43 protein-coding genes and 1 tRNA gene (1 of these 44 cut by a window edge) are annotated in these 46456 nt (G+C 59.6%); 29 read left to right on the top strand and 15 right to left on the bottom strand.

Annotation, left to right across the window (positions count from 1 at the left end):
* Positions 1–77 (top strand) — tRNA-Asp (locus Q3Y64_RS12085).
* Between the two features lie 143 nt (positions 78–220).
* Here the strand turns inward: Q3Y64_RS12085 and Q3Y64_RS12080 are convergent.
* Both Q3Y64_RS12080 and Q3Y64_RS12075 read right to left on the bottom strand, forming a co-directional pair.
* Entirely contained in the window at positions 221–796 is a 576-nt protein-coding gene (locus tag Q3Y64_RS12080) for a DUF3568 family protein (RefSeq protein ID WP_101941208.1), read from the bottom strand.
* A complete protein-coding gene (locus Q3Y64_RS12075; RefSeq protein ID WP_143707352.1) occupies positions 793–1140 on the bottom strand; it encodes a hypothetical protein in 348 nt (115 codons plus the stop codon). The genes Q3Y64_RS12080 and Q3Y64_RS12075 overlap by 4 nt, the downstream gene beginning before the upstream one ends.
* Between Q3Y64_RS12075 and Q3Y64_RS12070 the strand changes: the two genes are divergently transcribed.
* From Q3Y64_RS12070 to Q3Y64_RS12060, 3 genes are all read left to right on the top strand, one after another.
* A complete protein-coding gene (locus Q3Y64_RS12070; RefSeq protein ID WP_158239145.1) occupies positions 1139–1309 on the top strand; it encodes a hypothetical protein in 171 nt (56 codons plus the stop codon). The genes Q3Y64_RS12075 and Q3Y64_RS12070 overlap by 2 nt on opposite strands.
* Before the next feature lie 119 nt (positions 1310–1428).
* Complete coding sequence (hflX, locus tag Q3Y64_RS12065) at positions 1429–2772, top strand: GTPase HflX (RefSeq protein ID WP_303562163.1); 1344 nt, start codon at positions 1429–1431, stop codon at positions 2770–2772.
* 202 nt (positions 2773–2974) lie between these two features.
* Positions 2975–4627 (top strand): cellulase family glycosylhydrolase, encoded by a 1653-nt coding sequence (locus tag Q3Y64_RS12060; RefSeq protein WP_303562161.1) that lies wholly within the window; start codon positions 2975–2977, stop codon positions 4625–4627.
* Positions 4628–4699: 72 nt separating this feature from the next.
* On the opposite strand, the gene Q3Y64_RS12055 is transcribed toward Q3Y64_RS12060, so the two are convergent.
* Together Q3Y64_RS12055 and Q3Y64_RS12050 are read right to left on the bottom strand one after the other, a co-directional pair.
* Entirely contained in the window at positions 4700–5839 is a 1140-nt protein-coding gene (locus tag Q3Y64_RS12055) for a glycerophosphodiester phosphodiesterase (protein ID WP_303562160.1), read from the bottom strand.
* Positions 5840–5909: 70 nt separating this feature from the next.
* Positions 5910–7289, bottom strand: a complete 1380-nt coding sequence (locus Q3Y64_RS12050; protein ID WP_303562157.1) for an esterase-like activity of phytase family protein — start codon at positions 7287–7289, stop codon at positions 5910–5912.
* Positions 7290–7625: 336 nt separating this feature from the next.
* Here Q3Y64_RS12050 and Q3Y64_RS12045 point away from each other — a divergent pair, with 336 nt between their 5' ends.
* On the top strand, positions 7626–7781 hold the full coding sequence (locus tag Q3Y64_RS12045) for a hypothetical protein (protein ID WP_158239144.1): 156 nt from the start codon (positions 7626–7628) through the stop codon (positions 7779–7781).
* Positions 7782–7835: 54 nt separating this feature from the next.
* Here the strand turns inward: Q3Y64_RS12045 and Q3Y64_RS12040 are convergent, their stop codons facing one another.
* From Q3Y64_RS12040 to Q3Y64_RS12020, 5 genes are all read right to left on the bottom strand, one after another.
* The gene (locus Q3Y64_RS12040) at positions 7836–8153 is read right to left on the bottom strand and encodes a 4a-hydroxytetrahydrobiopterin dehydratase (protein WP_101941202.1); all 318 of its coding nucleotides are present in this window, start codon (positions 8151–8153) and stop codon (positions 7836–7838) included.
* A 131-nt stretch (positions 8154–8284) separates the two neighbouring features.
* Entirely contained in the window at positions 8285–10930 is a 2646-nt protein-coding gene (locus Q3Y64_RS12035; RefSeq protein ID WP_303562154.1) for a pectinesterase family protein, read from the bottom strand.
* 646 nt (positions 10931–11576) lie between these two features.
* Positions 11577–13226, bottom strand: a complete 1650-nt coding sequence (locus tag Q3Y64_RS12030; protein WP_303562152.1) for a fatty acid--CoA ligase — start codon at positions 13224–13226, stop codon at positions 11577–11579.
* Positions 13227–13327: 101 nt separating this feature from the next.
* On the bottom strand, positions 13328–14221 hold the full coding sequence (locus Q3Y64_RS12025) for an intradiol ring-cleavage dioxygenase (RefSeq protein ID WP_303562151.1): 894 nt from the start codon (positions 14219–14221) through the stop codon (positions 13328–13330).
* 129 nt (positions 14222–14350) lie between these two features.
* On the bottom strand, positions 14351–15142 hold the full coding sequence (locus Q3Y64_RS12020) for a ferritin-like domain-containing protein (protein WP_303562149.1): 792 nt from the start codon (positions 15140–15142) through the stop codon (positions 14351–14353).
* A 79-nt stretch (positions 15143–15221) separates the two neighbouring features.
* Here Q3Y64_RS12020 and Q3Y64_RS12015 point away from each other — a divergent pair, with 79 nt between their 5' ends.
* Complete coding sequence (locus Q3Y64_RS12015) at positions 15222–15461, top strand: DUF2789 domain-containing protein (RefSeq protein WP_101941662.1); 240 nt, start codon at positions 15222–15224, stop codon at positions 15459–15461.
* Between the two features lie 65 nt (positions 15462–15526).
* Here the strand turns inward: Q3Y64_RS12015 and Q3Y64_RS12010 are convergent, their stop codons facing one another.
* A complete protein-coding gene (locus Q3Y64_RS12010) occupies positions 15527–16855 on the bottom strand; it encodes a polysaccharide lyase family 1 protein (RefSeq protein ID WP_303562146.1) in 1329 nt (442 codons plus the stop codon).
* Between the two features lie 460 nt (positions 16856–17315).
* Between Q3Y64_RS12010 and Q3Y64_RS12005 the strand changes: the two genes are divergently transcribed.
* The 4 genes from Q3Y64_RS12005 to argG all read left to right on the top strand — a co-directional run bounded on the left by Q3Y64_RS12005 (position 17316) and on the right by argG (position 21183).
* On the top strand, positions 17316–18587 hold the full coding sequence (locus Q3Y64_RS12005) for a right-handed parallel beta-helix repeat-containing protein (RefSeq protein ID WP_101941196.1): 1272 nt from the start codon (positions 17316–17318) through the stop codon (positions 18585–18587).
* Positions 18588–18785: 198 nt separating this feature from the next.
* Positions 18786–19343 carry a PadR family transcriptional regulator gene (locus tag Q3Y64_RS12000; protein ID WP_101941195.1) on the top strand — a complete coding sequence of 186 codons (558 nt, stop codon included), beginning with the start codon at positions 18786–18788 and terminating at the stop codon, positions 19341–19343.
* 26 nt (positions 19344–19369) lie between these two features.
* Complete coding sequence (locus Q3Y64_RS11995) at positions 19370–19657, top strand: DUF3861 domain-containing protein (RefSeq protein WP_101941194.1); 288 nt, start codon at positions 19370–19372, stop codon at positions 19655–19657.
* A 140-nt stretch (positions 19658–19797) separates the two neighbouring features.
* The gene (gene argG / locus Q3Y64_RS11990) at positions 19798–21183 is read left to right on the top strand and encodes an argininosuccinate synthase (protein ID WP_303562143.1); all 1386 of its coding nucleotides are present in this window, start codon (positions 19798–19800) and stop codon (positions 21181–21183) included.
* 68 nt (positions 21184–21251) lie between these two features.
* On the opposite strand, the gene Q3Y64_RS11985 is transcribed toward argG, so the two are convergent.
* Together Q3Y64_RS11985 and Q3Y64_RS11980 are read right to left on the bottom strand one after the other, a co-directional pair.
* Positions 21252–21653: an ACT domain-containing protein gene (locus tag Q3Y64_RS11985; protein ID WP_303562140.1), complete on the bottom strand. Its 402-nt coding sequence runs from the start codon at positions 21651–21653 to the stop codon at positions 21252–21254.
* 69 nt (positions 21654–21722) lie between these two features.
* Positions 21723–22361, bottom strand: a complete 639-nt coding sequence (locus Q3Y64_RS11980) for an RpiB/LacA/LacB family sugar-phosphate isomerase (protein ID WP_101941192.1) — start codon at positions 22359–22361, stop codon at positions 21723–21725.
* Between the two features lie 334 nt (positions 22362–22695).
* Here Q3Y64_RS11980 and Q3Y64_RS11975 point away from each other — a divergent pair, with 334 nt between their 5' ends.
* The 13 genes from Q3Y64_RS11975 to Q3Y64_RS11915 all read left to right on the top strand — a co-directional run bounded on the left by Q3Y64_RS11975 (position 22696) and on the right by Q3Y64_RS11915 (position 36752).
* Positions 22696–23034, top strand: coding sequence for a helix-turn-helix transcriptional regulator (locus Q3Y64_RS11975; RefSeq protein ID WP_101941191.1), 339 nt, complete (start codon positions 22696–22698; stop codon positions 23032–23034).
* Between the two features lie 77 nt (positions 23035–23111).
* Positions 23112–23558, top strand: coding sequence for an SRPBCC family protein (locus Q3Y64_RS11970; protein WP_101941190.1), 447 nt, complete (start codon positions 23112–23114; stop codon positions 23556–23558).
* A 48-nt stretch (positions 23559–23606) separates the two neighbouring features.
* Positions 23607–23954: a GFA family protein gene (locus tag Q3Y64_RS11965; RefSeq protein ID WP_101941189.1), complete on the top strand. Its 348-nt coding sequence runs from the start codon at positions 23607–23609 to the stop codon at positions 23952–23954.
* 177 nt (positions 23955–24131) lie between these two features.
* On the top strand, positions 24132–24566 hold the full coding sequence (locus Q3Y64_RS11960) for a VOC family protein (RefSeq protein WP_303562135.1): 435 nt from the start codon (positions 24132–24134) through the stop codon (positions 24564–24566).
* 3 nt (positions 24567–24569) lie between these two features.
* Positions 24570–25070: an SRPBCC domain-containing protein gene (locus tag Q3Y64_RS11955; RefSeq protein ID WP_303562133.1), complete on the top strand. Its 501-nt coding sequence runs from the start codon at positions 24570–24572 to the stop codon at positions 25068–25070.
* Positions 25071–25411: 341 nt separating this feature from the next.
* Entirely contained in the window at positions 25412–26512 is a 1101-nt protein-coding gene (locus Q3Y64_RS11950) for a hypothetical protein (protein ID WP_101941186.1), read from the top strand.
* A 283-nt stretch (positions 26513–26795) separates the two neighbouring features.
* Positions 26796–28826, top strand: coding sequence for a methyl-accepting chemotaxis protein (locus tag Q3Y64_RS11945; RefSeq protein WP_303562130.1), 2031 nt, complete (start codon positions 26796–26798; stop codon positions 28824–28826).
* 900 nt (positions 28827–29726) lie between these two features.
* Entirely contained in the window at positions 29727–30587 is an 861-nt protein-coding gene (locus Q3Y64_RS11940; protein WP_303562129.1) for a restriction endonuclease, read from the top strand.
* 127 nt (positions 30588–30714) lie between these two features.
* Positions 30715–31092 (top strand): PH domain-containing protein, encoded by a 378-nt coding sequence (locus Q3Y64_RS11935; protein ID WP_101941183.1) that lies wholly within the window; start codon positions 30715–30717, stop codon positions 31090–31092.
* Positions 31093–31199: 107 nt separating this feature from the next.
* A complete protein-coding gene (locus Q3Y64_RS11930) occupies positions 31200–34667 on the top strand; it encodes a hypothetical protein (protein WP_303562125.1) in 3468 nt (1155 codons plus the stop codon).
* Entirely contained in the window at positions 34664–35110 is a 447-nt protein-coding gene (locus Q3Y64_RS11925; RefSeq protein WP_303562124.1) for a hypothetical protein, read from the top strand. The genes Q3Y64_RS11930 and Q3Y64_RS11925 overlap by 4 nt, the downstream gene beginning before the upstream one ends.
* 2 nt (positions 35111–35112) lie before the next feature.
* A complete protein-coding gene (locus tag Q3Y64_RS11920; protein WP_303562122.1) occupies positions 35113–36321 on the top strand; it encodes a hypothetical protein in 1209 nt (402 codons plus the stop codon).
* Between the two features lie 134 nt (positions 36322–36455).
* Positions 36456–36752: a putative quinol monooxygenase gene (locus Q3Y64_RS11915; protein WP_303562120.1), complete on the top strand. Its 297-nt coding sequence runs from the start codon at positions 36456–36458 to the stop codon at positions 36750–36752.
* Positions 36753–36896: 144 nt separating this feature from the next.
* Here the strand turns inward: Q3Y64_RS11915 and Q3Y64_RS11910 are convergent, their stop codons facing one another.
* Complete coding sequence (locus tag Q3Y64_RS11910; RefSeq protein ID WP_303562118.1) at positions 36897–37313, bottom strand: hypothetical protein; 417 nt, start codon at positions 37311–37313, stop codon at positions 36897–36899.
* 124 nt (positions 37314–37437) lie between these two features.
* Here Q3Y64_RS11910 and Q3Y64_RS11905 point away from each other — a divergent pair, with 124 nt between their 5' ends.
* From Q3Y64_RS11905 to Q3Y64_RS11895, 3 genes are all read left to right on the top strand, one after another.
* Positions 37438–38277, top strand: coding sequence for a transposase (locus Q3Y64_RS11905; RefSeq protein ID WP_303562116.1), 840 nt, complete (start codon positions 37438–37440; stop codon positions 38275–38277).
* Positions 38278–38412: 135 nt separating this feature from the next.
* Positions 38413–38883 carry a hypothetical protein gene (locus tag Q3Y64_RS11900; protein ID WP_303562114.1) on the top strand — a complete coding sequence of 157 codons (471 nt, stop codon included), beginning with the start codon at positions 38413–38415 and terminating at the stop codon, positions 38881–38883.
* Positions 38884–38957: 74 nt separating this feature from the next.
* Positions 38958–39254, top strand: coding sequence for a putative quinol monooxygenase (locus Q3Y64_RS11895; protein WP_303562112.1), 297 nt, complete (start codon positions 38958–38960; stop codon positions 39252–39254).
* Positions 39255–39399: 145 nt separating this feature from the next.
* Here Q3Y64_RS11895 and Q3Y64_RS11890 read toward each other — a convergent pair whose 3' ends face one another.
* Positions 39400–40314: a hypothetical protein gene (locus Q3Y64_RS11890; RefSeq protein WP_303562110.1), complete on the bottom strand. Its 915-nt coding sequence runs from the start codon at positions 40312–40314 to the stop codon at positions 39400–39402.
* A gap of 393 nt (positions 40315–40707) precedes the next feature.
* Here Q3Y64_RS11890 and Q3Y64_RS11885 point away from each other — a divergent pair, with 393 nt between their 5' ends.
* On the top strand, positions 40708–41934 hold the full coding sequence (locus Q3Y64_RS11885; RefSeq protein ID WP_303562108.1) for a serine hydrolase: 1227 nt from the start codon (positions 40708–40710) through the stop codon (positions 41932–41934).
* A gap of 337 nt (positions 41935–42271) precedes the next feature.
* Here the strand turns inward: Q3Y64_RS11885 and dctP are convergent, their stop codons facing one another.
* Positions 42272–43258, bottom strand: coding sequence for a TRAP transporter substrate-binding protein DctP (dctP, locus tag Q3Y64_RS11880; RefSeq protein WP_303562107.1), 987 nt, complete (start codon positions 43256–43258; stop codon positions 42272–42274).
* Positions 43259–43564: 306 nt separating this feature from the next.
* On the opposite strand from dctP, the gene Q3Y64_RS11875 reads away from it, so the two are divergent.
* Positions 43565–44653, top strand: a complete 1089-nt coding sequence (locus Q3Y64_RS11875) for a DUF4034 domain-containing protein (protein ID WP_303562106.1) — start codon at positions 43565–43567, stop codon at positions 44651–44653.
* Positions 44654–45121: 468 nt separating this feature from the next.
* Positions 45122–46456 carry the 5' portion of a DUF4832 domain-containing protein gene (locus Q3Y64_RS11870; RefSeq protein ID WP_303562105.1) on the top strand. 291 nt of this gene lie beyond the right edge of the window, so only the first 1335 of its 1626 coding nucleotides appear in the window; its start codon is at positions 45122–45124; its stop codon lies off the right edge, out of view.

Below are 46456 nucleotides of genomic sequence, written 5' to 3'. Positions count from 1 at the left end.
GGAGTGGTAGTTCAGTTGGTTAGAATACCGGCCTGTCACGCCGGGGGTCGCGGGTTCGAGTCCCGTCCACTCCGCCAAGAAAGCAACGCCCTGCAAAACCATGAAACCGGTTTTGCAGGGCGTTTTGCTTTGCTGAGCCGGAACTACGCTTCCTGTCTGGTGAAGTAGCGGATGAGCCTGCTTTACCTGCCATCCACTTCGGGCATGGAGAGAAAAGAGCTCAGATGGAGTCGCGGCGCTTTGCTGTGCTGCTGGTCTTGCGGCCCGGGGTGTTTGTCTGGGGCGCCGGGGCTTTGTACTTGGCCTCGTTGAGAGCGCCGCGTCGGCTGGCTTCGGCCTCTGCTTCAGCCGCTGCGATGTTCATGTTCTCCAAGATGCGCTCGACCTGAACCACGATTTCCTGAGCAGTGGCGTAATCGAGGCGGAAGAAATCCTTGCGCGCTTCTACGTCCACCCGGGTCAAATTGCCGGAGAGTGTCTCCAGGCCGATCGTGATCTTCAGTTCTCCGACCCGGGCACGGGTCTGTTGGCCGTTCAGGGTGCTGTTGACCTCATCTACCTCCAGCATCATCTTGCGCGTGGCCAGTTGCATGGCGTTATCGACCTTGCTGAGCGGCTCGCTGAAGGTGCGCGTGGCGGTGCCGGTCATCTGGTGCGACAGGCCAGCGCCTGCTCCAGCCCCAGCCAGGCTGACTGCTAATGCCGCACAACCATTCAGGCACAGCAGGGTCAGCAGGCAGACCGGCATCTTCAGACTGGAGATGAGCGTTCGGAGGGCGGTCGGGGTGTTTTTCATGATCTGGAGGGCAGGGCGTTTCGATGAGGTGCCCGGATCACTGAGCAGCCCACATGCCAGTGAAAGGGTCTTTCGCGCTCGCCTGACGAAAGCGCATTAAACGTCACTGAGCGGTTGTTTTTCCCGGTGGAGTGGCGACTTGGGGATGCTCGGCAAGCGCCGGCAGCGGACACGCTGCTGCCGATCTGCGTCACTCCTGGGCGGAGTACGCCAGTCTTCGGGACGGCGCAGGCGCCTATCAGCAAAACAGAAGTGTCGATCAGAAAATTCTGTGGAACATTCGCTTGCGTACGTTCTCTATCCATTAACTGCAATTGATGCAGCTTGTTGAGGATGGAAAACATGAATATTCGTCAGGAACTGGGCCTGCTGGCCGAATTGTATGACTCGCCGCTGCTCTCTGAGGTGAGCAAGCAGCGCGTGCGCCGCGCGCTGAATGAAGCGCAGACGGTGGCCGAACGTAATCGGGTGATGGCGGAAGTGCGGGTTAGCCTGCGCTGCCTGCTGGCTTGAGCCCGCGTGGCACAGCCTCTGCGCGTGAGTATTTCTCATTGAATGCTTGTGGGCTCGGGTTTCGGGTGCAGAGCCATGTACCATCCGGCTTCATTTGTTAGAAGAGAAGCCCCTCCCGCATGAAACAGGAAGACCAAGCCCGCCGCGCGATCATGGCTGCGGTGCAACTGCCGCAGGTTAGTGATGTCGAGTTCGAAGCTTCGCTCATGGAGCTGCGCGAACTGGCAAAAACGCTGGGCTTTACGGTGGTGAAGTGCTTTGTGCAGAAGCGCGCTGGTTTTGACCAGACTGGCTACCTCGGGGTGGGCAAGCGCCAGGAAATCGCCGAGTACGTGAATGGTGTGGCCGCTTTTGATGAACTCGATGGCACACCGCTGCTGAGCGAGCCGGAGGGCGGCGAGATCGAGGCGCTTCTGGTGGATCACGAAATTTCGCCTTCGCAGGCCCGTAACCTGGAATTGGCCGTGGGCTGCGAGGTGATGGACCGCACCATGGTCATCCTCGAGATCTTCCACCGCAATGCACGCTCGCGGGCAGCCAAGGCACAGGTCGAGATCGCGCGGCTCGGTTACATGGCGCCGCGCCTGCGTGAAGCGGCCAAGCTGGCCGGGCCACAGGGCCGCCAGCGTAGCGGCATGGGGGGCCGGGGGGCCGGTGAATCGCATACTGAACTGGACCGTCGCAAGATCCGCGACCGGATCGCCGAGCTGCAGCTCGAGATCGTTGCCATGGAGGCCGAGCGCAAGACTCAGCGTGCGCGCCGTCAGGAGCGGAAAGGCCTCGCCGGTGTCGCTCTGGTGGGTTACACGAATGCCGGCAAGTCCACCCTGATGCGGGCACTGACCGGCAGTGAGGTGCTGGTGGCCAACAAGTTGTTTGCGACGCTCGATACCACCGTGCGCGCCCTCTACCCGGAGAGCGTACCGCGGGTATTGGTGAGCGATACGGTGGGCTTCATCAAGAATCTGCCGCATGGCCTCGTGGCCTCGTTCAAATCCACGCTGGACGAGGCGTTGGATGCGGAGTTGCTGCTGCATGTGATTGACGCGAGCGACCCCGGGTTCGAGCGCCAGCTCGAAGTGACCGACCATGTGCTGGCCGAGATCGGTGCGGACGAGTTGCCGCGCATCCGGGTCTTCAACAAGATCGATTTCGTGGGCGACGAAGCCGCTCAGGCCGCCTGCACAGCCGCTCTGCGCGAAAAGTATCCGGACTGCGTGTTGATGAGTGCGCGTAATCCGGCTGACGTGGCGCGCATGCACGCTCGCATCGTGGCTTTCTTCCAGCAGGATTTGGTTGAGGGCGAGCTGCTCCTGCCCTGGTCTGCGCAACAGTTGCGCAAGGACATTTATGCCAGCTGCGCAGTGCTGGAAGAGAGCGCCAGCGAAGAGGGAGCGATTTTCCGGGTGCGCAGCGAAGCGGAAAACCTCGAGCAATTGAGAACCCTGATCGCGCAGGCCTGATCTGCCGGCCCGGTCGGTTTTATCCGGCCGGCATGAGTCCAGGTGGATTCCGGACAAACTCCGCTGGTGCGGCGTATCGCACTCGCCTGTCGGCCCACCCGCATTTCTCCAGCGTAGCCCGCATAAGCTGCGAGCGCCATTCAATCCGGGTGGCTGGCGTAGCTATTGCGCCAGGCCGCACGAATATCCGGGGAGTCCACCAATGCAAGTCCGACGCATCCTTTCTGCCCTGCTGTGTACGACCGCACTGACCTTGAGTGCGGCTGCACAGGCCTATTCGGTCAATGACAGCGGCCGTCTGCTAAATGCCCAGGGCCAGGAAATCCGCCTCAACGGCGTGAACTGGTTCGGTTTCGAAACCACCAACTACACCCTGCACGGGCTGTGGACTATCAACTGGAAAGACTCGATCGCCCAGATCAAGGCCAGTGGTTTCAACGCTGTGCGCCTGCCGTTCTGCCCTAATACCCTGCGTGGCGTGGCCCCCAACAGCATCAATTATTCGGCCAACCCGGATCTTTCCGGACTGAACTCGCTGCAATTGCTCGACAAGGTGGTGAAGCAGCTCTCAGCGGAAGGCATGTATGTGCTGCTGGATCATCACCGCCCGGACTGCAACGCGATTTCCGAGCTGTGGTACACCGACAGCTACACCGAAGCACAGTGGATTGCCGATCTCAAGTTCGTGGCGGATCGCTACAAGAGCGTCGCCGGCGTGATTGGCCTAGATCTGAAGAACGAGCCGCATGGGGCGGCAAGCTGGGGCAACAGCAAGGCCACCACGGACTGGAACAAGGCCGCCGAGCGTGCAGCCAAGGCCGTGCTGGCAGTGGCGCCGGACTGGCTGATGTTCGTTGAAGGCATCAGCGCCAATGATGGCTGCTCGGATTACCGTGCTTACTGGTGGGGCGGCAACATCACCCCGCTGAAGTGCTATCCGCTGGACATCCCGCGTAACCGCCTGGTGCTCTCGCCGCACGTGTATGGCCCGGACGTTTACATGCAGCCGTATTTCAGCGACAGCGCCTTCCCGAACAACATGCCGGCGATCTGGGATGCCCAGTTCGGTTTTGCGGCCAGCCTCAACTATGCCGTGGTGCCGGGTGAGTTCGGCGGCAAGTATGGTCAGGGTCAGGCCAAGGACAAGATCTGGCAGGACAAGCTGGTCGATTACCTGATCGAGCGCCGCATCACCAACTTCTTCTACTGGTCGTGGAACCCGAATAGCGGTGACACCGGCGGCATCCTGCAGGATGACTGGAAGACCGTGCGCAGCGACAAGCTGGCCCTGCTCAAGCGCCTGATGGTGGTGAATGCCTCGACCAGCAGCGCTTCGTCCAGCGTGGCTTCCAGCTCAGCCGCCTCCAGTAGCGCCGCTTCCAGTGCTGCGGCGTCTTCGCGTGCGGCCTCCAGCAGCAGCGTCAGCAGTGCGGCCAGCTCCTCCCGCGCCGCGTCCTCTGCGGCTGCGTCGAGCGCAATGGCAGCCAGTTCTTCGCGTGCTTCGTCCAGCGCCACTTCATCCGCCGCCAGCTCGGCCGCCCGCAGCTCGGCGGCGAGTTCTGCAGCGAGTTCGGCGAGCAGCTCCAGCGCCGCGGGGGCCGGCTCGGTCAGCGCCAGCTACACCGTGAACAATGATTGGGGGTCGGGCTACTGCGCTACCGTGCGTCTCACCAATACCGGCAGCAGCAGCGTGACCTGGAGCGCCGCGATGAACGTGGAAGGAAAGCTCAGCCAGATGTGGAATGCCACCTGGAGCCAGAGCGGCAGCACGGTGAGCTTCAAGGGCATGGCCTGGAACGGCAGCCTAGCTGCGGGGGCGGTGAATACTTCGATCGGCTTCTGCGCCAATCGCTGAGAACGACGCCAACCCAGGAAAAACGGCCCTTTACGGGCCGTTTTTCATTGTGGCGACACCGGGCGGGCGGTTTCAGCGAGTGGTGCTGAATTGCTTTACAGCGGCGCGGGCGGCTAGCGGATCGTCGCTGAAGAAGCCATCCACGCCGGCCTTCAGGTAGGCAGCGATTTCGCTGGCCATGTCGCCGCGCGCACTGGCTGAGCTGCGATCGCCCTGGCGTAACTCGGCGGGCAGGAAGGGGTTTTCCGGACGCAGGGTCCAGATGTGGATTGCCAGCCCCGCAGCGTGGGCGTCGGCCACGAAGCGGCCGGGCTGCCCGAGGTGGTTGTCGGCGGTTCGTGGGATCACGATTTCCTTGTATGGGCCTACTGCGTCGGCATAACTGGCGATCTCGCGCAGGCCGGCTGCAGTGGTCAGGTCGGCATAGCTGCGTGGGTCCTGGCCGGCGATGAAGTCCCACGGCTTGTTGCGCGGCGTGCCATTGGCGGCCGGCGCGTTAGCCGGGTTGTCGAGCAGTTGCACCAGGGGCAGATCGGTCATGCCGCGCAGGCGCTTGAGGTTGCCCACTTCGAAGCTCTGGATGAAGACCGGTGCCTGTTTGCCGCGCCAGCCGGCCGCATGCAGGGTGGCCACCATTGGCTCTTCGAGCGGCAGGCCGAGCTGGCGGAAGTAACTCGGGTGCTTGGTTTCAGGGTAGATCGCAATGCGCTGGCCGGTCTTCTGTTCATGGGTCTTGACCAGGGCAATCACTTCGTTGAGGGTCGGGATCTCGAACTGGCCGTCGAAGGCGGTATTGGCCGGGCGATTGGCCGGGATGCGTTCGCGGGCACGCAGGGTCTTGAGTTCGGTGAGCGTGAAGTCTTCGGTGAACCAGCCTTCCACCGGGATGCCATCGATTTCCTTGCGCGTTTTGCGGCGGGCGAATTCCGGATGGCGGGCGACATCGGTGGTGCCACCGATCTCGTTCTCGTGGCGGGCGACCAGCACGCCGTCACGGGTGATCACGAGATCCGGCTCGATCACGTCGGCACCTTGTTCGATGGCCAGCTGATAGGCGGCGAGGGTGTGTTCGGGGCGATGGGCGCTGGCGCCGCGGTGGGCAATCACCAGTGGCTGCGCGTCAGGCGCGCGGCCAAGGCGGAGGCTGTCGGTGGCGCAGGCAGCGAGGCTCAGGCTCATGGCGATCAGGGGTAGGAGGAAGGATGGCTGCATGGTAATCCTCGTGAATTCGGATGGGGAGGCGGCCGACCCTGCCACCGGAGAGGCAGGGCCGGGCAGGCGCTCAGCGGGCGTCGACCAGCGCACGGATATCGAGCAGGGTCAGCTCGTTGTCATCCGGCTTGCCGATCTGGCGGCCTGAGGAGTAGGGGAAGTTGTTGTCGTTCACGACCACGATGTGATGGCGGTCGACGATCGTGAGCCCCTCCGGCCCGAGGTGCGGCAGCACGAAATTGTCTTCGTTGGGCCCCAGTTTTGCCCGGTGCTGCGGGTTGGCGATGCGGGTCAGATCGATATAGGCGATCTTGCGCACGAAGCCATCAGCGTCCAGGTTGGCCAGATCGATCTTGTAGATGCGCTTGAAGCGGGCCGGGCGGGTGAAGCAGTCGGTGCGCAGTGGCTCGGCCGGGCAGCCGGGGCCGGCGCCTTCGCTGGCGTCATCGTGTTCGATTACGAGGCCGCTGCCGGCGTCCAGCAACTGGAAGTCTGCCGCCACATTGCCGGCTTCTTCGAAGCGGTACTTCCATTCGCGGCCGGTGTAGCGTTGGCTGGCCACATCAAGTTCGAGGATATGGGTATAGGGTTTGCCGTCCGCCTGCTCGAAGGCCTTGGTGGTGGCGTCGTAGAGCGGCCACTCGAACATCGGGTAGAGCGTTTTGCCGTCGGGCGACTGGGCCATCGGCTCGAAGCCGCCCGAGCGGCGTACCTGCCAGGCAGGCACGCCATCGGAGGGCAGGTTGCCGACGCGGCCATTCAGATAATGGTCCGGCGAGCGGTAGGCCTTGCCATTGACGACGGTTTCGATCACGCCCAGCACGCGGCCTTCCGGCGTGACGCGCAGCACGTAAGGCCCGAATTCGTCGCCGATCCACCATTCCTTGCCGACGACCTGGATCGACTCCACATCCACATCGGCGCCGGTCAGGTAACGCTCCTTGCTGTTCTCGTTGAGGATGAAGAAGGGCAGCTTGCGATCCGGGTCGTGCAGGAAGATGGTCTTCTCGATCCGGGTCTTGCCACTGGCCCAGTCCACCTTGAGGCGATGCACCATCAGCAGGGCATCCTGTGAATTGATCTTGTTGCCGAAGCCGTTGTCGGTGAGGGCCAGGAAATGCTCACGGTCCAGTGCCACGATGCCGGAGAACCCCTGTACGGCCTGACCCTTGATCGGCAGGGCTCCGCCCGAGGCGCGCGGCGCCTTCGGGTCGCCTACGGAAGTATTGGTCCGCTCCGTGCCGAGTTGATCCTTGCGGGTGCGCTCGTTATTGGCGAACTTGCCGGCCGTGGCGAACAGCGGGCCGGCGGCTTTCGGCGCCTGGGTCGCGGTGTTGAAGGGCAGGCTGGCATGACCGGCGAGCTCTGCTGTGACGGCTTGTTGCGCGGCGGCCAGACTGCTCCAGGCGGCGAGCAGTGCGGCGATCAGTTGTTTATGGGCGTGATGCATCGATGATCCTCTGGGCTTGCGGATGGAAAACCCGGCACTCTGGCGGAGGGCGATGACAGGGGCGCTACGGGAGGATTGCGGGGTGGTGAATCCTGCGCACTGATCAAGCACTACGACCGAATTTCATGCACCTTGCCGGCGCCTGAAGGAAGATGATTCCCTTGCTTGCCGAGTGCTGAAACCGCATAAGAAGATTTTCTGCTCCTTGCTAGAGGCGGTTTTCCGACAGGTTGGATATTGCGCCGCAAAAAAACGGGAACGTCTTTTGCTGGGCTTCAGGTGGAAGCTGGCTGGCTTCCGGGTGATGGCACAACGTTTTCAGGCAGGGAGATGATCATGAGCACTGAAGAAAACCATGGCTATGTGGATGCTGCTGATTTCATGGCGGATGTTGAAATCGAGCGCCAGGAGTATCTGGACGAGACCCATCTGGAGAGCACCCAGTTCGGCGCCGGGCGCTGGGCTGACGAGTTCCGCAGCGTGCTCTGGTAAAGCAGACCGGAGTCGCGTTCGAGGATTGGCTGGCAGAGGCACTCTGCCAGTTTTTTATTCTGGCGTGCCCTGCGCCAGCGCGGTTTCCATGGCTTGCGCCAGACGGAAGTCCAGCTCCGTGATGCCGCCCGCATCGTGGGTGGTGAGCGCGACCTGGACGCGGTTGTACACGTTGCGCCATTCCGGGTGGTGATCCAGCGTATTGGCTGCGTCGGCCACGCGGGTCATGAAGCCAAAGGCCGCGCGAAAATCATCGAAGCGGAAGGTCTTCACGAGTTTGCCTTCCTGCACTTGCCAGGGGTGTTCGTTGTGGGTGTTCAGCGTAATCAGTGCGGCCTGGATCGCGTCATCCTCAAGCAGGGGCGGGCGCATGGCTTTCTCCTCGGTGCGGGGCAGCTTCCAGCCTAGCCGACGCCGGCGCGCAAATCAGTCGCCGTGGGGTGAGCAAACGTAAAAAAAGGATGGCCGCAGCCATCCTTTTTTCATTGCCGGGGCGCGACGCCTTACGGAGTCGGCGTCCAGCCAATGGCGCTGAACACTGCGTTGCGATCGCCGAGGCCGGCGGTGCCGAGATCCGTGGCGGTGAGTTGCAGGCTGTTGCTCGAGCGGCCCGAGACCGTGAGCGGATTGCCGCTCATGTCCATGCTGCCGTACTCGCGCCAGCCGGTGCTGGCGGTGGCCGTCGCCGGGTTCGGTGCCGGATTGCCGGAAACATTGGCAGCCCAGCCCAGCGGGATGATGTGGGTATCCATCTTGCAGCTCACGAAGGCGATGTTGTCCACCCAGGTGCCTGCTGCAGCGCGGGCCAGGTAGCTGGAGGCATTGCTGCCGGTAGCTACCTTCACGCCGGCGGGGCCGTCAGCGTAGGTCAGCGAGCTGTTCAGGAATACGAAGCCCTTGCCGCCGGAGTAGGTGCGGGCCTGCAGGATGTAGCCCCCCGTGCCGTTGGCATAGCTGGCGTTGCTGGCGGGGTACTGCGAGTCGCCGATCATTTCGATGATGCTGTTTTCGAACAGCGACGCGTAGTTGTTGCCCCAGATGAAGTCCACATTGCCGGACACCTTGGTGTTGTAGAACCAGGTGTAGCCCTGCAGTTGCAGCGTGTCCTGCTCGCTGTAGAAGTCAGCGTTCTTGGCGATCAGGCGGTGGCCGCTGGTCAGCGTGGCGGTGCTTGATTTGAAGAAGATGACTTCGGCCTGGTTCGAGTAGGTGCTGGCGCGGGTGTGGGTGCTCTTCAGGGTCAGCGTATCGAGCGTGAGCAGATCGCTGTTTTCCGCGAAGAACACGGCACGGCCGCCACCCGAGGTCGGCGCGCCGGTGGCGCTGGTGCCACTACCCGAGTTCAGGGTTTCGTAGTTGTTGTACTGCATGACCACACCGGAGCGGCTTTCGCCCTGGATGGTGACGCCAGCACGGTTGTAGAGATACAGCAGCTCGTTGTAGGTGCCGTTCTTCACCGCGATGACCGGGTTGCTGACGCTGCTGTTGGTCATCACATGGTTCAGTGCGCCCTGCACGCTGCGGTAGTCAGCGCTGCTGCCGTCATCGTCCACCGTGATGGTGGTGAGCGTGGCGGCCGGTGCCGTCGATTTGGTGGTGAAGCTCCAGCCTGCGGCTTTGCCGATGCCGGCGAAAGCCTTGCCGTTGAGGGTGGCGCCGCTGAAGGCGGTGCTGGAGATGCCCACGTAGTAGCTCGTGCCGTAGGCCAGCTTGCCGCTGTGGGGCGTGATGGTCACCGTGTTGCCACTGATCTGGATCGGGGTGGTGGCCACGCCGCGCCGGTTGCTGCCGGAGACGCCGATGCTGTCGCTTTCGCCGCTCAGATTGATGCGGTCGACCAGGGTGCCATCGCTCTTGAAGATGCGGATGGTGCCGGCGCTGCCCAGGGTCGGGGCGGAATCGAAAGTCAGCTTCAGATTGTCGTCGGTGTAGGCGGTGGTGGCTGCCGGGGCCGGATAGACCTGGCTGGCGCTCAGCGAGTAGGTGGCGGTGGAGTCCACGTACTGCGGGGCGATGGTGGCGGCGATCTTCTTGATCAGCGTGCTGTCCGAGCCGCTGGTGAAGGTGATGTTTGCCGTGCCGGCAGTCAGCGGGGTCAGGGTGACGGTCGTGCTGGTGCCGGTGGTGGCGCCCTTGCTCACGCTGACGACGCCGGGCTTGTCGGAGACCACGCTGAAGTCGTCCGCAGTCGTGCCATCGCTCTTAGCCGCATTCACGGTGATCGTGTAGGGGCTGTCACCCGCATCGGCCGCATACGTGGTCGCTGCCGGGCTGATCGAGAACAGCACCGGCTTGTCGGCCGGATTGCCTACCTTGATGTCGTCGATGAAGAAGGACTTGTTGTTGGTGAACAAGCCGATCTTGCCGCTGGTGAAGGTCGCGTCGGTCGTCGTGCCGAGGTTTTCGCCATCCATGTAGACGGTGATGGTGCTGCCGGAGATTTCCAGGCGCACCTTGTACCAGTTGCTGTCCTGGCTGATCGCGCGCTTGGTCTGCACGGCGCGGGTGATGGTACCCGCCTTCATGTAACCGGCTTCAACCTGGGTGCTGCCGGTGCTGTTCTGCACGTTGAGGCCGCCGAGGTACCAGTTGTTGCTCGCTGTGTAGCGACCGAGCATATAGAGCTGCTTGTTGCCGGTGGTGCCGTTGGTGAGGGGCTTGATGCGAGCCTCAACGTAGTAGTCCGCCTTGTTGCCGAGCTTGGCCGTCCACACGGCATCTTTGATCAGGGCGATCACGGCATTGCTGGCCGTGCCGCCTGCGGTGTATTTGAGGGCCTTCGTCGTGGCGCCGGCAAAGTCGGTAGTGTCTTCTACGCTGAAGGCGCCGCCGGTGTTGGCCGTCAGATCCCAGTTGTCTGTGTTGCCGGCCTGGAAATCATCGCAGAAGTAGAGATTGCTGCTGGTGGCTGGGCAGGTCTGGGCGCTGGCCACCGAGCTGGTGCTGGTTGCCGTGCTGGAGGCAGCGTTGGAACTGGCGCTGCTGTTAGTGGCCGCACTGGATGTGCTGGCTGACGTGCCTGCGCTCGAAGCACTGTTTGCCGAGCCGCCTGTTTCCGATGAGCCGGAGCTGCCACCGCCGCCGCAGGCGGACAGCACCAGCGCGCAGAGCAGCGTTGTTGCGGCAAGGCTGCCGCATCGCTTGATCATGTTCATTTTGTCTCCTCTTGTTTTACATACCCCGGACCCACCTGTGAGTGGGCCCGACCACCTGCCTGCCCGCCGCATGGCGCCAGATTCTGGCGACCAGGCCTGCGGGCATCGAACTTCCCCACACCGGAGACGGCCTCTGCTTCGCGTGCAGAGGTGCCGGGGCCAGTGTGGCCATTGCGTTCAGGGGAGGGCGCCAGAAGGCGCAAAGGGCTGCCGGATCTTGCTTAGCCCCCGGATCTGCCTGCGCCAGAAGGCCTGGCCCGCAGATGAAAACTGGATATGGCTGCTTGTGCAGCTTCTGGGGAGATATGTTACCGAAAACAAATTAGATGTTTTCGGTAACTGTCTGGTTTTTTTAAGTCTGTTGCTTTTGTGCAAACGCAGCGTCTGTCGATGGGCAGGCAAGGCTCCCGCTCTGTGGCGCGTGTGCGTGGGCGATTGAAGCTGTGCAGGGGAGATCCAGACCGGCAGGGTGCCGGTCTGGTGGGGGGATGGTTTGTGCAGCGCTGGCCGAGGCGGCCGGCGTCTTAACCGGGGCGCGGTCCGGCGACGATCAGCGCTCAGGCCAGTGGTGTGCCAGAAGTGCCTGATTGACTTTGCAGAGCGCCTGAAGCGCGGCTACGTCCGCACGCATGCCGGGCGTTCAGCCCAGGCGTTCCTCACGCATGGCGCGCTTGTTGATCTTGCCGACACTGGTCTTGGCGAGTGCCTGTACGAATTGCACCTGAAGCAGCACGCCGTGGCGCGAGATGCCGGTAGCTTCGATCAGGTGGGCCGAGAAGTTGCGGATCGTGTGCTCCGTCACCTTGCCCTCGAAATCTGGCTTCAGCACCACCAGGGCCAGCGGGCGTTCGCCCCACTTTGCGTCCGGCACACCGATCACGGCCACTTCGAGCACGGCTTCGTGCTTGCCGACTACGTCTTCCAGCGCCAGTGAGGAAGTCCATTCGCCTGCGGTCTTGATCACATCCTTGATCCGGTCGGTGATCTTGAGGAAGCCGCGGGCGTCGATGTGGCCAATGTCCTGGGTGTGGAGATAGCCGCCATCCCACAGGTGTTCGGAGGCTTCCGGTGCGCGCAGGTAGCCTTGGGTGAGCCAAGGCGTACGCACGACGACTTCGCCGGTGGCGGCACCATCGTGCGCCAGCTCCGCCATGTGCGGATCCACCACGCGCAGATCAACCAGCGGCATCGGCCGGCCGGTCTTGGCGCGCAGCGTGGCCTGCTCTTCGGTGCTGCGTGCCAGGTCGGCGCTGTTGAGGTTGGCCAGGGTCAGCACCGGACAGGTTTCGGACATGCCGTAGCCGGTGAACAGATCGATGCCGCGAGCCATCGCGGCGATGGCTTGGGCCTGCGGCAGGGCGGAGCCACCGATCACCACCTTCCAGCCGGAGAAATCCACGCTTGCGGTGTGTGGATGGGTCAGCAGCATGTGCAGGATGGTCGGTACGCAATGCGAGTAAGTGACTTTTTCCTCGCGGATCAGGCGCAGCAGGCTGTCCGGCAGGTACTTGCCGGGATACACCTGGCGCAGGCCCAGCATCGTCGCCAGATACGGGAAGCCCCAGGCATGCACATGGAACATCGGCGTGATCGGCATGTACACGTCTTCACGGTGCATGCGCCCCTGGCCCGGCGCGGTGCCCAGCGCGCTGGCCAGCGACAGGGTGTGCAGCACGAGCTGGCGATGGCTGAAGTAGACGCCCTTGGGCTCGCCGGTGGTGCCGGTGGTGTAGAACACGGTGGCTTGCGCGTTCTCGTCGAAATCAGGGAAGTCGTAGTCGGCCGCTGCCGCACCGAGCAGGGCTTCGTATTCGCCAGCGAGGGGGACCGGTGCTGCCTTGGGGGCCGCCTCATCGCTGATCAGCACGAAATGCCGTACCCGCGTGAGGCGGGGGGCGATCGCGGCGAGCAGCGGGAAGAACTCTTCGTTCACCAGCACCACATCCGCCTCGGCATGGTTCAGGGTGTAGAGGATCTGCTCGGCCGAGAGGCGCACGTTCACGGTCTGCAGGATCGCACCCATCATCGGCACGGCAAAGAAGCACTCGAGATAGCGGTGGCTGTCCCAGTCCATCATCGCCACGGTCTGGCCGGCTTCCACACCCAGAGCGCCCAGGGCATTGGCCAAGCGTCCGAGGCGCTGGCGGAATTCCCGATAGCTGTAGCGCAGACCGCCGCGATAGCTGATCTCTTGATCCGGCGCCGTGGCCAGCGGGGTGTGCAGCAACTGCTTGATCAGCAGCGGATAAGTGTAGGCAGACGGCGTCGACTGGATCAGTTTGACCGGCATGAAGATGTCTCCGTTTATAGGTATGACGGAGCGTCTCGCTCCGTACGGACGCGCATCTTAACGCCGGTCAGTACCTCTTGTGGCAGGGCGTCAAAGCCTGCTCAGGCGGCGATGCTCACGCGCAGGCTGGCCGTGTAGCCCGTGGCTAGATCGCCGCTCACGCTCGCCATCTGCAGTGCGGCGCTATCGTCGCTGAACACGTTGTCGGTGCTTAGCGAGATGGCCGCCAGATTGGCCTGGCTGCTGGCGTAGCCGCTGGCTGAGCCATATACCGTGGCGCAGCTGGAGGCGGGCAGGGCGAGCTGGGAGGTTTTCACATCGTTATTGCCACTCACGGCCGCGGCCAGTGAGGCATATACCTCGAAGTGGATATGCGGCCAGCGCCCGCTGTAGCAGCCGGGGAAGATGCTGGTGAAGCGGACTTCGCCGTTGGCGTCGCTGACCTGCACCCCGCGCAGGTAGTTTTCTGCTGTGATGCCATTTGAGTACAGCGAGTAGTTGCCATCGCGATTGCAGTGCCATAGATAGACGGCGTAGCCAGCCAGGGGGGTGCAGGCGGTGTTGGTGAGCGTCAGCACGAGGGTGAGCGGCACGCCGGCAGCCACGCCACTGGCGCTGCCAAAGCTCGCGCGGATATCGCTGCGCACGATGCCGCTCTGGGTCAGGACATTCACCAGACCGCTGCTGTTGCTGTTGGTGCCATCCGCGGGATAGGGGCCTGCTGTTTCGCCCGGAATGTTCGAGCAGGCGCTGTTGCCGGAACTGGCCGAACTGCTGCGCGCGCTCGATGCCGAGGCGCTGCTTGTGGCCACGCTGCCACTGACACTTGATGCGGTGCTGGCCGAGCTTGCGCCAGCTGAATTGCTGGCTGCGCTGCTGCTGGCACCGCCACCGCCGCACGCCTGCAGCAGGGTGATCAGACCGAAGCCGCTGAGGCCTTCGAGCAGCAGGCGGCGGCGCAGGTCCGGTGGCAGGTCGGCAAAAGACTTGTCCATGAGGCTCTCCTTGGGTGTGGTGGGCATGCGGTCGTTGCCGCATTGCCGGAGATCCTCGCATCGCAAGCTGTTAAAGCGTTTAAAGGTCGGTTGGTGTTCGCCTCCGGCCGATGACCGGAGGGGTGTGGCTCAGGAGTGGTGAGCTTGCTGCAGGGCGATCAGTTCCGCTTCGCTGAAACCGGCAGCGCGGCGTGCCTCGAGATTGAAGGGGCCGCGCGGCAGGTTTGCGGAATAGTTGCGCGCCAGGCTTGCGAAGGCTTCGAGCGGATCGCGTCCGGCGGCTTCACACAGATGTTTGAACCAGCGGTTGCCGATGGCGACATGGCCGATCTCGTCGCGCAGGATCACGTCCAGGATCTCGGCACCACGCATGTCTCCAGCGCCGATCAGCTTGGCACGGATGGCGGGGGAAACGTCCAGCCCGCGTGCTTCCAGCATGCGGGGGACGAGGGCGAGGCGGGCAAGCAGGCTGTCACTGGTTTTGGCCGCCATTTCCCAGAGGCCGTTGTGGGCCGGAAAGTCGCCATAGGCGTGACCCAGGCTGGCCAGATGCGCACGCAGCAGCTCGAAGTGGTCGGCCTCTTCGCGTGCCACGCCAAGCCAGTCGCGGTAGAAGGCCGCAGGCATGCCGGCAAAGCGCCACACGATGTCCAGCGCCAGATTTACCGCGTTCAACTCGATATGCGCCAGGGCGTGGATCAGGGCTGCGCGGCCAGCAGGGCTGGAGAGTGCGCGCTGTGGCACATCGCGCGGCATCACCAGCTGCGGACGCGCCTCGCGGCCTGGCAGTGGTGTGGCGGGCTGGAGCAGGGCGGCGGTATCGAGTGCGCAGTCTGGCGCGATGGCCCGCAGGGCTGCGCATTTCGCGTCGGGCGAAGCGGTGGCAAGGGCGGCGAGGGCCAGCTGGCGCAGTTCGGGCATGGCGGCATTTTACGTTGCAGCGCGTTTGCCGGATCGTCTGCAGCCTAGAATGAATTCTCAAGCCCGCAAGGAGGTCAGCATGGAAGCTCCCGTCCATTCGATGAACGCGCTGTTTGCGCAACTGGGCCTGGCTGCGGATGATGCGGCCATCAACGCCTTCATTGCCGCGCATGGCCCGCTGCGAGGTGACGCCCGGCTGGCGGAGGCCTCTTTCTGGTCGCCCTCGCAACGCGAGATGCTGCGTAACGAGGTGTGTGTGGATGCGGACTGGGCGGGCGTGATCGACCAGCTTGATGCGCGCCTGCGCGGGCATGCCTAGGCCGCTGCTTGCATGAAAAAGGCCGGATGCTGGGCATCCGGCCTGGTTCTGTGGCGGAGACGGAATCAGAAGGGCGCTACGCCTGCGGCCTTCCACGGATCAATCTTGTCCACGCCCGCGGCAGACATGACCTTGACCGGAATGCCCGCCGGATTTTCCACCGCGTAGCTGTAGTAGCTCGCCGGATCGAAAGCGCTGCCACGCGTCTGCAGGCTGCCCGAGTTCTCCAGCACGTTGTTGCGCTGAACCAGATCGCCCGGGCCGGATTCGGCATAGCCCACGTAAGCCGGATAGAGCACATTGCGGAAGTAATTGCCTTCCACCACCACGTCTGCCTCCATGGTCGAGGCGATGCCATAGAGCTTGTTGCCATCGTAGAAATTGTTATAGACGTGCACCTCGCCGAAGCGCACGCGCGGGTGGCGCTGATCGGTCTGGAACCAGTTGTGGTGGATCGAGGTTTTCAGGTAGCCGGTATCCGTGCTGGCGCCATCGCTGTGGCCGATCAGCATGGTCTTGCTGTGATTCTTGAAGTGGCTGTAGCTGATCGTGATGTGGGAGGTCTGGCGGGTGATGTCGAAGAGCCCGTCATGCTCGAGGCCGTCCGGATACACATCGCCGTCCGAGAACGTGCAGTGATCCACCCACACGTGGTGGGTGTTCTGGTTGATCTTCAGGGTGTCGTCCGGTGCGCCCTGGAAGAACACGTTACGGATGATGATGTTCTGACGCTTGTAGATCTCGAAGCCGCCATTGATCAGCTTCGCACCGGGCAGGCCGACCACGGTCTTGTCCGAGCGCAGCGGCACCATGCCCTGCATGTCGATCACCCCGTTGATCAGGATGATCAGCTTCTCGTTGCTGTCCGTCAGCGCCTTCAGATCGGTCAGGTTGCTCACCTTTACCGCCCGCCCGCCGGCACCACCGGTCGTCGTGGCGAGGCCGAAGGCCGGCGCGGCAGCGAAACCATCAACGGCATTCAGCGTCGGGTCCACTGCTACGCTTGATGCCGCAGCGCTGCTGGCCACCGCGCTGGAGGCAGCACTGGACGCGACGCTGGATCGGGCTGAACTGGAAGCGGCCGATGAAGCCTTCGATGAGGCGGCTGATGACGCCGCCACGCTGCTGGACGAGGCGCTGCCGGCCGCCATCGAACATTCATTGGTGCCGCCAGCAACGCGACCGCCGAAGGTGGCCTCGGCGCACAGGAAAGTGCCACTCAGCGTCTTGTAGAAAAACTGGTCGGCACGGCCAAAAGCCACCTGGGTATTGCTGGCCACACTGCAGGTCTTGCCCTCGTTGCAGATCGTGGTGAAGCCTGCCGGCCGGTTCGCTGCCAGCGCGCCGCTTGCGAGTAGTGCAAGCACCACCCCGGAAACCAATCGCTTGAACATGATTCCTGACTCCTTTGAAGTGTCTCCATGACTTGCAGCATCTGAAGGCTGCTCGGCATATGCGGAATGCGTATGCCTGATCAAGATGGTTGGCCGGGATCCTCAAAGCAAGAATAAGTGTCGTCACCTCGACCGACAGGCGACGAGTGGAAGCCTCACGAGGGGGTGGGTGATGATTTTGGTGATTGCGGTGTTTTTATTGTTCCTGCCGCTTGGCCGTGCATCGCAGTGCTGGCTGTGCGGCAAGTCTTGAGCGGAGAGTGGTGCTTGCCGCGCCCGATCCGTTCCGGAACTGCGTCACGACCTGCGGAAATCTCCGCCGGACGCGCTTGACGCTGATCCCGCCCGGAGATTAGTTTGTAAAAGTTACTGCCCGGCCCGGGCGCAAGCCCGGAGCCTGCAACGATGGTGGTAATGCTGTGGTTCTGCCGCAGCCATCAAAACAAATTGGAGACAAAACATGTTCAGCAAACTTCTGCTTGGCGGCACCGCTGCCTTGCTCGCGATGACCCACGCCCATGCCCAGACCGTGACCGGCTGCGGCACAGAAACCAGCAACCTCACGGCATCCAAGGTGTATTACGTGACGCCGAGCGCCTCCAGCAGTGGCGCCGGCACCAGCTTCTCGGCGCCGATGAGCTTTGCCACAGCGCTCTCGAAGGTGAGTGCAGGGCAGATGATCCTGCTCCAGCCCGGCACCTACAGCATCGCCTATACCGCCGGGGCCAAAAACACCATCACCCTGTCGAAGTCCGGCACCTCCGCTGCGAAGATCTACATGGTGGCCGCCAATTGCGGCCGCGCGGTGATCGACTTCTCCTTCCCCGCCAATACCTATGTCGATAGCTCTTACGGCTTTTATGTGACCGGCAGCTACTGGTATTTCAAGGGCATCGCCGTGACCCGCGCCGGCTACCAGGGCGCCTACGTCACCGGCGCCTACAACACTTTCGAGAACGCCGCTTTCTACAACAACCGCAACAGCGGGCTGGAGATCAACAAGGGCGGCTCCTATACCACGGTCATCAATACCGATTCTTACGAGAACTACGATCCGAAGAAACTGGGTGGCATGGCGGACGGCTTCGCGTCCAAGCAGACCCAGGGCCCCGGCAATGCCTTCTACGGCTGTCGTGCCTGGAATAACTCCGACGATGGCTTCGATACCTTCGACAGCACCCAGAAGGTCATCATTTCCAAGAGCTGGGCCTTCAAGAACGGCGTCGATATCTGGGGCTACGGCGGTTTTGTCGGTAACGGCAATGGCTTCAAGCTTGGTGGCAACAGCGTTGCCCAGAACAACGTGATCACCCAGTCGGTTGCCTTTGGTAACGTCAAGAAGGGCTTTGACCAGAACAGCAACACCGGCAGCGTCACGCTCTACAACAACACGTCCTACAAGAACGGCATCAACTACGGCTTCGGCCAGCCGGTCGCTTCGGGCTCCAAGCACATCTTCAAGAACAACATCTCGCTCTCGGGGACCAGTGCGGACAGCATCGCCAATGCCACTTCGAGCAACAACACCTGGAACAGCCTGGCCGCCAGCAGCTCGGATTTCGCCAGCCTCGACACCAGCCTCGCCACTGCCGCGCGCAATGCCGATGGCAGCCTGCCGAGCAACAACCTGTTCCGCCTCTCGTCTTCCAGCAAGATGATCAACAAAGGCGTGAACGTAGGCCTTTCCTATCTGGGCACGGCCCCGGACCTGGGTGCTTTCGAGCGCCAGTAAGCCGGCCCGGCGGGGCGATCGAGCGCCCTGGTAGCACAGCAAGCACGCCGCAAGCCGGCGTGCTTTTTTTTGCCCGCCGCTGGCGTGTTGTTCGAATGTAAAGATATATCTTTGTTCTTGATAAGAGTAATTCTTAGATATATCTTTTGTTCATGGCGTTCATCCGGACGCCGATGTAACAAGACATAGGAGCACGACATGCGAGGCATGCATCACGGCCATGGTGGCCATCCGCACGGAAAACATCATCGGGGCGGCCCGATGGGCGAGGGACGCGAATTCAGGGGCGGCGGCATGGGTAAGCGGATGTTCGAGCACGGGCATCTGAAGCTGCTGGTGCTGAGCCTGCTGCAGGAGCAGCCGCGGCACGGTTACGAACTCATCAAGGCCATCGAGGAGCTGGCCGGTGGCGATTACGCGCCGAGCCCCGGCGTGATCTATCCCACTCTGACCCTGCTCGAAGAACTCGGCCAGGCCAGCGTCAGCGAACACGGCGGCAAGAAGAAGTACGCCATTACTGCCGAAGGCGCCGTGCTGCTCGAAGCCGAGCGTGAAACACTGGAGCGCATCCGCGCTCGTCTGGCTGCGGCGGGCTCGGTGGCGGATGCCCGGCGCTCACCCGAGCTGCAGCGTGCCATTCACAACTTCAAAATGGCGCTTCATCTGCGTCTTGCGAAGGGCGAGCTGGATGCTGAAGCCACCGCCAGGATCACCGCCGCCATTGATCATGCGGCCCAGGAAATCGAGCGCAGCTGAGTGCTGGCGCAGACAGGAGAAACAGCATGAGAAAGCATCACTATCGTGTCACCCTTGAGCAACTGCCGCAGGAAGGCAGCAGTTTGCCGGAGCGCGCCCCGCTGAGTTTCGTAGCGCGCTGCCATGACGACATTTTTGCCATCGTTGAGCGTTCGCGCCAGCGCGGCACTTTGTCCGCCGACGATGCGGCCGCCATGGCGGTAGGCCTCAAGTTGCTCGGCGAAATCGTGTTGGAGCATCGCAACGACCCGCTCTACAGCGAGCTGTCCCAGGGCATCGGCGCCTTCATCAAGAAGCTCAAGTCGGGGGGCTGACCCGTGGATGGCGCCCAGCCTGCATGGCTGGCTGGTGCCGGAGGAGGCTTGTGCACCGCCCGGTTCGGCGGGCGATCCCCGCAAGCGGCTGGCGCAGCGGGCTCAGCCTTGCCAGACGCGGACGGCAGGCACGCGTTACAATGCGCGCTTCACTTGATTTCCTGTCCGAGACGTCTGACGTGACCGCAACCATCCTCCAGAAGATTCCCGCCGGCGAACGTGTCGGCATCGCCTTTTCCGGCGGCCTCGATACCAGCGCTGCCGTCCACTGGATGCGCGGCAAGGGTGCCGTGCCCTGTGCCTACACCGCCAACCTCGGCCAGCCGGACGAATCCGATTACGAAGAGATTCCGCGCAAGGCCAAGGCCTACGGCGCCGAGATCGCCCGCCTGATCGACTGCCGCCCGCAGCTGGTGGCTGAAGGCATTGCCGCCATCCAGTGCGGCGCCTTCCATATCAAGAGCGGTGGTGCCACCTACTTCAACACCACCCCGCTGGGCCGTGCCGTGACCGGCACCGCGCTGGTCGTGGCGATGAAGGAAGACGGCGTCAACATCTGGGGCGACGGCAGCACCTACAAGGGCAACGACATCGAGCGCTTCTACCGCTATGGTCTGCTCGCCAATCCGGCGCTGAAGATTTACAAGCCTTGGCTTGATCAGAGCTTTATCGACGAGCTGGGCGGCCGCAAGGAAATGAGCGAATACCTCATCGCCAACGGCTTCGACTACAAGATGAGCGTCGAGAAGGCTTATTCCACCGATTCCAACATGCTCGGCGCCACGCACGAAGCCAAGGATCTGGAATTCCTGAATGCCGGCATGCACATCGTCAAGCCGATCATGGGCGTGGCCTTCTGGCGTGATGACGTGGTCGTCAAGACCGAAACCGTGACGGTGCGCTTTGAAGAAGGCGTGCCGGTGGCCATCAACGGCCAGACCTTTGCCAATGCGGTTGAGCTCTTCAACGAAGCCAACATCATCGGTGGCCGTCACGGCTTCGGCATGTGTGACCAGATCGAAAACCGCATCATCGAAGCCAAGAGCCGCGGCATCTACGAAGCCCCGGGCATGGCGCTGCTGCACATCGCCTATGAGCGCCTCGTCACTGGCATTCACAACGAAGACACCATCGAGCAATACCGCATGAACGGCATGAAGCTCGGCCGCCTGCTGTATCAAGGCCGCTGGTTCGACCCGCAATGCCTGATGCTGCGCGAAACCGCCCAGCGCTGGGTGGCGCGCGCCATCACCGGCGAAGTCACGATTGAACTGCGCCGTGGCAACGACTACTCGATCATGAACACCGAGAGCCCGAACCTCACCTACGCGCCGGAGCGCCTGTCGATGGAGAAGGTTGAAGACGCCGCCTTTACCCCGGCCGACCGCATCGGCCAGCTGACCATGCGTAATCTGGACATCTCGGATACGCGCCAGAAGCTCGGCATCTACTCGCGCTCCGGCCTGCTCGGCGCGCAATCCGAAGGCAGCATCCCGCTGCTGACGGGCGGAGAAGAGAAGAAGTAAGCGATCACGCTCGCTCCCAATGAAAAAGCCCGCTTCAAGCGGGCTTTTTCATTGGGGCTTTCCTCGTCTTAGCGCAGCACACGGTGGCCGGCTGCTTCGAGCAATTCAATACCTCGCTCGGCTACTGATTGCAGCAGCAGAAGGTGGTCCGTGTCGTAGCTGGACACCACGTACACCCCGAGGCCGGCTTCCGACAAGGGCCGCACGATCGCCAGCAGGATGCCGTACTCATCAAACGCAAAAGGCCCTTGCAGCTTGAAGCAGCGCCAGGGGCCGGAGCTTTGCGCGTTCGCAGGCACACGTGCAGCGAGACAGGTGATCGACAGCTCATCGTCCGTGCGGCTGATCGAGACGAAGCCTTCGCCATCCGCCCAGTCGGGGATGGGCGAATCTGCAGCGAGTCGTGCGACCGCATAGTCGCCGCCGAGCTGGCGCAGGGTCTGGGTCTTCATCTTTGTGGTGTGTGCCATGCGGGGTTCTCCAAAAGAAAAAGCCCGCATGACGCGGGCTTTTTTTCAGGCTGGAAGCCGGAGCTTCGATCAGGCCAGAATGCTCTTGATGTAAGCCACGATTTCCTGGTCTTGCGCGTTGGCGAAGAACAGTTCCTGGAACTTCTCGCCAGCAACGGCGGCCTTCAGCAGGTCCTGGTCGATGGCCTTCAGTGCGTCCACGAAGCTCTTGGTGGAAGCAGCCTTCACGTCGCGCAGGATGCCGCGGTTCTTGGCCATGATGGCAGCGCGTTCCTTGGGGTAGCCCAGGCCACGTTCGCCGTCGAACAGCTTGCGGTAGCAATCTTGCAGGTTCAGCTCGGCAGCCCAGCCGAAGCCCTTGGCGTAGGGCATGGAGATGGCGTTGCCGTCGTTGATTTGGCCGAACAGGAAAGCGTCGGTCGGGTCGATTACCAGGCCGCAGAACACGCCGGGCATCGAGTTACAGGCCAGCATGGCGCCCATGCCGGTGCCGCAGCCGGTCACCACGAAATCGGCAGCCTTGGAGTTCAGCAGGATGCCGGCCAGGATGCCGTTCATCACGTAGGTGAGCGAAGCCTTGTCTTCCGGGGTGTACATGCCGTAGTGATGCACGTTGTGGCCCAGGGGCTCGGCGACGGTCTTGAGTGCGCTGTGAACGATCTCGGACTTCGCGGCTTGGCTGTTTTCGATGATGAGAGCGATCTTCATGGAGTGTCCCTTGATGTCTAAATATCGACGCGAAGCGTCGGTTGCGAAAAGATGCTGAGCCCCTTTGCACGGGCTGCCGGCGCGCTGCCGGAAGTCCGTCCGCCCGAGGCGCGGCGAAACGCCCTAGGGTAAACGCGAGCCGCCCCAAATGCAAACCCGAGCGCGCGGAAATTCCCCTTGCGCAGGCAAAGAAGCGCCGGGGCTTGGGCTGGGTCAGTTTCGTTGAAGGCTTCGTGCGGCTCATTCAGGCCGGATGCGCCGCGCCCTTGGCGAGCTTGACAGGCTTCACTACGGCAACTAATTTACCAGTCGGTTAAATAATATTCTGAGCACCATGCCTCGCGATGATCTGAGCACAACCTTTGCTGCCCTGGCAGACCCGACGCGGCGTGCCATCCTGGCGCGCCTGGCGCTGGGGGAGACCAGTGTGTCGGAGCTGGCTGAGCCCTTCGAAATGAGCCTGCCGGCGGTCACCAAGCATCTGAAGGTGCTGCAGCGGGCAGGGCTGGTCACCCAGGGGCGCCAGGCGCAGTGGCGACCCTGCCGGCTGGAGGCTGCTCCATTGCAGGAAGCGGCCGGCTGGATCGAGCATTACCGGCAGTTCTGGGAGCAGCGCCTGGATCGGCTGGAAGACTATCTGCGCGACCTGCAGGCGGGCCAGACCCGCACCTGAAACCTCATCCCAAAAAAATTGCCGGCATGAACCGGCGCCCGACCGATCTGGTCCATCAACAGAGAGAGAAACAAACCATGAGCACAGGAACCGTTCGCCTGCATCGCGTGCTGCGCACCACGCCCGAGAAGATCTACCGCGCCTTCCTCAGCGCCGAGGCGCTGGCCAAATGGCTGCCGCCCTATGGCTTCGTGTGCAAGGTGGAGCAGATGGATGCGCGCGTCGGCGGCCGTTTCCGGATGTCCTTCGAGAACTTCACGAACGGGCAGGCGCACAGCTTCGGTGGCGAGTATCTGGAGCTGATTCCGGGCGAGCTGATCCGTTACACCGACCAGTTCGATGATCCGAACCTGCCTGGCGAGCTCCGGGTCTCGGTGGTGCTGAAGCCTGTGGTATGTGGCACCGAGCTGCAGATCGTGCAGGAAGGCATTCCGGCCGTGATTCCGGTTGAGATGTGCTACCTGGGCTGGCAGGAGTCGCTGGCGCAGCTGGCCAACCTGGTCGAGCCTGACATCAAGGAGTAAGCCCCCTCAGGCAGGCTCTCTGATCAAACCCACAACAGGAGCATCGGCATGAAATACAGCGGAAGTTGTCACTGTGGTCAGGTGAAATTCGAGGTGGAAGGCGAACTCACGGGCGCAATGGCCTGCAATTGTTCGATCTGCCAGCGCAAAGGGGCGCTGATGTGGTTCGTGCCGCGGGCGAGCCTGCATCTGCTGACTCCGGCGGACGCGCTGGCGACCTATACCTTCAACAAGCACGTCATCCAGCACCGCTTCTGCAAAACCTGCGGCATTCACCCCTTCGGTGAAGGCGTGGGGCCGGGTGGGGCCGCCATGGCGGCCATCAATATCCGCTGCCTGGAAGGCATCGAGCTTGATGTGCTGCCCATGCAGCATTTCGACGGGCGTTCAATGTAAGAAGCTGCTCACGATCTTACTGCGAAGCCGTGATCAGGGCTCATGCGCTGCTCGGAATCCTCATTTATCAACATAAACTCTGGTTCCTGTGCGGCTCTTCACCCTGCTGACGGCCTCTCGCTACAGATCGTGAGCAGCTTCTAAGCGCCTGTGTGCTGTCAACAGAGAGAAGCCACCATGACCATCCTGAACACCTATCTCAACTTTCCCGGCACGGCCGAGGAAGCCTTCAACTTCTACAAGTCCGTTTTCGGTGGCGAATTCGCCACCCTGATGCGTTACAAGGAGGGTCCGGGCTGCCCCGAAGGTGGTGAGGTGCCGCCTGAGCTGGGCGACAAGATCCTGCATATCGCCCTGCCCATCGGCGCCAACATGCTGATGGCCAGCGATGCTGTGCCGCCGCTGTGCCCGCCGGTCACGACCGGCAGCAACGTGTCCCTGTCCCTGCACCCGGAGAGCGAGGCTGAAGCGCGCCGCCTGTTTGCAGCTCTGGCTGAAGGGGGACAGGTGCAGATGCCCTTCCAGCCGATGTTCTGGGGCGCCTTGTTCGGCATGTGTGCGGACCGGTTCGGCATCCTGTGGATGGTGAATTTCGAGCTGCCGAAGGCCTGATCGATGGAGGCTCCCCGCATGCCGCAGGCGGTGCCGGACGACAGCGCCAGCGAAGTCTTGATCACACGCTTGCTCGATGCGCCGCGCGAGCTGGTCTTTCGCTGCTGGACCGAGCCGGAGCACGCCGCCCGCTGGTGGCTGCCGCCGGGCTTCAGCGCCACCGCCTGCGAGATTGATTTGCGCGTGGGTGGGCGCTTCTACATCGGCATGCGCAGCCCGCAGGGCGAGGACTATCCCTGCGAAGGCGTCTATGAAGAGATCCTGCCGCCCGAGCGCCTCGTCTATCGCGGTATGGACGATGATCGCCACGCTTGTGGCAGCGGCCTGCCGCCACGCGGCCGGGTCACCGTGCTGTTTGGCGTGCAGGGAGGCCAGACCCGCCTCAGCATCCACGCCCGTTTCAGCTCGCCCCAGGCCCGTGCAGCGGCCATGGCCATGGGCTTTGACAGTAGCTGGCAAGGTGCGCTGACAGGCTTTGCGATCTACCTCCGCCAACTGGTCTGAGCGCTTCAGCCTGCCTTCTTGCCTCTTACGCATGGCGGGGCGCGCTGCCCATAGTGGCCTCATGGATTAAATGTTTGTTACATGAGTTGCGGGGAGGGGACGATACCTCTCCCCGGAGCACTGGCCCGTTTGTGCTCACGCCGTGAGCCTTTGCGCCGGCCGAAGGGCCGGCTATACAGACCTGACTGGCGCACCTGAAGAGGCTTCGCGATCGGAGGCTATTGACTTTTTGTGCACTGCAGCTAAAGGTATACCCTATGTATGCCCTTCGGGGTAGGTGAATCAAACGGCCCGTCCTCCGGCGGGTCGGGCAGCAGGCAGCGAGCAGCAGGAGGTGCAGCATGGGTGCAGCGGAACGAGTCAATTCACGGCGCAGCGGCAGTGAGCCGGATGAATCCAACAGTTCGCGAGGCCCCGTGGCCTTCGCGCTGGGTGGTCTGGGAGGCGGCAATGCCTTCGGTGCAGGTTTTCTGGCGGCCGCCCAGGAACGCCATGTGCGCCCTGCGGCGATCAGTTGTACCTCCGGCATGATCGTGTGGACGGCCCATTTCCTCGCCGGCCATGACCTGCGCGAAAAACTGCGCGAACAACTGGCCGAGATGCCCAAGGCCGCTGAATCGGCGCCTTTCGGCAATCAGTGGATGCTCGCCAAGGGCCTGCCCGGCGTGTTCCGCCCGGCGATGCCGGAGTACTGGGAGCGCTGGTCCTTCCTCTCACCTTTCTCCGAACCCAAGGAGTGGGCCGACCGCCTACTGCCGGCGCAGACCTGGGTGCCCACCCGCTCGCCCGAGTATTTCCAGTTCGTGGCCGATACCCTCGCCGAAAGCGACACGGCGGTCATGTTCAATGCCTTCTGTCCGCCCACCGGGCAGGAATTCCTGTTTCTCAATGCCGCCGCCTGTAGCCGGCTCGGCGTGAGCTGGCACGAGCAGACGCCCGGCACCGTCTACATGCCAATCACCGCCGAGGGCGTTGAAGCTGCGCTGCATCTCTACAGCTATGGCTACACGCGCACCTACTTCGGCATGCACCTGATCGATGGCGCCTACCACCGCCAGTTCATCCTCAATGAGCTGTGCGACATGGACCCGCGCCCCTCCACGATCTGGGTCGTGCGGCCGCAGAACTCGCGCTGGATCGGCGAAATGCCGGATAACTACTTCGAGCAGCGCGACATGGAAACCGAGATCGGCATGAACAGCTCCTATGCCATGCAGGTTTCACGCATCGAGCTCATGAACAAGCTGGTGCGCGATGGCCATATGAAGGATGGCAGCCTGCGCCCGATCCAGCTTGAGCCCTTCCAGTTCGTCGGCAAACGCGGCTACTTCGATTACTTCATCGAGAGCGAACACGTTTTCGATACGGCCTTCCACCGTGCGCTGGACCAGTTCGTGGCCCGCCATGGCTGGCAGAGCGCCCGGCTCGCGCTCGCGGGCTAGGCGCGCAGCCGGGCCCGCCCGCTCTGAGCCGGCCGGCGGCTGAACGCCGGCTGGCCGACGCAGTCTGGGGCGTAGTTGCTTCCATTCCTGTTCTCCCAAGCTGCTGGCAGCCGCCGTGCCGGTTGATTCGGCACGCCTGTCGTGGCGGCTCGCCCGCCCGGATGTAACAAATCCTTACCCGGAGAGCAGGCCAATACCCGATAAAACTGCTCAACCTTAAGGCGGGTGTGTCGATAAAACCTGGATAAGAGCGAAAAGCCAGACCCCCGCAACGGAGCCCCACGTGAATCTCAAAAAACTCTCGCTGGCCCAGCAGTTCGTGACCGTTTCGGTCGCCCTCTCGGTCCTGATCATCGGCGCCCTGGTCATCCAGGTTTCGCTCACCTCCCGCGCCAGCCTGCTTGAAAGCATGCGTGATGGCCTGCGTGCCCAGGTCCAGGGCTCGCGCCAGCTGCTCGAAAACGCCTACCAGATCTCCGCCTCCCAGACCGACCGCGTCTCGAACATCCTCACCGAGGCCTTCCCGGAAGGTTTCAGCGTCGACGCCGCCGAGCGCATGCCCACCGGCAAGGCCGACGCCCCGGTACTGCGCTACAAGGGCCAGGCGCTGAATGCCGATTACCGCGCAGTGGATGCCTTCTCCAAATCCACCGGTGGCGTGGCCACGATTTTCGTGCGCGATGGCCAGGATTTCGTGCGCGCCACCACCTCGCTCAAGCTGGAAACAGGCGAGCGCGCCATCGGCACCAAGCTTGCCCGCGATCATCCGGCCTATGCCCGCATGCTGGCGGGGGAGAACTACCTTGGCCTGGCCACGCTCTTCGGCCGCAACTACCTGACCAAATACGTCCCAGTGCGCGGCAGCGATGGCCAGACCAATGCCATCCTGTTCGTCGGCTTTGATCTCGCAGACGTCTTCACCAGCCTGCGCAGCGCTCTGCGCACCGGCCAGAACGGTGACGAAACCTTCGTCGCCTTCAGCAGCGGCGCGCGGGCCGGCAACCTGATGTTCCACCCCACGCTGGAAGGCAAGTCGCTGGTCAAGGAGCTGCCGGACGCTGCCGGCCAGCCCGTGTTCGATCCCCTGCTCAAAGAGCGCGAGGGCGTACTCGAATACGCCCCCGCCGGTGGCGGTGAGCATCGCATTGCGGTGTGGGAGCAGTCCGAAGCCTGGGGCGGTGTGGTGGTCGCCCGCACGGGCGATATCGAGGTCTACACCCGTGCCGGCACGGCCCTGCGCAACGGCATCATCATTGCCGGCGCGCTGGCCGCGATCCTGCTCAGCGTGCTGCTGTGGCTCTTCATCACGCGCCAGTTGCGCCCGGTCAGCGCCGTGGTGGCTCGTCTGCAGAAAATCGGCGAAGGGGATTTCAGCAGCACCGGCAGCGGCCAGATCGATCCGCAGACCCGCAATGAGCTCGACATCATCAGCATGAGCCTCGAAGCTACCGTGCGCAGCGTCGGCAGCCTCGTCGGCGAGCTGCGCAGCAATGCCCAATCACTCACCGAAAATGCACACGGGATTGCCGGGGCTGCCGCCAGCGTGGCCCAGGTTGCGGCTAGTCAGACCGATGCCGCCATGAATGCCGCCACGGGCGTGCAGCACATGACCGAATCCATCGCCAGCGTCACCGCCTCCTCCGAAAGCGCCCAGGAACTCGCTTCCCGCATGCTTGCCTGTGCAGACAGCGGCTTCACCGAAATCTCCGTGGTGCGCGAGCACATCACTCGTATCGAAAACGCCGTGGGTGGCGCCACCGCCCAGATCGGCAAGCTCGATGGCGATGCCCAGAGCATCAGCGCGGTCGTCTCGATCATCAAGGAGATTGCCGACCAGACCAATCTCCTCGCGCTCAACGCCGCCATCGAAGCCGCCCGGGCCGGCGAGCAGGGGCGTGGCTTTGCCGTGGTGGCCGACGAAGTGCGCAAGCTCGCCGAGCGAACCGGCTCTTCCACCCAGGAAATCACCGCCATGATCCACTCCATCCAGAGTGGTGCCCGGGTGGTGTCCTCGGCCATGGAAAGCGCCGTCACCCTGGTCAATGAAGGCGTCACCGCCGTCGAGCGCGCACGTGGCGTGATCGACGAAGTGCAGCACGGTGCCACCGCCATTGCCACCGCCACTCAGAGCATCGTCGGCGCCCTGCGCGATCAGAACGCCGCCAGTGGCCGCCTTGATGCCGAAGTGCGCCACATCGCCGAACTCTCCGAAAGCACCACCGAAAACGCCCGCGCCTCCTCCGGTGTGGCCGATCAGCTCCAGGAAATGGCCGACGCCATGAGCGCCTCGATCTCGCGCTTCCGTATCGATTGAAAGGGCAGGGGAGAAGCTGACGGAAGCGGGGCAACAAGCCAAGCCGCTTCCCTCGTAGGTGCGGCTTCAGCCGCACGGGCCACTGCATTCACTCCGGGCCCAGCCGGCTGAAGCCGGCCCTACACCAACACGCGCCCAGCCCCAACCCGGGCAGCGCCCCCGAACCCGCCCGGCATTCCTATCGAAACCCGTAGGTGCGGCTTCAGCCGCACAGGCCCTAGCATTCAATCCGGGCCCCGCCGGCTGAAGCCGGCCCTACAGAAACACGCGCCCAGCCTGGGCCCGGGCAGCGCCCCCGAGCCTGCCCGGCATTCCTATCAGAACCTGTAGGTGCGGCTTCAGCCGCACTGGCCCTAGCATTCAATTCCGGGCCCGCCGGCTGAAGCCGGCCCTACACCAACACGCGCTCAGCCCCGGCCCGGCAGCGCTCCCGAGCCCGCCCCGCATTCCCATCGGAACCCGTAGGTGCGGCTTCAGCCGCAAGGGCTCGCGCTCAATTCGGGCCCCGCCGGCTGAAGCCGGCCCTACAGAAACACGCGCCCAGCCTCAGCCCGGGCCGCGCCCCCGAGCCCGCCCGGCATTCCTATCGGAACCCGTAGGTGCGGCTTCAGCCGCACAGGCCCTAGCATTCAATCCGGGCCCCGCCGCCTTGTGCCGAAGCCCGGCTTCGTATCAGCCGATTCGCCGTGCATTTGTTCACGCCGAACAACAAATTCCCCGCAGACTTGATCTGGATCGTGCGCCGGTCGTTCCGGAGGCGCCGTTTGTCCCCATAGAATGACGTGAACATTACCGGGGCATGCGCGCATGGCAAGCAGGCGGGGGAAGAGCAGACGGCAGAACGAGCATCTCCTGGCGCTCGCATTCGAAGGCGGCTGGAAGCTGAATTTGATGCTGTGCATGGGCAGCTTGCTGGTGAACGCGGTGTTTCACAGCATCCTGAGAGGAAACACCTTCGCGCCCATGCTCTTTGTCGTGTCCGACATGGTGTGTGGCCTGTTCGCACTTTTGTGCGGCACTTTGGCGATCTTCAAATTCATCCGCAGCCAGATGGCCGTGAGCCGCGAACGGAGCGATGCCCTCAACGCCATCCAGCCAATCGAACCTTCCATTGTGCAAGCCTGGAGGGCCGAGCCAGGCAAACCTGCCCCGCGTGATCCTGCCGCTGCGGCCTTCATCGCCTCGCTCGATCAAGTCACCGATGGCCGACCGCAGGCCTGGAGCCTCGATGTGCTGCGCGACATGGAATGGAAGCGCTTCGAGGAGATCTGCCTCGCCTTCTACCGCGCCAAGGGCATCCGCGCCGAATGCACACCGCTCGGGCCGGATGGCGGCGTGGATGTGCGTCTCTATCAGGATGAGGCCGATCCCGCGCACTGCACGGCCATCGTGCAGTGCAAAGCCTGGGGCGAAAAGTATGTTGGAGTGAAGCCGGTGCGTGAGTTGCGAGGCGTGATGGCCCACGAAAAGATCGACAAAGCCTTCTTCATGGCCCCCGGTGTGTATTCCGACGACGCCAAGGCTTTCGCCCAAACCAACCGCATCACCCTGATTGATGGGCCGATGTTCCTCACCATGCTCACTCGCCTGCCAACTGACGTCAGCCAGCAGCTGCTGAAACAGGCGACCGCTGGCGATTGGACCACGCCGACTTGCCCGAGCTGCGGCACGAAGATGCTCGCGCGTGAAGGGAAGGGCTATCGATTCTGGGGCTGCCGGAGTTTTCCGAAGTGCCGGCAGAGGCTGGGGATGCGGGGTTGAGAAATAGTGCTTGCGGGAAGTTGAATGCTGAAATTCAAGACTTGACCCCGTGATTTTGCGAAAGCGGGAAAGAGTGAGCAGGGCAGGAAATAAAGCAGTTTCTTTGGCATGTTGAGAGGAGAGCGAGATGGGAATTCTGTCCGGGTTATTGGGGAATGCAGGCGTCGTACCGGCGGACAAGCTCGCGGCGGACTATGGCCGCCTCCTGGTTGAGGGCGAGAGTTTTGAAGTGGGATTCGTGGTGTTGCGCGATACCTTCGTATTCACCAACAAGCGCCTGATCCTGGTGAATATCCAGGGGCTCACCGGCAGCAAGATTGATTACCTCTCGATGCCCTATAGCAAGATCACAAAATTCAGCATCGAAACTGCCGGCACCTTCGATCTGGATGCCGAACTCAAAATCTGGGTGGGCAGCGATCCGATGCCGATTGCGAAGAAGTTCAACAAGAAAGTCAGCATCTACGATTTGCAGCAGGTGCTGGCGATGCATGTGCTGGGGTGAGGAATTGATGGGTTGCGGGGACAAAAGGCAAGACCTGACCCTGACTTTCCTGACTCCGATTTTCCTGTTCATATAAAAATTCAATCAGAGACTTAAAGTCATAAAAAATGAAAGAAAAAAAACTAACAACTGCATCGTTACAGTCAGAAATTCGAAACTCATCCAAACGCCACTTCGGGATACATAAGTTTCGAGCGAGGCTCCCTGTGGGAAATTTTATTGCATCATACAAAATACTGTTTCCACACAAGTCTTCTCTCCAAGACTTTCATGGATCTCCATTCCCAAAAGTAGCTAACCAATTATTTGGATCAAAAACCCCTAAGCAACGAGTATCTGCCTTAAGAGAAATCCTATGGGCGATAGCACGTTGCCTTCAGTTTTCAAAAGAACTAAATTCTTTTATTGAAACACAAAAAAAATTTCAAACTGAAATTTTGAATGGCAACTACTCCGGAGCAATGGAGCAGCTCTTAAAGATTGAAGAGGATTTTGGTAAATCTTTTTGGCTTTATCAAAACCAAATGGCATCAGCATACGTCTCAAAAAATGAAAGCGATCTATCTGATACTGCTACTCGCGTAATAGATGAAGTAAAAGAAAACGGGGTTCTACATGCATTACTTTATTACACAAGAAAGAGAATAGAAGGAGCAACCCCAAGAGAAAAAATTCGCAGCGAGATAGCAGAAAAAACGGCCAAGAGCGGCATGCGTCCGTATTTTATGTCTAAAATCCTAGACGCTAACGACTCAAGTGAAATTGCGGTATCAAACCTCCTTTTTCTTGACTCTCAATCATCTTTAATTGATCACTATACTTCCTTGATCCTAGTGCTCCAAGGCGCCGTTTCGGCAGAAATGTTCGAAACACAAACCATGGAATCCATAAGGCCATGGGTTAATAGATTATATAACTCAACGAACGATAAGCGCCTGCTAGGGGTGCTTGCTGCCTTGGGAGATTATATTCATAAAGAAATTACTGTTAGCGATCGCAAGAGGTCAGAAGCAATAGAGGCTTATACCGATGAGAATTACGGTTTGTGTATTGATATTTCATCAAAAATTTTATTTGAAAACCCTCTTGATATTGCTGTTCGTGTTCTAAGTGCAAAGGCCTCTTCCTCGACAAATAGACAACCAGAAAAAACAGGCGGCCTTGCTGAAGAAATTAACGACGGATTGTTCAACCTCCTTTCCGCAAATGACCAGTTTCTAAGGAGCGCTTATGCATTACTTCAGACGGCAGACAGATTTTTTGATCACAATTGGGCTCAATACCTAAGGGTCGCGGTGTGGAATGAGTTGGGGGCCGAAGAGAAAAAGCGGTCTCAGCCATGGATGCGAGACATATATGTGCGTGATGAATATATAACCCCATTCACTGCTATTGCTCTTGATGAAGCATATTCATATTCTATAATTGGTCGACTAGATTCAGAAGGAGTGTTTCCTAAAACATTACGCCTCGTGAAAACCATCATGGAGCACCCGGAAGCCAAAAGCGATATACAAAGCTCTAGGTTCGAAAAATACAAAGCTCGTGAATTTCTCACAAAAAACAAATACAAAGAAGCGGCAGCAGCGTACATAAATTCAGCTAAAACAACCCACCTGCCTATAGTTCGTTTGCGAACAATGGGAGGAGCTTCTTTGGCTTTGATGCTTGACGGGCAGTACAAAGCCGCAGTTGAAACTTTGATAGCGGCCTACCTGGACTGCCCTAACGCCCCAACAACTCTTCCATTCAAAGAACTTACGGACCGTCTTAGCGACCCAGACGATTGGCCCAATACAATTTGCTTGGGCCTTTTGTTCAGCATTTCAAATCAATTCAATGAAAATGAGGATATAAGCAAGCTCAGACTCTCATTTGAGAGATTTTGTGAAAACAACTCAATTAACTCAGCGAGTCAATTGGCTCAGAAAATTGACGAATTCGGAGCCAAGGAAGTTGTTTCGTATTTAGATAATGTATGGCTGCCCGAAGTTATGCGGCAAACACTGCTGTACACCACGCCATCTGAAATTGAAGAGTCTCGAATTGAGGCGTGTCAAGTGTTGGCAAAGATTGATTCCGCGCGTGCAAGATCGCACAAGGAAGAACTAGCTTCCAGAATTAAACAACAGGAAATTTCTAAAGTCAGTGCTCTGGTTGAGCAAAGCAAGGTATATGTTGATATTGATGCAATAAAAAGATCATTGCGAGCAAGGCTAAAAAGTACATATGCTCAATACAAAACAGCATTAACTCAGTACGATCGCCAGCCAAGCGATTTGTTAATTAAATTACAAAATGCTTTTAACGAACTTGAAAATATAGCCTCACTTCCAACAATACTCTCAAATTTACATCTTGTGGATGGGAATGAATTTGAGACGCCGTCCAGCCTGCAGTTCGGAGCCATATTTCAAGAAATAACAAAAGAATTTTTAACCGGAGATCACGGCCTTAATGCGTATTTAAGCACTCGCGTCCGGCACGGAAAAATGCTTGACGCAATCCGAAAATCCGTAATGGACGAACATCTTGTAACGGCAAGAAAAGATGATGGAATCTATGTGGTAAATACTTATTGGTCGAATGATCTACCGAATCCAGAAATAGAAAGTTCTGTTATTGACGCATTGGCGACATTTTCCTTCAAATTTGACGAAACCCTATTCTACGCAAGGGATAAAAAAATACAAATCAAAACATACCTTGATCTTAAATCCACTGACAATAACAATGAAGCGCTGTTTTTGTATCACTTTTCAAACCTTGAACGCCAGCTCATGCAAAAATATGATGCTGAGTTCAAGAATATTGACGAGCTAATCGAAAAGTGTGTTGATTCTCTTTGGGAAAAGACAGATATAAATTTAGAAAAATTAAGAGATTATGTTGATAATACACTTCGGAACGAGATGCTTTCTCATTTCGATAACCTGACGGCAGATCTATCTCATATTTTTTACGGAAAGGTTCCGAGTCGTTTGGCTAATTCAATTGCGCGTGCCAGAACAGCAACGCAACAAGCTATTGACAACATACTGAATTGGTTTCGCCGAAGTGAGGTATTTGACCGGCAAGATTTTGATGTTGACTTCCCAAGTCAAATTGCAGCAAGCATGGTGAACAGAACCTTGTCAATGCAAAGCCCGTGGCACGGGCCTAAATATCAAATTAGTGTCCCTGCAGACACAAAGCTTCCGGGGCGCGCACTAGACAGCCTTGTCGATATTTTTTACACGATATTTGAAAACGCAGCAAAGTACGCTGAAATTGAATCCATACCTCTTAACGTACAATTAACTCTTAATTATCGTGACGGTCACTTTTCTTGTGAAGCACTTAGTGATGGAAAGCCGCCATCCGATGATCAGCTAACCTTATTGAAAGACCTAAAGTCATCTCTTGACTCGAAAGAGTCACGAAGGTTGGCGCAATCAGAAGGACGCAGTGGGTTTAGAAAGATACTCATAGCATTGAGCAGTCCCATGTATCGAAACCCATTTTTGGATTTTGATCACAAATTGGAAGGTTTATTTGTCGTTAGGTTCGGATTTAACCTCTCGGAGTCATTATGAAAATTTTGTTTGTCGAGGATGATGATGACAAAGCGCAGAAAGTTAGTAGCGAGATTTCATTGATAGACGGAGAAATTGAACTTATTCGCGCTAAATCATTTACATCGGCGCTTCGATGCTTAGTTAAGTCTAGTGATATAGATGGCGTCATTCTTGATATGAGCATGCCAAATTACGACCACTCACAAGAGCCTCCTGAAAATTTCGCAGGTCGTGACCTGTTGCGTCAATTTAAATTGCGAAAGATAGTGAAGCCAACTTTCGTTGTTACAATGCTTGACATATTTGGTAGCGGAAGTGAAGAGCTAACCATTTCCCAACTTAATGACCAGCTCGCATCAGAGTTCTCGCCAGCTTACCTAGGTATTGCCTACTACAGCTCAGCGCAGGAATCCTGGAAGTCCCAGCTTTCATTGCTTATCGATCAGATGAAATCTTTTTAATTATGAAGCTGCTTATCGTTGATGACTCCCATCAAAAGGTTGAACTAATCTTCTTGGCTATCAAGGAGACCGGCCTTACTGTTTTCGTAACCCATGAAACAAGCGCCGTAAGCGCACGCCGTAAGCTTCAAGAAGAAGAGTTTGATCTTCTTCTCATTGATCTGATGCTGCCAGATATAGCAGGCAGCCCCCCCAACCCCAAAGGGGGGATTGAGTTTTTTGATCTTATTTTACAGGATAACAAAATCGATCTTCCTACAGAAATTCTATTTGTTACTGGCGAAGACTGTTTAATAACTCCTGGAAGATCAGAGGTTGAGCGAAGAGGAAGTTCGCTTTGCGCAATATCTGCAGAATCTACAAATTGGGTGTATGTACTGTCTGGACAAATTAAATTAGCGGCACTGAGGGCTGATCGAAAACAAAAGTCGTTCGATTTTGCAATCATCACCGCACTTGGATCGGAACTTGAGGCTGTACTTAATCTGTCGTATTCGTGGAAAAAAATGCGCCTTAAGGGAGATCCGACTTTGTACTACAAAGGCCATTTTGAAGAGGACGGAGTTACACGTACGCTTGTTGCTGCAAGCGCTTTGCAAAAGGGAATGGCAAGTTCTGCGTCGCTTGCTAGTAAGCTAGTCCTAAAATTCAAACCAGATCTATTGGTTATGACAGGAATTTGTGCTGGAGTGAGAGACAAAGTAAACCTTGGTGATGTTGTTGTTGGGAACCCAACTTGGGATTGGGGGAGCGGCAAGCATGCTGAGACGGAAAATGGACTTTCGATATTCAAGCTAGCTCCCAAGCAGAGCGAACTGAGTGTGGGCTTGGCAACCTTATGTGATGAAATTGCTAGATCCTCGTCATTCCGTAGAAACATCCGAGCCGGATGGGAGAAATCTGTGCCACCTGGAGAGTTTCATGCTCATGTTGGGCCCATGGCTTCAGGAGCAAGTGTGATAGCAAATTCATCTGTAGGAAAAGAAATTGCATCTCAGAATAAGGACTTGATTGCGATTGAAATGGAGGCTTTCGCAGTTATGGTGGCCGCTGAATACTCAATGATTAATAACATGCAAGCGGTTGCAATTAAGAGTGTTTGTGATTTTGCTGACGCAGATAAGAGCGATGATTGGCAGCAATATGCGGCTTACACTAGCGCATCCTTCGCAGACGAGTTATTTAGGCAATTCTACCGGGCACTGCAATAACGTCACCGCTTACGGCGGGGTCGATTCGGGTGGGGTGAAACTCCACCGGAAACCCCTGGGGTCAGGTCTGAAGCCCGGGGTCAGGTCTTGAATTGAAGCATTTCCCTCTCCACCCTGAATAAACTGGAAAACTCATGGAAGAAATCAATCTGCTGGTGCTGATCGAAGTGCAGCCGGGCAAGCGCGCGATTCAGATCGAGGCCTTCGAGCAGCTCCGCCCTCTGGTGCTCGCGGAGCCGGGCTGCATTCAATATGAGCTCTTCAGCGATGACGAGGATGAAAACAAATTCATTCTCGTCGAGAAGTGGGCGTCACAGGAAGCGCTGGCGGCGCATGGCAAAACGGTGCACATGCTCGCGGCGGTGGCGCGAAATCCTTCCTTCCGCGCGAAGCCGGCGAGCGTCATCAGGATGAGCCCGGTGGGCCGCTGATCCAGCCGCATGCGCATCGCGCACGCGGCTTCGGAAGCTCAGCTTGCCCGCGTTGATTCAGGGTGGGTGCGGAATGAAGCGTTCAAGCGCTGTGGCAGCACCCGGGATGCTTTCCGGAAATACCGGGGATCTCTGGGAATTCGGTCAGAGCTTGGCGTCTAGCGAGGGATTGCTCAACCACTCGGTAATCATCTCTACCGTGCTTTCGCTGAGCGAGTCGACGGATCGACAGGTCGTGAGGCCGCGCCCCGATCTGGTATGCGAATGGAAACTGCCGACGAGCATGTTGCCATCGCGCAATTCGCCTGACATGTTCATCCACTTGGGGCCGGAGAGGCCACCTCCGCCGAGCGCATGAACATTGTTCACGCGAAGGATCAGGCGCCGCCCGCTGTATTTTTCGATGTCGATACTGCGCGCTTCGAGCTTGGCACGCGGAGGGGTGTCGCCTTCATTGAAGGCTTTTACCAGGCGTGTGACCAGCGCCGTCTGGAAATGGCAGTCGTTGCGCACGGTGTCGTTGATGGCATCGGCGTCACCGATCAGTACCTCTGCGCCCACGACGATTGTTTCATCCGGATGGAGGCCGGTACATGCTTCATCACAGGCCGGGAGCCGGGTTTGCGATATCAGCAAAGGCCGGGGTCAGGTCTTGAATTTAAGCATTCCTGGCCTAAGGTGATGCATGGCCCGACCCATCCGACTTGAGTTTTCTGGCGCGCTTTACCATGTGACCTCGCGTGGCGATGGTCGGGAGGCGATTTATCTTTCGGATGCTGACCGGCAGGATTGGTTGGCGGTGCTCGGACAGGTGTGCAAGCGCTTCAACTGGGAGGTGCATGCCTGGTGCCAGATGAGCAATCACTATCATCTGCTGCTTGAAACGCCAGAAGGCAATCTGTCTGCTGGCATGCGGCAACTCAACGGCGTCTATACCCAGAACTTCAATCGCCGCCATGCGCGCGTGGGGCATGTTTTTCAGGGGCGCTATAAAGCGATTCTGGTGGAGCGCGATGCCTATTTGCTGGAGCTCGCGCGCTACATCGTGCTCAACCCGGTGCGTGCCGGCATGGTGGCTCAGGCTCAGGACTGGCCCTGGAGTTCGTGCCTTGCAATGCTCGGGCAGGCGCCAGCGCCAGACTGGCTGAATGTTGGCAAGCTGCTGATGGCGTTTGCGGAGCTGCCGGAGCTTGCTGCCATCCGGTATCTGAAGTTTGTTGAAGAGGGCTTGGGGCGGCCTTCTGTCTGGGGCGATCTGAAGGGCCAGGTGTATCTGGGCAGCGATGCTTTTTTAAACACGCTCAAAGCCAATATCGAAAAATCACCCAGCGCAGAGCACCCGCGCATGCAACGCCGCGCGATGGGAAAGGCGCTCAAGGAGTATGTCGCCCAAGCTTGTGACAAGCCCAGCCGCAACGCAGCGATTTGCGCGGCCTACGCCAGCGGCGATTACACACAACAAGAACTCGCCACAGCCTTCGGGCTGCATTACACGAGCATCAGCCGGATTGTTGTTGAGGCATAAATGCTTTAATTCAAGACCGGGCTCCTGCTCTTTTGATCGGTTGCCCGTCGTCTTTGGGATGATGGCCATTCCCTCAAGTTTCGATAAATTTTTCCGTTATTTTTTAAATATTTTCATTGTAAAGAAAGTTCGTTAATGAAACGGTGCTCGCTGATCATTGCAATCGCTTTTTTGTCTGGCTGCGCGACTGGTGTCCGCTACAAGAGTCCTTCAGAAGGCGAGCCTTCGGCAGAGTTTATAAAGCATAAAGGTGCTTCGATTGGAACTTTTACAGATAGCGGCTGCCTTGCTACCTATTCATCTTTAATCAATGGAATGAAAATATACGCAGACAAACCGGCACATATTGGATATTACGAGAAGGTTGGTTCGAACCACTACTGCTCGCTTTCGTTCTCCTTCATTCCCGAAAATGGTGCAGCTTACGAACTCACAACAGAGTTAGTCAGAAGCCAGGCCGAAATTGACTCGTTCTTCAAGGCCCCGTTCTCCGGCGCAAAGTGCTTTGTCGCGATATTGAAAATCAGCCCTGACGGCAGCAGATCCTTAGTGGATGTTCATAGAGAAGACCCGAACAACTTTCGGAAAAAGTGCGAGCCGAACTAGAAGCCCGTAGAAGCCCGGGGTCAGGTCTTGAATTGAAGCATTTCCCTCTCCACCCTGAATAAACTGGAAAACTCATGGAAGAAATCAATCTGCTGGTGCTGATCGAAGTGCAGCCGGGCAAGCGCGCGATTCAGATCGAGGCGTTTGAAGCGCTCCGCCCGTCGGTGCTCGCGGAGCCGGGCTGCATTCAATATGAGCTCTTCAGCGATGACGAGGATGAAAATAAATTCATTCTCGTCGAGAAGTGGGCGTCACAGGAAGCGCTGGCGGCGCACGGCAAAACGGCGCACATGCTCGCGGCGGTGGCGCGAAATCCTTCCTTCCGCGCGAAGCCGGCGAGCGTCATCAGGATGAGCCCGGTGAGCCGCTGATCCAGCCGCATGCGCATCGCGCACGCGGCTTCGGAAGCTCAGCTTGCCTGCGTTGATTCAGGGTGGGTGCGGAATGAAGCGTTCAAGCGCTGTGGCCAGCACCGGGGAGGCTCTCCGGAAATGCCAGGGATCTCTGGAAGTCCGTTCAGAGTTTGGCGTCTAGCGAGGGATTGCTCAACCACTCGGTAATCATCTCTACCGTGCTTTCGCTGAGCGAGTCGACGGATCGACAGGTCGTGAGGCCGCGCCCCGATCTGGTATGCGAATGGAAACTGCCAACGAGCATGTTGCCATCGCGCAATTCGCCTGACATGTTCATCCACTTGGGGCCGGAGAGGCCGCCTCCGCCGAGCGCATGAACATTGTTCACGCGAAGGATCAGGCGCCGCCCGCTGTATTTTTCGATGTCGATACTGCGCGCTTCGAGCTTGGCACGCGGAGGGGTGTCGCCTTCATTGAAGGCTTTTACCAGGCGTGTGACCAGCGCCGTCTGGAAATGGCAGTCGTTGCGCACGGTGTCGTTGATGGCATCGGCGTCACCGATCAGTACCTCTGCGCCCACGACGATTGTTTCATCCGGATGGAGGCCGGTACATGCTTCGTCACAGGTCGGGAGCCGCGTTTGCGATATCCATTCGCCAGCGCTTTCGCCAAGGGATGTGCCGATCTGGGTCAGGGCGGAGCAGGCGGTCTGGCTGTCTTTGAAGGACTCTTCTTCATCGAAGTCCTGGGTGGCGAGGAGCTTGCCGCCTTGCGTGACGTTTGCCCGCACGCGTACGGTGTATTGGCTCTCTCGGGATGAGCGCTCGATGTCGAATCCGATCACTTGAATGGACAGCCGGGTGTCGCCGGCTGTTGGCGTTCCGCTCAAGGGGACGAGGGTTCCTTCGGAGTGGGCAATGGCGGCTTTTGCGATGCCGGGTTCCCAGGCACAGGCGGTGTTGTCAGGCTGTGTCGTGGGCAGATAGGTGATCGTGTCTTCGATCTGAACCGCGCTCCACGCAGAGCTGGCTGTGAGGATGCAGGTGATCGAAACCAGGAGATGACGGAGCAGGGACATGGTGAAGTTGATCGATAGAGAAAGCGTGTCAGCCAGAAAAGTCCGATGACAAACGCAAGAAACCACGCTCGGATGCGCATGGAGCCCTTTAACTGGGCTATCCAGTGGGCGGTGCGCTGTAAGGGTGTGCAATGCGCGCCTGGAATTCTACGAAATCGAGGTCAGTCATGGTGCGCGATGTGCCCCCCGCATTTCTGTGCGCACGGAGGCAGGCCTTGCCTTGTGCCTCTCCGCTTCCTGAGCCCCGATGATCTGAGCTCGTTCATCGGGGCGTTCAGATGTCCCAGCCCTTGCGGATCAGGTGCGGGATCTCCTCCGGGCGTGATTTCTGCGCCTTGTCCTGGTATTTCGAGTGAGCTAGGTTTCAGGGTGATTCTTTCGAGGGCATGTCTCATGACATCCATGAATTTCTCTTTCAAGCCGGTTCTCCTGACGCTCTTTGCGGCAACGCTGACGCTCCCGGTGCATGCAGAGCCCAAGGAAAATATTTACGGCAAGGACCAGAGCTCTGCCTATGAGGCCGGGTGGCCGTTCAGGGTGAATCCTCCCAATCGCCTGGGGGCTTTTGATGGCAGGGCCTTGAAAGCGCTGTATGCCGACAAGCCCGTGTGGATACAGCCCAGCGCTGTGGCGACGCCACTGGATAAAGCGCCTGTGAAATTCGGCTTCATGCACAACCCTGCCGATCTGCTGAAAAAGCATCCGATCATGGGGATGGCCCTCGGCAAGAACGGGAAGCTGGTGTTTGAGCAGTACCAGTACGGCACCTCGGCCAGTTCAATGTTCGATAGTCAGTCAATCGCAAAGATCATTACGGGTTTCAGCCTGGGCGCGCTGATTCAGCAAGGCACGGCGATTGATCTGGACGCAAGGATGGGGGCGCTGGTGCCCCGCTTGCAGGGGAGTGCGATTGCCAGTGCAACGCTGCGACAAACCCTGAACATGCAGTGCGGGCACGATTTCAAATGGGTGGATGACGGGATTGATGGCAGTGCCGCCCGCTACGCCGCCGTGCGCTTTGCTGCCAAGGATAAAGGCGGACGAGACCTGTATGCCTACTACCAGGAGCTGCCTGCCAATCTCCCCGGGAAAACCTTTGCCTACGACCCGCATTGCAGCGACAGCCTCAGCATGCTGATCACGGAAAAGACCGGCATGCCCTTGCGGCGGTTCTTTGAGCAGGCGGTCTGGCAAAAGCTCGGGACTTCGAACCGCGCAGCCTGGCTGAGCCCCAGCCAGAATCCTGAATTGACCACCGGGTCCAGCGGGTTTTACGCCACGCTTCCGGACTATGCCTTGTTGGCAAACCTGATGGTGAATGGGGGCTCGGCAAATGGCGTCGTGATCGCCAGCCCGGACTGGGTGAAGCGCATGTATTCCGATACGGTCGCCGTACCGCGATCAGAAAATGAAAATTTTGCGCGCTACGGTTATCAGGCCTGGGTCCGGAGTGACAAGGCAGATACCTGGTTTGCGGGTTTGGGTAACCATGGGCAACGGTTTTACCTCGACCCCAGGAGCAATAGTTTCATGATCATTTTCGCGCTGGACTTTGATCACATCAAAGACTCGGACAAGTTCTGGGAGTGGTTCAGAAACACCCCCATCGACAAGCTCTGAGAAGCGGGAAAGGGGCGGACCCAGTCTTCTGCCCCGGTCGATCAGGCAGGTGCCGGCGGCGATGGGTGCAGGCCTTGGCTTTTGCTTCTCCGCATCCAGGGGCCCGATGATCTGAGCTCGTTCATCGGGGCGTTCAGAGGTCCCGGCCCTTGCGGATCGACTTTGAGGGGCGGTTTATCGCCTCACTTTGCGTGGGGCGGGGCGAAGATATTTGGGATGGCGATGAAAACCGGCGGATGTTGCTGACGGTGCGGGGAGATGAATCGGCGCGCTTTGATGCGCGGGGGGCCGTGGGCCCGGGCAAGGGCGCAGGCTGCGCCCTGTGCCGAGCCCGTGCTTACTTCACCGACATGATCCGGATGATCGTTTCAAGATCCTGAGAGTTCTTGATGTATTTGTTGTAGGTCTTGATGGCCAGGGATTCGATGCCGGTCATCGAGATCTGCGAGCGGGGAACCACGGTGACGCCGGCTTTCTTGGCGGTCGTGAGTGCGGCACTTTCCTGATCCGTCCAGAGCTTGGTCATGTGGCCGCTGGCATCCTGCGCGCTCTGCCGGATCGCGTCTTGCTGCGCAGTGCTCAGCGTGCCCCAGGTTTTTTTCGAGATCAGCAGCACTTCGGGCAGCAGCAGGTGCTCGTCCTGCATCAGCCAGGGGGTGATCTTGTGGTGCTCGGCCGCAACGAAATTCACGGTGCCGCCATCCACACAGTCGAGCTCGCCGGCGCGCAGTGCTTCCGGAATCTTGTTGAAGGACATGGGCACTGGCGTGCCGCCCAGATTGCGGATCAGGTCTTCGAACACCGGGGATGGCAGAACGCGGATCTTGCGACCGGCGAAGTCGGCCTGCGAGCGGATCGGCTTCATGCAATAGAAGTTGCGTGGAGCGCTTTCGAAATACGCCAGGCGGATCAGGCCTTTCTGCTCCAGCTCCTGATCCAGACGCTGACCGAAGTCTCCCTTGAGCACTTTCCCCATGTGATCGCTGGAGCGGAACAGATAGGGCAGGCTGGCGAGTGTGGCGGCGGATGATTGCTCGCTGAGCGCGCCAAGATTGAGTCGGGCAAGGGCCTGGGTGCCGTTTTGCAGGGCCAGTATCGCGTCATGCTCGCTGCCTGCCGAGCCATTGGCCTTTACCGTGATCGTGAGATCGCCTCGGGTGGCTTGCGTGAGCCGCTGGCCGAAAAACTCCAGCGTGCGAACAACCGGATGATCGGAGGTTTGCTGATCAGACACGACCAGATTGACGGCTGCGCTGCCCGCTGCGGACCACGCCAGACTGAAGCTAAGGAGGGTGATGGATGCAAATCGTCGCGTGGGGGTCATCCGTGTCTTTCTGTGAAGTTTTCAGGGCAAGGCGGATATGAAATGCCTTGTGTCTGGAAACTCTAGGAGACGGTACGGAAAGCCATGAAAACAAAGGTTAATTCCACCGGGGGGAATTGTTTCCTGCCCGCAGCGTGAAAGCCTGTTCGGCTACTGAAAATCCGGCAGGATGAGGCGCTGGGCCCGCCCTGAGGAGAGGGGCAGGGCGCGCAAACAGTTTTACGCTTGCGCACGTGAATGAGGCGCCCCTGCTCAGGGTGGAGTCTTCGATGCGGGAGCGATGCCCCGGGGGTAAACCCGCCGGAAATGTCCTCCGAGCATAATGCGGGGCCTTGTTCCGGATGGTGGTGTTTGCGCGCCGTCCCAAGCTACTTTTTTGATGCCCGAGGAGGGCGCATGCGTTTTTTGTCTGTGCTTGGTTTGAAGCCCAAATCAATCGTGGTGGATGGCACGCCTCCTGCGTCACTGGGGCGTTTCCTTCAAAAGCTGACGCTGGCGGAGTTTCAGGAAGCCGAAGCTTTGATGAAGGCGCTCTCCGAGGAGAATCTGGAACGTTTGATCGCCAGTTTTGCGGATCTGGAAGAGGCTGCTGATCTGGCTTCTGCCTGGCAGAGCGCAAGGCCTTCTTCTGCGCTGGCACATACTGTTCTGGGGGCTTGCCTGATTACGGCGGGCTGGAAGAGGCGCGGTTCGAGTTATGCCGAGGATGTGGATGAGGCGCAATGGGCCCCCTTCCTGGAGTATCTGGAGCGTGCGCAAAGTGTGTTGAATGCGGCCGTGGCGCTGGATCCCTCATCCTCTGCAGCTTTGGGCTGGCTGATTCTCGCGAAGGTGGGCGGCACTGGCGAGCGCGAGGAGATTGAGCGTTTGTTTGCTGAGGCTACGGGCAGGGTTCCGATGCACTGGCCTTCGCATTGGCGGTATTTCATGGCGACCACTGAAAAGTGGGGAGGGAGTCATCGGGAGATGTTCGCTTTTGCAAACGCTGTTTCTGCCAAAGCGGGGAAGGGAAGCATTTTGCATAGCCTGCTTGCCGCCGCTTATTGCGAGTTTGCGCTGGCTGAGGGGCATGCCGGATTGAAGCAGATGCGCTCTCTGGAAAATGCAGAAAGGGTGCGGGTGGCGCTTTATAAGTGGTTGGCGGCTACGCCGGCCACGCTGGATGAAAAGCTTGAACAAGTCAGCGGCGGATTTTCGGCAATGGCCATCAACCATTTCGCGGCGGCTTGTTATCTGTGTGGCGCCTTCCCTGAGGCCAGAAGTTTGGTGAATGCCTTGCACGACGAAATTGAAACCGTGCCCTGGTGCTGGATCGCAAAGGGTGTGAAAGAGCAAGCAAACCCGGGTTTCGTGTTTGATCGGGTCAAGCGCGAGCTGGCGACGGCGGCAGGCTAGGAATCCCGAGGCTTGTCTTTTGCCCAGTGACAAGCTGCAGTACTCCCAGCTCTTTTCTCTGCGTGGAGCACGCAAGCCACGCGAGTGGTTGGGAATTTCCGGCCGGATGGAGGCCGTCCGTGGCTTGAAAATGTTTCCCTAAAACAACAACAGCTCAGCAAAGCGCGAGCGGGGGCTGCCCGCGCGTCTTGCGAAGGCGAGCTCGTCGATAGAATGACAAGCGGGTTCCCGGCCGACCGCCGGGGCTGGACTTTCCGCGTCGTTCAGGTCTTCTCGCATATAAGTGAGCGTGCCTGCCATATGGAGGATGAAATGCCCCGCTTGATCCTTAGTACCGTTCAGTTAGGCGGATGGCATGTACAGTTCGTCGTCCCCGCGAATGCCGGGGCCCCGTGTCTTTCTACGTCTCTGGATTCCCGCCTTTGCGGGAATGACGAACATCCTTCCTCAAGTAAACCGCATTACCGCTTGACCCCTATTGAGAATGCCTTTGGCATTTGCTTTTACTTCTTCCTGAGCATTTTGCTCGCCAGCTTGTTGGCCGGATGCGGTGGCGGAGGAGGGGGCGGTGGTGCAAGCGGGTCTTCAAGCGTAAGCGTCAGCACCACGCCTGTAGCAGCCGTCTGTGCGGCCAGCGGCCTCGTCGCGCCCCTGGCAGACGCCAGCGCGCCGGCCGCTGTGTGGAGCATCAGCTCCGGTTCGGCGCGCACTTATGCCGAAACGCCGGCCGCCAGTGAAGACCTCATTAACCCCATGCGCGGCTACCACCGCTGGATCAACCGCGAGCAGGTGCCGCAGGCATCGCCCTCGCAGGTCGTCTACAACCGCTTCTTTTGGAAGTCGCTCGAAACCGCTGAAGGCGTCTACGACTTCTCTGCGCTGCTCGCCGAGGCCAGTGCCGCCAAGGCGCAGGGCAAGAAATACGCCTTCCGCCTGCGCATGATGAATGGCGATGCGGATGCCAGCGTCTACTTGCCGGACTACGTCTACAAGAATTCGGCCTGTGCGCACGAGTGCGGCTTCACTGCGGCCTACAAGGCCATGGATCCTGTCACCTACGCCCTCCTGCCGGCAGTGTATAGCTTCGTGCCGGACTGGAACGATGCCTGGCTGCAGACTCGTGCCAAGGCGCTGCTCGTCGCCTTGCGTGATGCCCTCAAGACGGCGGGCATCGAGCTCGCGTGGATCGACGTGGGTCTCTACGGTCAGTACGGTGAGTGGTATGTGCGCCCCACCTACTACCTCGGCTCGCCGCAGGGCAACGTGCCGGCTGGCGTCACCGCCATCACGGCGGCCTCGAAGCAGGCCTTCGCACGCATGCACTTCGAAGTGTTCCCGGACGTGCAGCACGTCATGTTCGCCAAGCTTGACCAGCTCGACGCCCTCAGCTGGGGCCTGAGCCAGACCCTCACCAGCAAGCCCGTCGGCCTGCGCACCGACTGCCTCGGCAAGACCCTCACCCTAGGCGAATGGGAGAGCAACCCGGCCAGCTTCGCGCTGATCCAGGATCAGTGGAAAAAAGCCCCCTTCATCGCCGAGTTCTGCTCGCCCGATAGCGGCAAGAACGTGGTGGACCTCGCGCTCGCCAGCAGCCAGATCACCCGATACCACATCAGCACCCTCGGCAATGGCCAGATCGCGCCCAAGGCCAGCAGCGATATCGACGCCCGCTGGTCCTTCCTCACCTCAGATGAGCAGAGCGCCCTGATCGGCCTAGGCCGCCAGACGGGCTACCGCTACTTCATCAGCGAAAGCGGCGTGAGCCTCAATGCCGACGGTAGCCTGCGCATCCGTGCCGCTCTG

It is taken from the genome of Uliginosibacterium sp. 31-12 (assembly GCF_030548425.1).
Taxonomy (GTDB): Bacteria; Pseudomonadota; Gammaproteobacteria; order Burkholderiales; family Rhodocyclaceae; genus Uliginosibacterium; species Uliginosibacterium aquaticum.
The sequence above is the reverse complement of the archived record's forward strand: the minus strand, read 5'-3'. Positions and strand labels throughout refer to the sequence as shown.

Coding starts and splice junctions, on each gene's coding strand:
- Q3Y64_RS12080 (WP_101941208.1), bottom strand. CDS start 796: ATGAAAAACACCCCGACCGCCCTCCGAACGCTCATCTCCAGTCTGAAG.
- Q3Y64_RS12070 (WP_158239145.1), top strand. CDS start 1,139: ATGAATATTCGTCAGGAACTGGGCCTGCTGGCCGAATTGTATGACTCG.
- Q3Y64_RS12075 (WP_143707352.1), bottom strand. CDS start 1,140: ATGTTTTCCATCCTCAACAAGCTGCATCAATTGCAGTTAATGGATAGA.
- hflX (WP_303562163.1), top strand. CDS start 1,429: ATGAAACAGGAAGACCAAGCCCGCCGCGCGATCATGGCTGCGGTGCAA.
- Q3Y64_RS12060 (WP_303562161.1), top strand. CDS start 2,975: ATGCAAGTCCGACGCATCCTTTCTGCCCTGCTGTGTACGACCGCACTG.
- Q3Y64_RS12055 (WP_303562160.1), bottom strand. CDS start 5,839: ATGCAGCCATCCTTCCTCCTACCCCTGATCGCCATGAGCCTGAGCCTC.
- Q3Y64_RS12050 (WP_303562157.1), bottom strand. CDS start 7,289: ATGCATCACGCCCATAAACAACTGATCGCCGCACTGCTCGCCGCCTGG.
- Q3Y64_RS12045 (WP_158239144.1), top strand. CDS start 7,626: ATGAGCACTGAAGAAAACCATGGCTATGTGGATGCTGCTGATTTCATG.
- Q3Y64_RS12040 (WP_101941202.1), bottom strand. CDS start 8,153: ATGCGCCCGCCCCTGCTTGAGGATGACGCGATCCAGGCCGCACTGATT.
- Q3Y64_RS12035 (WP_303562154.1), bottom strand. CDS start 10,930: ATGATCAAGCGATGCGGCAGCCTTGCCGCAACAACGCTGCTCTGCGCG.
- Q3Y64_RS12030 (WP_303562152.1), bottom strand. CDS start 13,226: ATGCCGGTCAAACTGATCCAGTCGACGCCGTCTGCCTACACTTATCCG.
- Q3Y64_RS12025 (WP_303562151.1), bottom strand. CDS start 14,221: ATGGACAAGTCTTTTGCCGACCTGCCACCGGACCTGCGCCGCCGCCTG.
- Q3Y64_RS12020 (WP_303562149.1), bottom strand. CDS start 15,142: ATGCCCGAACTGCGCCAGCTGGCCCTCGCCGCCCTTGCCACCGCTTCG.
- Q3Y64_RS12015 (WP_101941662.1), top strand. CDS start 15,222: ATGGAAGCTCCCGTCCATTCGATGAACGCGCTGTTTGCGCAACTGGGC.
- Q3Y64_RS12010 (WP_303562146.1), bottom strand. CDS start 16,855: ATGTTCAAGCGATTGGTTTCCGGGGTGGTGCTTGCACTACTCGCAAGC.
- Q3Y64_RS12005 (WP_101941196.1), top strand. CDS start 17,316: ATGTTCAGCAAACTTCTGCTTGGCGGCACCGCTGCCTTGCTCGCGATG.
- Q3Y64_RS12000 (WP_101941195.1), top strand. CDS start 18,786: ATGCGAGGCATGCATCACGGCCATGGTGGCCATCCGCACGGAAAACAT.
- Q3Y64_RS11995 (WP_101941194.1), top strand. CDS start 19,370: ATGAGAAAGCATCACTATCGTGTCACCCTTGAGCAACTGCCGCAGGAA.
- argG (WP_303562143.1), top strand. CDS start 19,798: ATGCGCGCTTCACTTGATTTCCTGTCCGAGACGTCTGACGTGACCGCA.
- Q3Y64_RS11985 (WP_303562140.1), bottom strand. CDS start 21,653: ATGGCACACACCACAAAGATGAAGACCCAGACCCTGCGCCAGCTCGGC.
- Q3Y64_RS11980 (WP_101941192.1), bottom strand. CDS start 22,361: ATGAAGATCGCTCTCATCATCGAAAACAGCCAAGCCGCGAAGTCCGAG.
- Q3Y64_RS11975 (WP_101941191.1), top strand. CDS start 22,696: ATGCCTCGCGATGATCTGAGCACAACCTTTGCTGCCCTGGCAGACCCG.
- Q3Y64_RS11970 (WP_101941190.1), top strand. CDS start 23,112: ATGAGCACAGGAACCGTTCGCCTGCATCGCGTGCTGCGCACCACGCCC.
- Q3Y64_RS11965 (WP_101941189.1), top strand. CDS start 23,607: ATGAAATACAGCGGAAGTTGTCACTGTGGTCAGGTGAAATTCGAGGTG.
- Q3Y64_RS11960 (WP_303562135.1), top strand. CDS start 24,132: ATGACCATCCTGAACACCTATCTCAACTTTCCCGGCACGGCCGAGGAA.
- Q3Y64_RS11955 (WP_303562133.1), top strand. CDS start 24,570: ATGGAGGCTCCCCGCATGCCGCAGGCGGTGCCGGACGACAGCGCCAGC.
- Q3Y64_RS11950 (WP_101941186.1), top strand. CDS start 25,412: ATGGGTGCAGCGGAACGAGTCAATTCACGGCGCAGCGGCAGTGAGCCG.
- Q3Y64_RS11940 (WP_303562129.1), top strand. CDS start 29,727: ATGGGCAGCTTGCTGGTGAACGCGGTGTTTCACAGCATCCTGAGAGGA.
- Q3Y64_RS11935 (WP_101941183.1), top strand. CDS start 30,715: ATGGGAATTCTGTCCGGGTTATTGGGGAATGCAGGCGTCGTACCGGCG.
- Q3Y64_RS11930 (WP_303562125.1), top strand. CDS start 31,200: ATGAAAGAAAAAAAACTAACAACTGCATCGTTACAGTCAGAAATTCGA.
- Q3Y64_RS11925 (WP_303562124.1), top strand. CDS start 34,664: ATGAAAATTTTGTTTGTCGAGGATGATGATGACAAAGCGCAGAAAGTT.
- Q3Y64_RS11920 (WP_303562122.1), top strand. CDS start 35,113: ATGAAGCTGCTTATCGTTGATGACTCCCATCAAAAGGTTGAACTAATC.
- Q3Y64_RS11915 (WP_303562120.1), top strand. CDS start 36,456: ATGGAAGAAATCAATCTGCTGGTGCTGATCGAAGTGCAGCCGGGCAAG.
- Q3Y64_RS11905 (WP_303562116.1), top strand. CDS start 37,438: ATGGCCCGACCCATCCGACTTGAGTTTTCTGGCGCGCTTTACCATGTG.
- Q3Y64_RS11900 (WP_303562114.1), top strand. CDS start 38,413: ATGAAACGGTGCTCGCTGATCATTGCAATCGCTTTTTTGTCTGGCTGC.
- Q3Y64_RS11895 (WP_303562112.1), top strand. CDS start 38,958: ATGGAAGAAATCAATCTGCTGGTGCTGATCGAAGTGCAGCCGGGCAAG.
- Q3Y64_RS11890 (WP_303562110.1), bottom strand. CDS start 40,314: ATGTCCCTGCTCCGTCATCTCCTGGTTTCGATCACCTGCATCCTCACA.
- Q3Y64_RS11885 (WP_303562108.1), top strand. CDS start 40,708: ATGACATCCATGAATTTCTCTTTCAAGCCGGTTCTCCTGACGCTCTTT.
- dctP (WP_303562107.1), bottom strand. CDS start 43,258: ATGACCCCCACGCGACGATTTGCATCCATCACCCTCCTTAGCTTCAGT.
- Q3Y64_RS11875 (WP_303562106.1), top strand. CDS start 43,565: ATGTCCTCCGAGCATAATGCGGGGCCTTGTTCCGGATGGTGGTGTTTG.